The organism is Alteromonas sp. (genome assembly GCF_984505615.1).
The window spans coordinates 1-54,530 of record NZ_CFHOXV010000020.1; the positions used below are offsets into that span (position 1 = coordinate 1).

Annotated in this window: 42 protein-coding genes; 24 read left to right on the forward strand and 18 right to left on the reverse strand. The window is 49.5% G+C overall.

Going from position 1 to position 54,530, the window contains the following annotated elements:
• Positions 1-142: 142 nt before the first annotated feature.
• Together infC and thrS are read right to left on the reverse strand one after the other, a co-directional pair.
• Positions 143-682: a translation initiation factor IF-3 gene (infC, locus tag AC4PME_RS12050; protein ID WP_119501596.1), complete on the reverse strand. Its 540-nt coding sequence runs from the start codon at positions 680-682 to the stop codon at positions 143-145.
• 77 nt (positions 683-759) lie between these two features.
• Positions 760-2,676: a threonine--tRNA ligase gene (gene thrS / locus AC4PME_RS12055; RefSeq protein ID WP_474851294.1), complete on the reverse strand. Its 1,917-nt coding sequence runs from the start codon at positions 2,674-2,676 to the stop codon at positions 760-762.
• Between the two features lie 206 nt (positions 2,677-2,882).
• On the opposite strand from thrS, the gene AC4PME_RS12060 reads away from it, so the two are divergent.
• Both AC4PME_RS12060 and AC4PME_RS12065 read left to right on the forward strand, forming a co-directional pair.
• The gene (locus AC4PME_RS12060) at positions 2,883-3,818 is read left to right on the forward strand and encodes a fructosamine kinase family protein (protein ID WP_491045532.1); all 936 of its coding nucleotides are present in this window, start codon (positions 2,883-2,885) and stop codon (positions 3,816-3,818) included.
• A complete protein-coding gene (locus tag AC4PME_RS12065; protein ID WP_119501598.1) occupies positions 3,818-4,852 on the forward strand; it encodes a DUF3080 family protein in 1,035 nt (344 codons plus the stop codon). Before AC4PME_RS12060 ends, AC4PME_RS12065 begins: the two co-directional genes overlap by 1 nt.
• A 26-nt stretch (positions 4,853-4,878) precedes the next feature.
• Here AC4PME_RS12065 and AC4PME_RS12070 read toward each other — a convergent pair whose 3' ends face one another.
• The 3 genes from AC4PME_RS12070 to AC4PME_RS12080 all read right to left on the reverse strand — a co-directional run bounded on the left by AC4PME_RS12070 (position 4,879) and on the right by AC4PME_RS12080 (position 6,909).
• Entirely contained in the window at positions 4,879-5,499 is a 621-nt protein-coding gene (locus AC4PME_RS12070; RefSeq protein WP_232373355.1) for a CAP domain-containing protein, read from the reverse strand.
• Between the two features lie 120 nt (positions 5,500-5,619).
• Positions 5,620-6,168, reverse strand: a complete 549-nt coding sequence (locus tag AC4PME_RS12075; RefSeq protein ID WP_119501599.1) for a YaeQ family protein — start codon at positions 6,166-6,168, stop codon at positions 5,620-5,622.
• A 114-nt stretch (positions 6,169-6,282) separates the two neighbouring features.
• Complete coding sequence (locus tag AC4PME_RS12080; protein ID WP_119501600.1) at positions 6,283-6,909, reverse strand: CPBP family intramembrane glutamic endopeptidase; 627 nt, start codon at positions 6,907-6,909, stop codon at positions 6,283-6,285.
• A gap of 260 nt (positions 6,910-7,169) precedes the next feature.
• Between AC4PME_RS12080 and AC4PME_RS12085 the strand changes: the two genes are divergently transcribed.
• Both AC4PME_RS12085 and AC4PME_RS12090 read left to right on the forward strand, forming a co-directional pair.
• On the forward strand, positions 7,170-7,988 hold the full coding sequence (locus AC4PME_RS12085; RefSeq protein WP_119501601.1) for a MurR/RpiR family transcriptional regulator: 819 nt from the start codon (positions 7,170-7,172) through the stop codon (positions 7,986-7,988).
• Between the two features lie 190 nt (positions 7,989-8,178).
• Positions 8,179-8,742, forward strand: coding sequence for a DUF924 family protein (locus AC4PME_RS12090; RefSeq protein ID WP_119501602.1), 564 nt, complete (start codon positions 8,179-8,181; stop codon positions 8,740-8,742).
• A 52-nt stretch (positions 8,743-8,794) separates the two neighbouring features.
• Here the strand turns inward: AC4PME_RS12090 and AC4PME_RS12095 are convergent, their stop codons facing one another.
• Positions 8,795-9,190 carry a rhodanese-like domain-containing protein gene (locus AC4PME_RS12095; protein WP_491045533.1) on the reverse strand — a complete coding sequence of 132 codons (396 nt, stop codon included), beginning with the start codon at positions 9,188-9,190 and terminating at the stop codon, positions 8,795-8,797.
• A gap of 230 nt (positions 9,191-9,420) precedes the next feature.
• On the opposite strand from AC4PME_RS12095, the gene AC4PME_RS12100 reads away from it, so the two are divergent.
• The 10 genes from AC4PME_RS12100 to AC4PME_RS12145 all read left to right on the forward strand — a co-directional run bounded on the left by AC4PME_RS12100 (position 9,421) and on the right by AC4PME_RS12145 (position 22,892).
• Positions 9,421-10,608 carry an amidase gene (locus tag AC4PME_RS12100; RefSeq protein ID WP_491045534.1) on the forward strand — a complete coding sequence of 396 codons (1,188 nt, stop codon included), beginning with the start codon at positions 9,421-9,423 and terminating at the stop codon, positions 10,606-10,608.
• Positions 10,608-12,221, forward strand: a complete 1,614-nt coding sequence (locus AC4PME_RS12105) for a gamma-glutamyltransferase family protein (RefSeq protein WP_491045535.1) — start codon at positions 10,608-10,610, stop codon at positions 12,219-12,221. The genes AC4PME_RS12100 and AC4PME_RS12105 overlap by 1 nt, the downstream gene beginning before the upstream one ends.
• 2 nt (positions 12,222-12,223) lie before the next feature.
• A complete protein-coding gene (locus AC4PME_RS12110) occupies positions 12,224-13,054 on the forward strand; it encodes a sulfite exporter TauE/SafE family protein (RefSeq protein WP_490709385.1) in 831 nt (276 codons plus the stop codon).
• Positions 13,051-14,277, forward strand: coding sequence for a pyridoxal-phosphate-dependent aminotransferase family protein (locus tag AC4PME_RS12115; RefSeq protein ID WP_491045536.1), 1,227 nt, complete (start codon positions 13,051-13,053; stop codon positions 14,275-14,277). The genes AC4PME_RS12110 and AC4PME_RS12115 overlap by 4 nt, the downstream gene beginning before the upstream one ends.
• A complete protein-coding gene (locus tag AC4PME_RS12120) occupies positions 14,270-15,499 on the forward strand; it encodes an allantoate amidohydrolase (protein WP_491045537.1) in 1,230 nt (409 codons plus the stop codon). The genes AC4PME_RS12115 and AC4PME_RS12120 overlap by 8 nt, the downstream gene beginning before the upstream one ends.
• 33 nt (positions 15,500-15,532) lie before the next feature.
• Positions 15,533-15,898 (forward strand): AraC family ligand binding domain-containing protein, encoded by a 366-nt coding sequence (locus AC4PME_RS12125; RefSeq protein ID WP_491045538.1) that lies wholly within the window; start codon positions 15,533-15,535, stop codon positions 15,896-15,898.
• Positions 15,899-16,290: 392 nt separating this feature from the next.
• Positions 16,291-17,676 (forward strand): adenosine deaminase family protein, encoded by a 1,386-nt coding sequence (locus AC4PME_RS12130; protein ID WP_491045539.1) that lies wholly within the window; start codon positions 16,291-16,293, stop codon positions 17,674-17,676.
• On the forward strand, positions 17,660-19,096 hold the full coding sequence (locus tag AC4PME_RS12135; RefSeq protein ID WP_491045540.1) for a uracil-xanthine permease family protein: 1,437 nt from the start codon (positions 17,660-17,662) through the stop codon (positions 19,094-19,096). The genes AC4PME_RS12130 and AC4PME_RS12135 overlap by 17 nt, the downstream gene beginning before the upstream one ends.
• A gap of 195 nt (positions 19,097-19,291) precedes the next feature.
• A complete protein-coding gene (locus tag AC4PME_RS12140) occupies positions 19,292-21,727 on the forward strand; it encodes a TonB-dependent siderophore receptor (RefSeq protein ID WP_491045541.1) in 2,436 nt (811 codons plus the stop codon).
• Between the two features lie 106 nt (positions 21,728-21,833).
• Entirely contained in the window at positions 21,834-22,892 is a 1,059-nt protein-coding gene (locus AC4PME_RS12145; RefSeq protein WP_491045542.1) for a purine nucleoside permease, read from the forward strand.
• Between the two features lie 86 nt (positions 22,893-22,978).
• On the opposite strand, the gene AC4PME_RS12150 is transcribed toward AC4PME_RS12145, so the two are convergent.
• Positions 22,979-23,980 (reverse strand): adenosine deaminase, encoded by a 1,002-nt coding sequence (locus AC4PME_RS12150; protein WP_491045543.1) that lies wholly within the window; start codon positions 23,978-23,980, stop codon positions 22,979-22,981.
• A gap of 357 nt (positions 23,981-24,337) precedes the next feature.
• Between AC4PME_RS12150 and AC4PME_RS12155 the strand changes: the two genes are divergently transcribed.
• Complete coding sequence (locus tag AC4PME_RS12155; RefSeq protein WP_491045544.1) at positions 24,338-25,669, forward strand: NCS2 family permease; 1,332 nt, start codon at positions 24,338-24,340, stop codon at positions 25,667-25,669.
• Positions 25,670-25,733: 64 nt separating this feature from the next.
• Here the strand turns inward: AC4PME_RS12155 and AC4PME_RS12160 are convergent, their stop codons facing one another.
• Positions 25,734-26,177: a RidA family protein gene (locus AC4PME_RS12160; RefSeq protein ID WP_232373357.1), complete on the reverse strand. Its 444-nt coding sequence runs from the start codon at positions 26,175-26,177 to the stop codon at positions 25,734-25,736.
• Between the two features lie 135 nt (positions 26,178-26,312).
• Here AC4PME_RS12160 and AC4PME_RS12165 point away from each other — a divergent pair, with 135 nt between their 5' ends.
• Positions 26,313-29,894 (forward strand): transporter substrate-binding domain-containing protein, encoded by a 3,582-nt coding sequence (locus AC4PME_RS12165; protein WP_491045545.1) that lies wholly within the window; start codon positions 26,313-26,315, stop codon positions 29,892-29,894.
• 33 nt (positions 29,895-29,927) lie between these two features.
• Here the strand turns inward: AC4PME_RS12165 and puuE are convergent, their stop codons facing one another.
• Positions 29,928-30,848, reverse strand: coding sequence for an allantoinase PuuE (puuE, locus tag AC4PME_RS12170; RefSeq protein ID WP_491045546.1), 921 nt, complete (start codon positions 30,846-30,848; stop codon positions 29,928-29,930).
• Positions 30,845-31,498, reverse strand: coding sequence for a TetR family transcriptional regulator C-terminal domain-containing protein (locus AC4PME_RS12175; protein ID WP_491045547.1), 654 nt, complete (start codon positions 31,496-31,498; stop codon positions 30,845-30,847). The genes puuE and AC4PME_RS12175 overlap by 4 nt, the downstream gene beginning before the upstream one ends.
• 456 nt (positions 31,499-31,954) lie before the next feature.
• Between AC4PME_RS12175 and xdhA the strand changes: the two genes are divergently transcribed.
• Genes xdhA through AC4PME_RS12210 form a run of 7 tightly spaced genes read left to right on the forward strand, consistent with a single transcriptional unit; the run spans position 31,955 to position 39,943 of the window.
• The gene (gene xdhA / locus AC4PME_RS12180) at positions 31,955-33,394 is read left to right on the forward strand and encodes a xanthine dehydrogenase small subunit (protein WP_491045548.1); all 1,440 of its coding nucleotides are present in this window, start codon (positions 31,955-31,957) and stop codon (positions 33,392-33,394) included.
• Positions 33,387-35,744 (forward strand): xanthine dehydrogenase molybdopterin binding subunit, encoded by a 2,358-nt coding sequence (gene xdhB / locus AC4PME_RS12185; protein WP_491045549.1) that lies wholly within the window; start codon positions 33,387-33,389, stop codon positions 35,742-35,744. The genes xdhA and xdhB overlap by 8 nt, the downstream gene beginning before the upstream one ends.
• On the forward strand, positions 35,741-36,592 hold the full coding sequence (gene xdhC, locus AC4PME_RS12190) for a xanthine dehydrogenase accessory protein XdhC (protein ID WP_491045550.1): 852 nt from the start codon (positions 35,741-35,743) through the stop codon (positions 36,590-36,592). Before xdhB ends, xdhC begins: the two co-directional genes overlap by 4 nt.
• Positions 36,589-37,095 (forward strand): 2-oxo-4-hydroxy-4-carboxy-5-ureidoimidazoline decarboxylase, encoded by a 507-nt coding sequence (gene uraD / locus AC4PME_RS12195; RefSeq protein ID WP_491045551.1) that lies wholly within the window; start codon positions 36,589-36,591, stop codon positions 37,093-37,095. The genes xdhC and uraD overlap by 4 nt, the downstream gene beginning before the upstream one ends.
• Before the next feature lie 9 nt (positions 37,096-37,104).
• Positions 37,105-37,428 (forward strand): hydroxyisourate hydrolase, encoded by a 324-nt coding sequence (uraH, locus tag AC4PME_RS12200; RefSeq protein WP_491045552.1) that lies wholly within the window; start codon positions 37,105-37,107, stop codon positions 37,426-37,428.
• An 11-nt stretch (positions 37,429-37,439) separates the two neighbouring features.
• Entirely contained in the window at positions 37,440-38,732 is a 1,293-nt protein-coding gene (guaD, locus tag AC4PME_RS12205; protein ID WP_491224044.1) for a guanine deaminase, read from the forward strand.
• Positions 38,733-38,734: 2 nt separating this feature from the next.
• Positions 38,735-39,943, forward strand: coding sequence for a urate hydroxylase PuuD (locus AC4PME_RS12210; RefSeq protein ID WP_491045553.1), 1,209 nt, complete (start codon positions 38,735-38,737; stop codon positions 39,941-39,943).
• Positions 39,944-39,978: 35 nt separating this feature from the next.
• On the opposite strand, the gene AC4PME_RS12215 is transcribed toward AC4PME_RS12210, so the two are convergent.
• Positions 39,979-42,246, reverse strand: a complete 2,268-nt coding sequence (locus tag AC4PME_RS12215; protein ID WP_491045554.1) for a xanthine dehydrogenase family protein molybdopterin-binding subunit — start codon at positions 42,244-42,246, stop codon at positions 39,979-39,981.
• A 10-nt stretch (positions 42,247-42,256) separates the two neighbouring features.
• Positions 42,257-42,712, reverse strand: coding sequence for a (2Fe-2S)-binding protein (locus AC4PME_RS12220; RefSeq protein ID WP_491045555.1), 456 nt, complete (start codon positions 42,710-42,712; stop codon positions 42,257-42,259).
• A 255-nt stretch (positions 42,713-42,967) separates the two neighbouring features.
• Here AC4PME_RS12220 and AC4PME_RS12225 point away from each other — a divergent pair, with 255 nt between their 5' ends.
• On the forward strand, positions 42,968-44,113 hold the full coding sequence (locus AC4PME_RS12225; RefSeq protein WP_491226077.1) for an aldo/keto reductase: 1,146 nt from the start codon (positions 42,968-42,970) through the stop codon (positions 44,111-44,113).
• A gap of 6 nt (positions 44,114-44,119) precedes the next feature.
• Here AC4PME_RS12225 and AC4PME_RS12230 read toward each other — a convergent pair whose 3' ends face one another.
• The 6 genes from AC4PME_RS12230 to AC4PME_RS12255 form a co-directional block, all read right to left on the reverse strand.
• On the reverse strand, positions 44,120-45,013 hold the full coding sequence (locus AC4PME_RS12230; protein WP_491045557.1) for a LysR family transcriptional regulator: 894 nt from the start codon (positions 45,011-45,013) through the stop codon (positions 44,120-44,122).
• Positions 45,014-45,090: 77 nt separating this feature from the next.
• Complete coding sequence (locus tag AC4PME_RS12235) at positions 45,091-46,371, reverse strand: GDSL-type esterase/lipase family protein (RefSeq protein WP_491045558.1); 1,281 nt, start codon at positions 46,369-46,371, stop codon at positions 45,091-45,093.
• Positions 46,372-46,373: 2 nt separating this feature from the next.
• The gene (locus AC4PME_RS12240) at positions 46,374-49,298 is read right to left on the reverse strand and encodes a glycoside hydrolase family 31 protein (protein ID WP_119501628.1); all 2,925 of its coding nucleotides are present in this window, start codon (positions 49,296-49,298) and stop codon (positions 46,374-46,376) included.
• 40 nt (positions 49,299-49,338) lie between these two features.
• Positions 49,339-50,994: a DUF5597 domain-containing protein gene (locus tag AC4PME_RS12245; protein WP_119501629.1), complete on the reverse strand. Its 1,656-nt coding sequence runs from the start codon at positions 50,992-50,994 to the stop codon at positions 49,339-49,341.
• A gap of 134 nt (positions 50,995-51,128) precedes the next feature.
• The gene (locus AC4PME_RS12250; protein ID WP_119501630.1) at positions 51,129-53,987 is read right to left on the reverse strand and encodes a TonB-dependent receptor; all 2,859 of its coding nucleotides are present in this window, start codon (positions 53,985-53,987) and stop codon (positions 51,129-51,131) included.
• Positions 53,988-54,048: 61 nt separating this feature from the next.
• On the reverse strand, positions 54,049-54,530 hold a 482-nt coding region (locus tag AC4PME_RS12255), incomplete at its 5' end, for a glycoside hydrolase family 95-like protein (RefSeq protein WP_491529618.1).

Sequence of the window (54,530 nt, forward strand, 5' to 3'; positions counted from 1 at the left end):
CCGCTTACAGTTTTCATTTTAGGCATTGCTAAAACTCCGCATTGTTTAATATCGGCCTTCAGTGTGCAGTCACTTATTGCCGGCTAATGTTTGCAGCAGGGTGTTTCAAAGGTGCAGATTCTCTGAAAACTTTAGACCACTACTACCTCTTAATTGGGGCAAGCACCATGATCATCTGGCGGCCTTCCACGCGACGTGGAAAAGACTCGCAAGTGGCAATGTCTTCTAAATCCGTTTTAACACGGTTCAGTTGCTCAATGCCGATCTCCTGGTGGGCCATTTCACGTCCGCGGAAGCGAATCGTGACTTTAGCCTTATCCCCACTTTCCAGAAAGCGACGCAGGTTGCGCAGTTTTACCTGGTAATCGCCTTCATCAGTGCCAGGGCGAAATTTAATCTCCTTGACCTGAATTTGCTTCTGTTTTTTCTTTTGCTCTTTCTGAGCTTTACTTTTCTCGAAGAGGAATTTGCCATAGTCCATAACTTTACAGACTGGCGGCTCAGCATTTGGACTGATTTCCACAAGATCAAGAGTTGCTTCTTCAGCTGTCTGCATCGCTTCTGCGAGAGACACTACTCCAATCTGTTCGCCATCTTTACCGATTAATCGTACCTCGCGAGCACGGATCTCGTCATTAATGCGGGCTTTATCGCCCTGAGCCTTATTATTAGCGCCTTTAATGTGCTAATCCTCCAAAAATTAAAAACTGATGCCCGCCAGTTTCTCATGCCAGCGGGCTGAATCTTATACACTCACCATTACTTAATGGTTTTCTCCGCAACTTCCTTTTGTGCCAGTTCAATGAAGGCATCAACAGACATTGAGCCTAAATCATCACCTTTACGGGAACGAACGGCGATGTGCCCTGCTTCGACTTCTTTGTCACCACAGACCAACATATAAGGAACGCGCTTTAAAGTGTGCTCGCGGATTTTAAAGCCTATCTTCTCATTTCTCAAGTCAGACTTTACTCTAAATCCTGCATTCTGCAGTTTTTGTACAGTTTTTTGCACATATTCAGCCTGATTGTCGGTAATATTCATCACCACCATCTGCTGAGGTGCTAACCAGAGCGGGAAGAATCCGGCAAATTCTTCAGTAAGAATACCGATGAAACGTTCAAGAGAACCTAACACCGCACGGTGAATCATCACCGGAACCCGACGCTCGCCATCTTCAGCAACGTAAGTTGAACCTAAGCGGCCAGGCATAGAGAAGTCGAGTTGCACAGTACCGCACTGCCATGCACGGTCCAGACAATCATACAGGGTAAATTCAATTTTAGGGCCGTAGAAGGCACCTTCTCCCGGTAACCAGCTGAATTCGATACCCTTGCTGTCCAGCGCTTCTGCCAGTGCTTTTTCTGCTTTATCCCAGATTTCATCACTGCCTACGCGCTTTTCAGGGCGGGTAGACAGCTTAACTTCAATTTTTTCGAAGCCGAACGCCTTGTAGGCATCGTAAATCATGTCGATACACAGCCCCACTTCACTGAGGATTTGTTCTTCAGTACAGAAGATGTGGGCATCGTCCTGGGTAAATCCACGAACACGCATCAGACCATGCAAGGCACCGGAAGGTTCATTACGGTGACAGCAACCGAACTCAGCCATACGCAAAGGCAGGTCGCGATATGATTTCAGCCCCTGGTTAAATATTTGTACGTGACCCGGACAGTTCATCGGCTTAATGGCATATTCACGCTTTTCCGATTCTGTAGTGAACATGTTTTCAGCGTATTTATCCCAGTGACCGGATTTTTCCCACAATACGCGGTCCATCATCAACGGACCTTTTACTTCGTCGTAGGAATAGCTCCGCAGCATTTTACGCACGAACTGCTCAAGCTCGGTGTAAATAGACCAGCCGTCGTTATGCCAGAACACCATGCCCGGCGCTTCTTCCTGCCAGTGGAACAGATCCAGGGTTTTACCTATTTTACGGTGATCACGCTTTTCAGCTTCTTCCAGGCGTTGCAGGTAAGCTTTCAACTGTTTCTTGTCTGCCCAGGCTGTACCATAAATACGCTGCAGCATTTTGTTGTCGCTGTTACCACGCCAGTAGGCACCCGCCACTTTCATCAGTTTGAAATGTTGACAGAACTTCATGTTCGGCACATGAGGACCACGACACATATCGATGTATTCTTCGTGGTGATACAGGCCAGGGAAAGAGTCTTTAGGAATGTTCTCGTCGAGAATTTCCATTTTATAGGTTTCGCCGCGGGCTTCAAAAGTATCCCGCGCTTCCTGCCAGCTAACGTTTTTCTTCACTACGTCGTAGTTAGTTTTGGCCAGCTCCAGCATCCGCTTTTCAAGCTTCTGCAAATCTTCCTGCGTCAGGCTGTGTTCCATATCCACATCGTAATAAAAGCCGTTGTCGATAGTCGGACCGATTGCCATCTTTGCATCAGGCCATAACTGTTTAATAGCGTGGCCGATTAAGTGCGCGCAGCTGTGACGGATGATTTCAAGACCATCTTCGTCTTTAGCGGTAATGATTTGCAACGCTGCGTCAGACTCAATCAGGTCGCAGGCGTCTACACGGTCACCGTTAACACGGCCGGCAATGGTCGCCTTGGCGAGACCGGGGCCGATGTCAGCAGCAACATCCATTACCGAAACAGCAGAATCGAAAGCGCGCTGGCTTCCGTCAGGAAGTGTAATTACAGGCATGTTATATCCTTTACAGTGGTGACGCCTACTCTGCGCCACTTGCATTAATTTGTGGTGTACAGCGTTAAAATAACGCAATGAAAAGTATTCAGATGCCTACCTGCATCTGACAAAAGAGACCGAATTATAACGGCTTAAATGCTGTGCGCAATGACACATTACTTTAATTGTGAATACAGCTGTTTTCGTTGCTGGCATTCACAGTAATGTTTGCCATAATTTCTCCATGGTTCACCTGGCGGTCAATGACGTTTATTCCTATGTGGCATTTCATCTGCGAACATATAAGCGATGCAACACAGACATTTTTTAGTTACACAAAACGTGCAACGATCAGCGGCGGTGATACCCACTCTGCCTTTGTTATCAATGATGAAACCCACCGGTACTTTGTAAAAATCAACCCGCTGTTGAATGGCCATAAGCTGCGTTACGAAATGGACGGACTGAAGGCATTATCCCGGTCCGGCGCGCTGTATGTACCCGCCGCAGTGTGTCACGGACAAATCGACGAAGATGACCAGCATTTTGAATATCTGGTGCTGCAACATCTCAAGTTGCGCCAGCCCGGCAAAGGCGAATGGTCTGTGTTCGGCGAGCGGCTGGCAACGCTCCACCGTACAGCCCTCGCCCAACAGTTTGGCTGGCACGAAGACAATTACATTGGTCAGACCCGGCAACACAATACGCTTAACAAAAACTGGTCTCGCTTTTTTGCCGAAACCCGGATTGGCCTGATGATGGAAGATTGTGCCCGTCACGGGATTCGCCTCACCAATATTGATGTACTGGTGACACAAATCCATACGCTGTTAAAAGAGCATCAGCCACGTGCGTCATTACTGCACGGTGATTTATGGAGTGGCAATGCCGGTTTTTGTAAGTTCGGCCCGGTCATTTACGATCCGGCGGTTTACTATGGTGACCGTGAAGCAGACATTGCCATGACAGAGCTTTTCGGCGCGTTTCCACAGGAATTTTACGCCGGATATAACCAGACATGGCCACTGGATAAAGGTTACCGGAACAGAAAGCACATCTATAATCTCTATCATTTGCTCAATCATGCATTACTTTTTGGCGGACACTATATACAATCGTGCAAAGAACAAATTTCCGCTATCCGGCAACCTGTTGAGTAATGCCAAAGACACTCCTGACATTCCTGAAAATACTGCTGTCTGTTATCGCCGCCCTGATTTTGAATGGCTGCGGGCTGGCGCCCCCGCTGACGACGGACCTTGAAGAATACGCCTCCCGCCTGGCACGGGTGCTGGATAGCAGCTTCCCTGATGTGGGATCTGACACAACGCTACCCTATCCTTCCCGGCAAACGTTGTTTAATCCCCTTGAAGAGGCTGAAATAACCTTACCCGATTTTTATTCTATTCAGTCCTGTGAATTAGGTACGCTGGTAGCAGAACGGAACACCACGCTTGGAAAACAACAGGATGCCGCTGCGAGCTGGGTATATGAATCCGCGCTGGTAACGGCGCTGGAAAATTGTGTCAGAAAACTAAAACAAACGGATGAAAACCCGTCACTTGCCAACCGGCTGGATGAACTTCGGGCAATGAAAGCAACACAACTGCAGAAAGTGTGGGCGAACCTGATCCAAACCAGTACCGAAACCCGCCAGGCGCTCTCTCAGAGCAAGGAATTGATAACCGCCGGTAATAACCGCGATGCCGAAAGCGGTATTAATGCTCTGGCCTGGTTAACAACCCTGCCTGATGCAGGAAATGTCACATCAGAACAAATTAACGGGCAACTTAAAATTCTGGAATCATCCCGCATTCCGGCCAAAGTCTGGAAATCTCAAAAAGTCTTCTCGGCACATTTATCTGCCCTGAACCGCTTACTCCCCGCTCCTCTGGCAGACATTAACTGTGATAACGGTAAAGCCTCTGAACAGGCAGAAATACTCAGAAATGTTTTTTATCTGTTCTTCATTGAACGCATACAACCTGCCGGCAGTCAGTTAAATCAGTACATGTATAAACTGCAGCCAACCCTGAACACGCTTCAGGCATCCCCTTATTTGTCTGAGGCATTCAAAGACTATTTAACTGAGCGTGAACTGGAGTTCCGGCAATACCGTGAGGTGATGGCAGAACATATCGGATTGTGGCAGCACTTCCTTGGACGGTGCAATTTATCGCCACAGGCGGGGTAATGTTACAGGGAATAAGTGTTCATCAGTCACTGTGGCGAAGACAGGTTAATTTCAGGCTTAACTTGCTGTACAACAAAAATGCCTTTGTCGGGTATAAACTCAAAGTCCGGCACCGGCAGATTGTCCGCCGCCTTTGTGACATAAACAACCCAGTATTCCACGTGAGGCGCATGACGGTCGGAATAAAATCCTACGCCGATAAACTGCTGTTCCCGATAAAAATCAAGCTCACCGAGCAGATGTTGCCGGTGAGACTTTGAGCCTTTAAAAGCACGCCAAACAGAATCCGGTGTCGTGTAGCCGCCGGCAATAGCTTCCACCTGATTACCCATAACACCGCTGTAATAGCGTGGCAGCGGAAAACCGATTTCCCGCAAACGGCTGTTAGGACTGCCTCCCACATTGTGCATGACCATACCAACCTCAGCCATGACCCGGGCTTTATCATCTGCGGCCTGAGCAAGCAGCGGATGACATTGAATGGAAGCGCGCTGCTGTAACGGATCCTGCTGTATGAGTTTTGCCAGAGCAATGGCCTGCGGGCTGAAGCCACAAGCCGTTACATCGTTTTCTGCAGTTTCCTCTGCCGGCATAACAGCAAAGGGCATGAGTAACATGGTAAGGAAAATTGACCTGAATATTTGCAATGCACTTCCTTATGAAAAGCCCATAAAACGGCGAAGCGTATCGTCTAACATATCGGGTCAGCCAAATCAGTCAAGCCTGAACGTCGAAAAACTAATGGCAGAGACGGGGCTGCCCTGGCTTTACATCCGCTGTTCTGTTGATACTTCAACACTTTCTGTTACACCACCACCTTCAATATTAAGCCACATCTGGCCATCCTGAACGGTAACCTGAATTTGCATTGAACGCTGAACTGCGTTTGCAAGCCTGGTCACCACAGATTCAGGCAAGGTGAAAACAGATAAATTTTTCCGGCTCTGAAGTTTGTTTTGCTCTTTTTTCCACCACACTTCGAAACTGTTATCGGCGCAGGCGTAAATAAGCATTTGCCGGCTCTGATTACAGCCTTTTTTAATCCGTTGTTCTGAGGGCTGGCCCAGTTCAATCCACAGTTCAATTTCATCACTCAGGCTTTTTTGCCACAAATCAGGTTCATCATCATCAGATAAGCCTTTGGTAAATTGCAGCCGCTCATGGGCATTGGCGATAAATGCAATGATACGCAACATCATACGTTCATCGTTTTCAGAGGGATGACGGGCAATGGTCAGGTTGTGGTCGTTATAATAGTTGCGGTCCATATCCGTTATGGATAGTTCTGCTTTGAAGATAGTCGCTTTCAGTGCCATGGGTTTTCCGGATAATCTGACGATGCCGGCAGCAAAATCACAGACTGCCAGACAATAATTTCCAGCTATCTTAACAGCTTATCCCGTTGACAGTGTGACTTCTTTAACACGTCCTCAGGGAGGAGAAATCACCAGATAAGATCCAAGACCAATGGTGAAAATAAAGCTGCCCCAAATCGCATGCTCAACAACGACAACCGGTGTAGAACGCGTCTGCATATACCGGTAACCAAACAGCGCACCACCGAACCACGAAAGTATCATGGCAATCCAGTTACCATAAACCAGATGCACCAGTCCGAAAACGAAGGTGCTGATCCCCCAACGCATCATCTTTGACGGCAAAATGGTCTTATAACGATGAAAAAAATACGTGCGGAAAATTATTTCCTGAGGGATCACCGAAACGATGGGATAGATCAGTAATGTCAGCATCCATAATTCAGGTTCGTTCAGGGGCCATTGCAGAAACAGTTCCGGCTTTATCAGATAAACCAGTGCGCCCAGCAGGCAGGCCCAGGGAATGAACAATTTTAATGTAGTACGAAGGTGGGTGAAAAAATCCTGCCAGTGCCACAATCTGAAACGCTTGAACTGTTTATCTGCGAGCAGTACCGCAAGGCAGGCAACACCGGTGAGTCCCAACAAAGGCATAAGGTATCCGGCGACCTGATTAACCCAGTAGGCAATTGCCAGCGGTAACATAAAGAACAGCGCAATCATTTCCGCCCACAAACGCATCTGAAAAGCCCTTAACAAATTAATATGACAGTACCGTGACATTATAATGCTATTCGTCCCGTTATGGTGAAAAAATCAGCGTTTATTTATCAATAATTGGTATGAAAAAAAGACAGCAGAAACGAAAGAGGCCTGGCGGCATTCACACTATCATTGCCGGCAGCTCCCTCTGGGGAAAAGGATTGAATTGCTAAAAGGTTGGCTCTGAAGCAATTTTGCATTACCTTTGTCCCGGTAATGATTAGAAATGAGCGGGTTAAATGGCATCGCCAAAAGATTTATTAGGCCTGATTGAGCAGCAATACCCTTCTCTGTCGCCTTCAGCCAGGCAGATTGCTGCCTACGTTCAGCAGCATCCCATCGCACTGGTGAGCAAAAGTACTGCTGAAATCGCCAGACTGAGCGGCACATCCAAAGCTACCGTCAGCCGTTTTTTCCGTCAGTTAGGGTTTGAGTCTCACCAGGACGTGAAAGACGCCATGCTGTCGATGCGTGAAAAAGGCCTGCCATTACCGCTGGATGAAAATCAACCGGATCATTATCAACAGGAAATCCGCAATTTAGCCATGACCTTCGACGGACTGAAACCGGACACGGTGGACCAGGTAGTGTCGTTGCTGGCAGATTCTGAACGAATTACGCTGATAGGTTACAGGAACGCCTACCCGCTGGCGCTGCATTTCAGACAGCAACTGAAACAGGTACGCAGCACAGTAAGGCTTTTGCCTCAACCCGGCCAGTCGCTGGGTGAAGATCTTATTGATATTCCGGAAAATGAAGTGGTGGTTTTGTTGGGCTTTCGCAGACGCACCCGTATATTCTCCCGGATTGTAGACGCGCTGAATGCCCACACCACCGTTTTGATCACCGACCCCACGGGCCAGGTGTATAACCAGAAAGTGTCTCATCTGCTGGTTTGCCATCCCGGCCAGCAACATGCCTTCGACAGCTATGCAGCACCTATGAGCCTGATCTCTTTTCTCGCGAACAGAGTATTTGAAAGGCTGGGAGATAAAGCTGTAAAACGCGCCGCCCGCATTGCCAGTATGTATGATGAGCTCGACGAGCTTGAACCTTAATGCGTTTTCAGTAGTCGAACTAAAATGCGACTAAATGCGTAAAAAAATCGTCATTTTAAATTGATTATTTTTTAACCTTTGTGACAGTATACAAATTACTGGTCTGATAAGGCGGTGCCGGCCGCATTTGAACAGTGTAAGGACAACTGGCAATTACCTGCGCACAACGGACGTGATAAACAGGAGTAACATGCAAACATCAATTATCCCTTTGGAAGAAGCTTCCAGTGTTCTCGCTTTCTGGTTCAACGAGCTGGAATCAGAACAGTGGTTCCGTGCAGATGAGGGGTTAGATAATTTAATCCGGTCCCGGTTCGGGAAAGTTCACAACGCAGCCGCAAACAGTGAATTATGGCCCTGGCGTGCAACACCGTCAGGCAGACTGGCCGAAATTATTGTACTGGATCAGTTCTCACGTAATATCTACCGTAACGATGCCCGCGCTTTCGCTTGCGACAGTATGGCGCTGGCCCTGTCCCAGGAAGCGTTGAGAGTAGAAGCTGATAAAGCACTTACCGTGGCTCAGAAGACCTTTTTATTCATGCCCTTTATGCATTCCGAATCACTGGCTATTCATGACATGGCCATGGAACTGTTTAATATAGACGGTCTGGAGCTGGAATTTGAATACGAGCAGGAACACCGGGATTTATTGCTAAAATTTGGCCGCTATCCGCAACGCAATAAAGCGCTGAAGCGCAAATCGACCAAAGAAGAAAAAGCATTTCTTAGCCAGCACTTCATCGAAGCCTGACGTAACGCAATCCGGATACAACAGACTTCATTCTGCTGTATCCGGCTTCCCTTTAACGGGTATAAGGTTCCACCGGTAAACCGGCCACTTTCCATGCATCGAAGCCGCCTTCAATGTGGACGACATCTTCAAACCCCATATCCATCAAAGTTGCTGTTGCCAGCGTGGAACGCCATCCCGACTGACAATACAAAACAAAGCGCTTACCACCACCGAATACCGGTTTGTAATATGGACTGTCCGGGTCGACCCAAAACTCCAGCATACCGCGGGGAGCGTGGATTGCTCCCGGGATCTGCCCTTCCCGCTCAAGTTCTCTGACATAACGAATATCCACCAGTACAACGTCCGCTTTGTACACTGTTTCATTTGCCTGCTCAGGGCTTATGGTTCCGATGCGCGCTGATGCGTCTTCCAGTAACGACTTAAAGCCTTTTTTTAATGCCATGTGCTTCACTCCTGAATGAAACCGTATAAACGGACGGATCATTTGTAATTCCTATGCCACACCAGTGTGAACATAAGTGTCAAACATACTGCAGCGCAGCATAATTTTACAAATTCATAACATAAATAGTCGCCATCAATATGAAAACATGTGGAAAAAAGCATTTGTTTCTATTGACAGAATGGTGAAACGATTGTTTCATAGAACAACGCAATCCGACCGTTCCAGTCATGCATACCACAACAAACCCGTTTATGACTTTACCGCAAAAGTCAGGTGCACCACTGTGCATACAAAATAATACCGCTGTGCCTCTTGCCAGCTATCGCCTTGCCGTTAAGGATCTTTTCCATATGGCAGGGCTTCCTACATCTGCAGGCAATCCGGACTGGCTGAGCAGCCACCCTCTTCCTTTAGCAACGTCGCCGGTGGTAACTAACTTAATTCAGCATGGTGCCAGGTTTGTGGGCAAAACGCTTACAGACGAGCTGGCTTACAGTCTGAACGGACAAAATAAGCATTATGGTACACCGGAGAACCCGGCGGCGCCGGACCGGCTGCCCGGCGGCTCCAGTTCCGGTTCAGCCACAGCGGTCAGCCTGAATCTTGCTGATATCGGGCTCGGTACTGACACCGGCGGATCCATTCGCGTTCCGGCCAGCTATCAGGGTTTATTTGGATTACGTCCTACACACGGTGAAATCAGCACTGACCACATGGTGGCGCTGGCGCCATCCTTTGACACCGTAGGTGTGATGACCAGAGATCTGACAACCCTTGAGAATACCGTTGCGGTGTTGCTTCCCCACCTTCATGACACCGAGACACTGCCACTAAGTCTGGTAACCAACCTGACAGACGGTTGCGGACATAGAGAAGCCATTCTGCAGTGGCATGAAACACAAGCTTCACTGCATCCTGAACTGTTTATGCCGCCCTGCGAACTGACCACAGAAGCCTGGCAGACCGGTGAAACATTCAGAGTCATTCAGGGTTATGAAATCTGGCAACAACACGGACACTGGCTGAGTAATAACCGGCCGGACATTGCATCGGATATTCAATTGCGTCTGAATAGTTGTGCTGCGTTAACCAGCCATGAAGTTAATGAAGCAAAACAGCGCAGAGACGCTTTCAATGCCTGGTTTTCAGAGGTGGTGTCAAACCGCATTCTGGTGATGCCGACAACCCCCGGCATCAGTCCGCTATTATCTACACCGGCTGAATCATTAGCCGGATACAGAAACCAGCTACTCTCACTGACATCCCTGGCAGGTTTAAGCGGATGTCCCCAGTTACACCTGCCTCTGTTCAGTTTAAACAATGCTCCCTGTGGCCTTTCTCTTCTGGGCCCGCGGGGAAGTGACAGGCAACTGCTGAAGATTGCCCGTACCCTATTATCAGGAAAACCACAATAATGACTAAAAACACAATGAGCGGATTCACTGCCCCTCACTATGCTGCGGCGCAGGTGGGAAATGCCATCCTTGAAAAAGGAGGCACAGCGATTGAAGCCATGGTAGCGGCTGCCGCCTCTGTTGCCGTTGAATACCCCCATATGAACGGCTTAGGCGGCGATGGTTTCTGGTTGATCAGCGAACCCGGCAAAGCGCCGGTAGGCATTGATGCAGCAGGCATTGCGGCAAAGCATGCAACGCCGGCGTTTTATAAAGGCCTGAACGCCATCCCTGAACGGGGAGGTAAAGCGGCACTGACTATGGCAGGCGCAGTATCAGGCTGGCAGAAAGCGCTTGAAATCAGCGCACAATGGCAAGCACCTTTACCACTGGGCACCCTGTTAGACACAGCTGTCAATCAGGCAAGCTGGGGCATTGAAGTCACTCAAAGTCTGAGTGATGCCAGCTTTAAAACCTTTGACACACTCGCCGGCGATCCGGCTTTCGACCAGTTTCTGATTAAGGGGAAGGCCCTTAAGAAAGGCAAGATAGTTAAATTGCCGAAACTGGCTGAAACCTTAAAGCATCTGGCTGAGGCCGGACTCGACGATTTCTACCGGGGTGAAACCGCAGAAAAACTGGCTGCCGATTTGCAGGCTGCAGGTTCTCCGGTCACCCTTGAAGACTTTCACAGCTATGAAGCGAAACTGGTCGAGCCCCTGAGTGTCACCACCTCGAAAGGGACTTTATACAACCTGCCTGCGCCTACACAGGGTATTGCTTCGTTACTCATTCTGGCGTTGTACGACAGGGTTTGGCAGCAAGGTTCTGATGATGCCGACATGGTGCATTTACTGATTGAATGTACCAAACAAGCTTTCATCAAACGAAACCGCTATGTTACAGATCCAAGCCGCCTCAGCGTTGATTTGCAGAGTTTGCTCTCGCCGGAATCACTGCAAGATATGCAACAGCATATTCAACTGGAAAGTGCACAAGCCTGGCCACATCCGGCCATTCCCGGCGACACCATCTGGATGGGCGCATGTGACAGCGAAGGCCGGATGGTAAGTTACATTCAGTCCCTTTACTGGGAATTCGGCAGCGGTGTAGTCAGTCCGTCTACAGGCATAGTGTGGAATAACCGCGGGACGTCATTTTCTCTGGATGCCTCCAGTCACCAGTATCTGCAACCGGGACTGACCCCTTTCCATACGCTGAACCCTGCCTATGCAGAGCTCAACGATGGCCGGCGCATCAGTTACGGCACCATGGGCGGCGAAGGGCAACCGCAAACCCAGGCAGCGCTGTTTGCCCGTCACGTTTATCACAATCAGCCGCTGGATAAATCCATTGCACTGGGTCGCTGGCTACTGGGCCGGACCTGGGGTGATGTGAGCCATAATCTGAAAGTTGAACGTGACGTTAACGACTATGTGGGCGAAGCCTTACGGTCCAGGGGACATGACATGGTTGTTGTTGAAGCCTGTAACGAACTGATGGGCCATGCCGGCGCAGTAGTCAGACACCCTGACGGCAGTACACAAGCAGCCACCGATCCCCGCAGTGACGGTAAAGCCTTTGCTACGGCGTCATCTGTTTCAACAGCATCAGCTGGTCAGGGAGAAATATAAAAATGGAATTTATCAGTGAAAATTTAACCATTATTTTGGCCATGATGGGCACCGGTGTTTTCGCCGGACTACTGGCCGGGTTACTGGGTGTCGGAGGCGGCATTGTCATCGTACCGGTGTTGTTTTTCCTGTATCAGGCGCTGGGAATAAGCGCTGATACTGCCATGATTGTGGCAACGGCCACATCACTGGCCACCATTGTTCCTACATCGGTCAGTTCAATTATGGCCCATAACAGGAAAGGCAATGTCGACTTTGAGTTACTTAAACACTGGGCAATTTTCATATTGCTTGGTGTGCTGGCCGGCAGCTATCTGGTGACAAAAACCGACGGAAAATGGCTTGCCATGATGTTCGGTATCATCGCTACCCTGTCGGCACTGAACATGCTGATTGGTAAGAAAAATGCCATCGCACAATCGCTGCCTGGCAAGGGCGGTCAAAGTATTATGGCTACCTGTATCGGCTTTTTCAGCAGCATGGTTGGCATCGGGGGCGGCACATTAACCGTTCCCACTCTGACATTTTGTAACTATCCCGCCCACCGTGCGGTAGGAACAGCCGCAGCAGTGGGTCTGATCATTTCTCTCCCCGCAGCGTTAACTATGTTGATTGTGGGTGAACGCCCTGCTGACGCACCGTTTGCCACTTTCGGGCTGGTTAACCTTCTTGGCTTCGCCTGTATTGTTCCCCTTACTGTGCTGTTTGCACCTGTAGGCGCAAGCATCGCGAACAAACTCAATCCTGCAATGCTTAAAAAAGTCTTTGCCCTTGTTCTTATCATAACCGGCGTGCGCATGCTCGCGCAGACGATTATCCAGGAATTCCTATGAAACCTTTATCTCTCCCTCCCCGCTTACTCATGGGCCCGGGCCCGATAAACTGCTATCCGCGTGTATTACAGGCCATGACTACCCAACTGGTGGGTCAGTATGACCCTGTGATGACAGGCTACATGAACGAAGTGATGGCCTTGTACCGGCAGGTGTTTAATACCCGAAATAAACAAACGCTGTTAGTTGACGGTACGTCACGGGCCGGTATTGAGGCTGTGCTGGTCTCCTGTATCGAACCCGGCGATAAGGTGCTGGTGCCGGTATTTGGCCGCTTTGGCCACTTACTGGCTGAAATTGCAGAGCGGGCCGGCGCGGAAGTTCATACTATCGAAACGCCCTGGGGCACGGTGTTTGAACCTGAACAAATTGAAGCAGCTATTCGTGAAGTCCGCCCGAAAGTACTGGCAATTGTGCAGGGCGATACATCCACAACGATGTTGCAGCCACTGGAGCATTTAGGCGAAATTTGCCGGAAATACGATGTACTGTTTTACAGTGACGCCACCGCCTCGATTGGCGGCAACCCTTTCGAGACTGACGCCTGGGGCTTGGATGCGGTATCGGTGGGATTGCAAAAATGTTTAGGCGGCCCGAGTGGCAGTGCACCTGTGACTCTGAGTGAAAAATACGTAGCCTGCGTGCGCAAGCGTCACCACGTTGAAGCCGGAATACGGGACAGTCATCACCAGGCGGCCAGCGGCTCCAGGATCCGTTCAAACTATTTCGACCTGCCTATGATCATGGATTATTGGGGGGAAGAACGCCTGAATCACCATACTGAAGCAGCATCAATGCTCTTCTGTGCCCGCGAATGTGCCGTGAATTTGCTGGAAGAAGGACAGGATCAGGTGCTTAAACGCCATCAACTGGCGGGTAACGCCATGCTGGCCGGCGTACAGGCAATGTCTCTGAAACCTTTTGGTGATTTGAAAAACAAAATGACCAATGTCGTCGGCGTGACCATTCCTGACAACGTGGATGGCGAAGGGATAAGACATACTTTGCTTAACACCTTTAACATCGAGATTGGCACCAGTTTCGGCCCTCTGAAAGGTAAAATATGGCGTATCGGAACAATGGGCTATAACGCCCGTGAAGATGCGGTCTATCACACACTTCAGTCTTTAGAAACCGTACTTCGCCGTGCCGGATTCGCCCTGCGACCGGGCGCCGCGGTAGACGCAGCCATGGACGTTTATGCAGGTCAGCAACATGTCTGAATATCAGAGTCTTGCACAACTTGTGATGGCCAGACTGGACGAACTCGGGCAAATCAGCCAGTCACCTGACTACCTGGACAGACGCTATCTGACAGCCGAACACCAGCAGGCAAACCGGCTTGTTGCCACCTGGATGAGTGAAGCCGGCATGATTACCTGGCAGGATGCTGCCGGCAATTTGTGGGGACGACTTGAAAGTTCAGTCCCCGATGCGCCACGGTTTATTATCGGCAGTCATCTGGATACGGTTCCTAATGGCGGCAAATACGATGGCATGCTGGGTGTCATTGCGCCTGTTGCCATTGTGCAAATGCTTCAGGGCACACAATTCCCGCTGCCGTTTCACCTCGACATAGTCGGTTTCGGCGATGAGGAAGGCACCCGTTTCGGTTCTACGTTACTGGGTAGCCGGGCACTCACAGGACAATGGCCGGACGCCTGGTCGAAGCTTAAAGACGAAAATGGCCTGAGCCTGCCGGATGCACTCCGGTCTTTCGGACTGGATTTCGACAATGTGAAGCAGGCAGATATTACCGCCAGCCGTCCGCTGGGTTATCTGGAGCTGCACATTGAACAGGGGCCGGTGCTGGAAAATGCCAATCTGCCGGTAGGTGTAGTAACCGCTATATCCGGTGCCCGCAGATTCAATATTGATGTTACCGGTATGGCGGGTCATGCCGGTACCGTGCCTATGAACATGCGACTGGACGCGCTGGCAGCTACCAGTGAAATGATTCTGGCCGTTGAAAGTCAGGCCAGGACTCACGGCGTCGTCGCGACGGTAGGAAAAATTGAAAACCGCCCGAATGGCGTAAACGTGATATCAGGGAGTACCCGTTTTTCACTGGATATCCGCAGTGAAGACGACAACCACCGTGATGCAGTGCTGGAACAAATCATGCAGCAATTTAATCAGATTGCTGCCCGCAGGAAACTGACTCTGCATGTCGAGCAAACCCATAGTGCCGGCGCCGTGCAGTGCGACCACCGGCTGCAGTCCATCTTAAAAACGGCCATCGGTGAATGCGGGGTCCCCCCCTTTTCTCTGCCATCCGGAGCCGGACACGATGCCATGGCAATGGCCCTCATGTGTCCTGTTGCCATGATGTTTTTACGCTGCGACAAAGGGATAAGCCATCATCCCGCGGAGTCCATTTTAACAGAGGATGTGGCAGTGGCGCTTGCAGCGTTACATGCAACCATTAAGCATTTAGCAAATTAAGATCTTTTGACCGTAAACCACGTTGGAGTGACGATGATTATTAAACGTATCTATAATGATGAAGAAGGGAAAAGTCACTTTGGAGAAGTGGAAATACCATTGTCAGACGGTGGCCCCATCGGCCTTTTATCTGACCGTTTTGACGCCGGTACTGTGATATTCAGGGAAACCCCCGCCGATTACGATTTTAAATGGCACCCAGCCCCTGCGCGGCAACTGCTGTTTATCATTAAAGGTCGCGCAGAATTTAAAGTCTCCAACGGTGAGCGTCATGTTTTCGGTGCAGGCGATGTACTGCTGCTGGAAGATACAGAAGGTGAAGGCCATTGCAGCCGCGCTATGTACAACGAAGTGCGCCATTCTATTTTTGTCACCCTGCCGGATCATGTGACATTCTGATCGATGGATTATTAGTCGCAGGGCCCCGTGCAAAGATGAGAAATCGTGCCGGGGCTTTTTTATACCCGCCCCGCTGCACCCGTACATGTCTTGAGCAGAGCAAACTCCCCAAAGAAGAGCAAATTCACCAAACAAGTGCACCCGTTTTCCGTGCTTTTCCCCCTTTACCTGAATTGACTTATTAAATAAAAAATTTACCTATATTTTTCAATAAGATAAAAACTTACACCATAACATGACCACTTGGTCAGTTTATTGCAATCCTGTCATGCAAATTAACGCTCAATTACCGAGAATTTGCTACTGTGTTTCGTTGTTCATATCACATTGTTTTTTGTCTGATTATTCTTCTGCAGGCAAACCTGTCTTTTGCGCAATCGTCCCCTGCGGACATGAACAACTGGTTTCGAAATTTTAAACAAACCGCTACGCCCGCAGAACTTTACCGCTTTCTTCATGCCATGCCCAAGGGCGGCGATTTACATCATCATCTTACCGGCGCTGCTTTTAGTGAGTGGTGGTGGGAACTGGCGACTGATACTAAGCGTAACGGTGGTTATGAGTACTTCACCCGAACCCGTCTGACATTATGTGACGGCTTCGACGCCAATGCCTTTTCACCGGCATCCCCTTACCTGCTGTTTAAAACCATACAGGCATCAACTTTTGCATCCCTCAGTGAATGCGAAAAGAAAGGTTATACGCCCCTTGCTGCATTAACCGCCAGTCAGAAAGAAGCTTTCCTCGACAGCCTGCGACTGGATAAAGAGGGTGAAGGCCGTGATGAGTTCTTTCAGACCCACTGGCAACGGTTAAATGATCTGACCCGCAATCCTGTTCTGATCAGTGAATTATTGCTGCTGAACATGGAAGCCTATGCCAGAGAAAATGTGCAGTATCTGGAAACGCAGGCTGGCGTGCACGGCATGCTCAAACCCGACGGGACCGGATACTCTGCCGAAGAGGCTTTAGCCATTATGCAGGCAGCCCTTAGCAGTGAACGGGCTGTCAAAACCGGCGTGACAGTGAAATTCCAGTATGCGCTGCTGCGCTTTCTGCCCGACGCTGAAGACACCCTGAAGTCGCTTTACGCATTTGTCGACGCTCACCGGGATATCTACAGAGGCATTAACCTTGTCGGCCGTGAAGACAACGACAAAGGCTACCCTTTACGTTTCCTGTCTACCTTTCGCTCCCTGCGTCAACAATATCCTGCTATCCCGCTCTCAATTCATGCCGGTGAAGTAGATGAACCTAACCGCCATGTCCGCGATACGCTCTTACTGGGCGCTGACAGAATTGGCCACGGTTTAAATACCATTACCGATCCGGACACCCTGCTATTGATGCGTCACGGTCCTTACCTGATTGAAATTAATCTGATTTCGAATTTGTTACTTGAATATGTAAGCCAGTACAGCGAGCACCCCTTCGCCGAATATCTCCGCACCGGTATTCCGGTTGCCTTATCAACGGATGACCGTGGTATGTGGGATTCTACGCTCACCGATGAATTCTATGTCGCCGTGTCTCAGTTTAACCTTTCATGGCAGGAACTGCGTGTTCTGGTAAATAACTCTGTTCAGTTCAGTTTCCTGACAGATGAAGAAAAGACACCTCTGCTTAGCCGTCTAAACCAGCATCTGGATGCATTTGAGAAGAAAGTCATCAGTCAGCAAGCACTGCCCGGCTATGCCGCACCCCGCCAGTTCATTTGCAAATTTGAACCACAAATATGCACGTCACCTCAAGGAGAGGACAGTGTCAGCAAACCCTGAATTGTTATATGGTCTTGAAGACCGCCCTAACCTGCTGAAAACCTCCACGGCAGCATTTCAGCATGTCCTGGCGAGTTTTGTAGGGGTAATTACGCCCACACTGATTATCGCCGCTGCACTGGGTTTGGAATCACACATCCCGTTTCTGGTCAGTATGGCATTGTTTGTCTCTGGCATGGGAACGGTGATTCAGACCAAACGAATTGGCCGTATAGGCAGCGGACTGGTTGCCGTTCAGGGTACCAGTTTTGCTTTTGTCAGTGCGCTTATACTGGCCGGCACGACAGTGCGCAGCCGCGGGGGCAGCGACGATGAAGTAATGGCTATGCTGATGGGCATTTCTATGGCCGGCGCCCTGGTAGAGGTGGGCTTAAGCTTTTTTATTCACCGTCTTAAACGTCTGCTGAGCCCCGTCATCACCGGCATTGTGATTACATCTATCGGCTTGTCGCTGATTAAAGTAGGCATGACAGACCTCGCCGGCGGTTTCGGTGCCACTGATTTCGGTCAGATCAACCATGTTGGTTTGGGTTTATCCGTGCTGTTCATCATCATTTTCCTTAATGCATCATCGAACTTATGGCTTCGGCTAAGTGCCATTTTTATCGGCATGGCGCTGGGCACTTTGTGTGCGTGGAGCTTCGGCAATGTGTCATTTTCTCATTTGTCAGACCTGCCCGTTCTGGCGTTTCCGGCTCCTTTTCAATACGGTATTGCTTTCGACTTCAGCCTCTTCCTGCCCGTCGCGTTAATATACCTGTTCAGTGCCCTGGAAACCGCCGGCGATCTGACGGCTAACAGCGTATTTTGTAATCAGCCTATTAAAGGCCCGGTCTATATCAAACGTATTCAGGGCGGCATATTGGGTGATGGCATAAACTCAGTGCTGGCAGCCTGCTTCAACACATTTCCCAATACCACTTTCGGTCAAAATAATGGTGTGATTCAGTTAACCGGTATTGCCAGTCGACGCGTCGGCATTGCTATCGGCATTTTCTATCTGCTGTCAGGCATCTTTCCCGTTATCGGCGGAATTCTTCAGGCGATTCCCAAAGCCGTGCTTGGCGGCGCCACACTGGTCATGTTCGCTATGGTGGCAGTGGGCGGTCTGAAAATTCTGATGCAGCAAACTCTGGACAGACGAACCAGTTTGATAACAGCGTCGGCGCTGGGAATGGGTATGGGTGTAATGATGGTACCGGCGATGACGAATGGTTTTCCGGACTGGCTGGCAAACATCGTTGCCTCACCGGTCACCATGGCGGGGATCACTGCGGTATTTCTGGATGTGATTTTGCCGGAAACTGGCAAACCATTACCAAAAAAACACGTTTTTGACAATTCACCAAAAGAACAAAAGAAATTAGATCCCGATCTGGTGCAGAATACGCGCCTTTCGCACCATGAGGGTGCAAATTAACGCATCTGAAATCAATTTGCACGATAAATTTTCTGCCAAAATAATAATAACTAAAAAATAATTATAAAAATCATTAAGTTAAACCAAATAACTTTCTTGACCAATCGGACAACTTATTGGCACCTAATGTGCTTCTGCTGGTCTGGCTACGTTTAAGCCGCCCGTAGAGGCTGATTACTAAAACAGAGGAAAAACATGAAACACACTCTTTTTGCGGTATCTCCGCTTGCTAAAGCCATTGCATTTGGCCTGGTTTTAGCCCCGGCGTCGGTATTTGCTCAGGAAGCAAATACTCCTTCTGATGAAGAAGTTGAAAAAATTGAAGTGACCGGTTCACTGGGCAGCTTACCTGGCCAGGACGTTGAAGCCGTATTCGGTTTCGGTAAATCAATTTTAGAGACACCGCGTTCGGCTTCAACCATCAGCTCTGAGCAAATGGAGCGTTTCAATGTGTCAGACATTGATGAACTTGTGGCCTTCGCACCGGGTACATTTACCCAGTCATTCTTCGGTGTTGCAGGTTCACTGGATGTGCGTGGTAACCCGGGTGAAGCTTATTTCCGTGGCATGAAGCGTCTTGATAACCCTGGTAACTATCCTACCCCTATCGGTGCATCAAGCCGTATAGACATCGTTCGTGGTCCTGCTTCTCCTATCTACGGCCCGTCTAAAATTGGTGGTTACCTGAACTTTAACCCTAAATCAGCCCGTGCATCATCCGGTCAGTATCTGGATGCACCTACCGGCGCTATGTCATATACCCACGGAACATGGGATAAAAGCATTGTAACTGCTGAAGTTGGCGGTCCGGCTTCTATCGCAGGCAAAGAAATGGGTTATTACGTATACGGTGAAGTTGAGAATTCAGGAAGTTATTATGAAAACTCAGCCACAGATCAGTCTATCCTGCAGGCTTCATTCAACATTGATTTAACCGATAATCTGCGTGTTGAATTCGGTGGCATGTACCATAAGTACGATGGTAACCAGGTAGCAGGCTGGAACCGCCTGACTCAGGAGCTGGTAGACAACGGTACTTATATTACCGGTACTGCTCAACCTCTGGATACAGACGGTGACGGTTCTATCTCCCATGAAGAATACGGCGCAGTGAATCTGGCGGGTAACAGCTTCTTCTATGTACCGGCAGCTTCTTTCACTGATTCAGAAGCCACAGAGTTGATGGCGCTGGAAAACGTGGGTACTACCACACTAAGTGGTTCACAAACGCTGGTAGCGCCTGACGACCAGCTGGTCAATGAAGCCAACACCTTCTATTTCGATGTTATCTATTACGCTGACAGCTGGGAAATTAAGAACCAGTTTTTCTACGACGGCTATGACAACATCAACGAAAATGCCTACGGTTTCTCTCAATTCCACGACAGTTGGGTAATTGAAGACAAAGTAGTATTCTCTACGGAATATGAAACCAACTCACTGCTTGCACAGTTCCAGGTATCGCCTTCAATCCGCTATACCGACTTCCTGCACGGTGATGATTTCACTTATGAATACTTTAACCGTCGCGACCTGACCATGCCGTCTTCTGCACTGGACCGCCGTTTACTGGCAACCCGCAGTGGCATGAACTACGACAACTATGACGAAGGTAATTACCTGGATTTAGGTTTTGCAGCAATGACAGACCTGACCTGGGACTTCGGTCTGAACATCGTATTGGGTCTGCGTTACGACACGATTGATATCGAAAGTACGTCCCGCGAAGATCTGAAACTGCCTGCAGAACAGATTGTAGAAGGTAGTACTACACCAATCACTGAAAAAGAAACTGTTGATGGCGTGTCCTGGAACACCAGTATCTCTTACACTACACCATGGGGCCTGATCCCATACATTACAGTAGCTGAACAGGCGACACTGGTTGCCGGTCAGGGTGCTGAAATTACCGTGGGTCAGCTTAACAATGCTGATGGCAGTGGTGCATTTGATACATCAGACCTGTTCGAATACGGTATTAAAGGTTCATTCCTTGACGACAGCCTGTACTTTGCATTGTCTGTTTATGAGCAGGAACGTACTGACTACAACAGCCAGGCCATCGTAACAAATGCGACAACTCACAACGAAGGTGTCGAGTTAGAACTGCGCTGGGTAGTAAATGAAAACCTGGTTGTTTCTGCCGGTTACACCAATGTTGAAGTTATCAACCTGACAGCCCGTGAAAATGGCAGCCAGTTTGGCTTCCTGGGCTTGGAAGACCTCACTGGTCTGGAAGATCCTTCACTGGTACTGGGCGGTAATGTTATCGGTCTGAACCTGGTTGGTGAAGGTACAAGCAACCCGAAAGCCAAGAAAGCTGGTATTCCGGATAACATCTACACACTGACAGCCACTTATGACTTCCAGAATGGTTTTGCCAGCAGTGTCAGCATCATTGATGCAGATGAAGCACCTTCAGGTTTCTCCGGTTCAGTGATGTTGCCGGCCTATACGCTGGTGAACGCAGGTCTGTCTTACCAGACAGAGCAATGGGATATCAACTTCACTGTTAAAAACTTAACGGATGAGCGCTACTTCCGCGCGAACTTCCCTGACCTGTTCGGTAGCCAAATCGTGTTACCTGAACTGCCCCGTCACTTCAACGTGAAGTTTGGTTATAAGTTCTGATCAAACTGATACGTACCGTAACGGCATGCATTCGCATGCCGTTTTAATATGTGCAGTACCTTCTGTTTTCTTCTGAGACGATTGCTGCATCAACAAGGAGTTATTTGTGAAAAATACTGTGTCAGCTATTCTTGGTTTCTGCCTTCTCAGTCTTACCACCCTCAGCCACGCTGCTGCACCGTTAAAAGTGAAAGCCGTGGTCGTTACGATGTTTGAAATCGGTGAAGACGAAGGTGACAAAGCCGGCGAATTTCAAATGTGGAAAGAACGTTATGGCCTGGATACCCGTTTTCCTTTTCCCCAGTCTTTCCACGACATCTACGCCAATAAAGACAAAGGTGTGCTTGCCATCGTAACAGGCATGGGCACTGCACGTGCATCTGCAGCCATTATGGCACTGGGGCTGGACCCCCGTTTTGACTTAACCGAAGCCTACTGGCTGGTTGCCGGTATTGCCGGCATGGATCCAGAGGACGGTACAATCGGTTCCGCAGTCTGGACACGCCATCTGGTGGATGGTGATCTTGCCCATGAAATCGATGCCAGAGAAATACCTGCTGACTGGCCTTCAGGCTATTTCCCTTTATTCGCAAACGGTCCGCAAACCGATGCCGGCCGCCCGGCTGTTAACGGCGAAATGTACAAGCTGAATACCGGTTTAAGTGAATGGGCATTCAATATGACGAAATCGCTGAAACTTATGGACACTGAAGCCATGGCTGAATTGCGTGCACGTTATAAAAACTATCCCAACGCGCGGACCACGCCAAAAGTCATGATCGGTGATCATCTGGCGGCTTCCACTTTCTGGCATGGTAAACTGCTGAATGACTGGGCTAACGACTGGGTATCATTATGGACCCGTGGTGAAGGCAACTTCATGACTTCCGGTATGGAAGATACCGGCAGTTACCAGTCGATGATTTATCTGGACCGTGCGGGTAAAGCCGACAAGAACCGTTTTATGGTGCTGCGCACAGCAAGTAACTTCACTATGCAGCCGGAAGGACTGACTGCCGCAGAGAATTTGGCGATGGAACGTGAAAACGGTGGCTATGCGGCGATGGTACCGTCACTGGAAGCGGCCTATCTTGCTGGCAGTACGGTGATAAATGAACTGGTTGAAAACTGGGATAAATATCAGAAACACATCCCGGGAGAATAAACGGCCCGCTAAACCCGGACGTCAGGCATTAAAAAAATGGCGCAGTCATGACTGCGCCATTTTTAATTGTTGATTCCGTTGACGTGCTACTGCACTGCTTCCACAGCATTATGCCAGTGAAGCTTTTCTTCCTCAGACAGGAAACTGGCTGTAAAACTGTTTTTCACCAGCTTACGTAACTGCTCTTCATTCATCCCCAGTGCAGATTCCAGGGCGTAAAAGTTCTCATTCATGAAACCACCGAAATACGTGGGGTCGTCAGAATTTACTGTTACCAGCAGTCCTTCTTCCAGTAACGACAGAATATTGTGCTTCGCCATATCATCTATGACACACAGTTTCAGGTTACTCAGCGGACAAACTGTTAGGGGGATTTGCCTGTGTTTGATGAGCGCCAGCAGCTCGTCATCTTCGCTGCACCGTACACCGTGATCAATCCTGTCGATATTGAGCAGATTTATAGCTTGCCAGATATACTCAGGCGGCCCTTCTTCGCCGGCATGAGCGACGACTTTAAAACCAAGGGATCGGGCCTGACTGAAGACACGTTCAAACTTTTCAGGAGGATGTCCCAGTTCTGAACTGTCCAGACCCACTGCATCAATATTGTCGTACCAGGGCTCTGCATCCTGCAATGTCTGAATGGCTGACTCTTCACTCAGATGGCGTAAAAATGAGAGGATAAGTTTCACACTCATTCCCCAGCCTTCCTGCGCCTCTCTGATGGCTTTCAGGAAACCCGTCATAAATGTCCGGTAAGATACATGACGTTCCGTGTGCGTTTGCGGATCAAACATGATCTCAGCATGAACAATGTTTTCTTCCTTACATTTCAGCAGATACGCCATCATCAGTTGATAGAAATCGTCCTCAGTACGCAGCACATCCGCACCGGCGTAATACAAATCAAGAAAGCTCTGCAAGTCTGAAAACTGATAAGCAGCTTCGATATCCGCAACAGACTGATACGGCAATTCTACGCCATGGCGTTGTGCCAGCTCCCACATCAGAGACGGTGACAATGTACCTTCGATATGTAAATGCAGTTCTGCTTTAGGCAGAGCACGGATTAACGTTTTTAGCGACATAATGGATTTTCCTCTCCGTTGACACAACGGCAATGCACGGAGTATTTTTTCTTAGTGGTCTGCACCAAAATAACACACTATTGCACTCGTGGTGCAACTTCACCTGTTATCGTGACAGTATTGTATCTGTAACAACTGAAAATTTGCTACAATCCCGCCCCTTAAGTTTATGAAAAGCCTGCTCCTTTCCGGCACCGCCTTCCATAAACTTCCGGCAAATCAATCACTGGCCGGACTGCACTACTGTATCAAGCTGAAAAGCAAGCACAAAACGAACCATTTCTGACTAAGTGGTCAGGATTTTGCTTTATCCGGCTTCAGATAATACGCATAAATAGAATAATCCGGGGAGACCCCATGTCACACGCTTTATTGGAACGCCTGTTTAAGCTGCAGGCACATGGTACAAATGTTAAAACTGAAGTCATCGCCGGTTTAACAACCTTTGCTGCGATGTCTTATATTCTGGTCGTAAACCCGGGCATTCTGGGGCTTAGCGGTATGCCCGTAGAAGGCCTTATTACTGTTACGGCCCTCGCCGCGTGTGTGGGTAGTTTGCTGATGGCTGCCATGACAAATTACCCGGTGGCACTGGCTCCCGGCATGGGCCTGAATGCGTTTTTTACTTTTACCATTTGTATGGGTCGTGACATTCCCTGGGAAGCGGCGTTGGGTATCGTATTCTGGAACGGCATTTTGTTTCTTTTGCTCACCTTAACCGGCGTACGCACAAAAGTTGCAGAGGCTGTACCGCCCTCACTGAAAGTCGGCGTGCAGTGCGGTATCGGTCTGTTTATCGCTTTTATCGGATTAAAAAATGCCGGTCTGGTGGTGGATAATCCGGCGACGTTCGTCAGCTTAGGAGATTTATCCGACCCTGCTGTACTGCTTGCTTTTGCCGGTATTCTTCTGACCATCGTGGTAGTAATGCGCAACGTTACAGGGGGCATTCTGCTCTCTATCATTATTCTTTCCGTTGCCGGTACATTCATCCCCTCCGGTGACGGTTATCTCACCAACCATCCCGATGCTTTCTTCGGCATGCCGGATCCCATTGACGATACTTTCTTTGCTATGGATATCTGGTATCCCATCGAACATTTTGGTGAAACCTGGGACCTGATTTTTGCATTAATGTTTGTGAATATGTTCGACACCATCGGCACCCTCATCGGCGTGTCGCGACGTGCTAATCTGCTGGATGAAAAGGGCAAATTGCCTAAAATTGGCAGTGCGATGACCGCTGATGCGACCGCCAGTGTAGCCGGTGCAGCACTGGGTACATCACCGGTCACCAGTTATGTGGAGTCGGCTGCGGGTGTTTCCGCAGGAGGCCGTACAGGATTAACTGCCATCGTTACTGCACTGTGTTTTCTGTTTGCGTTATTCCTGACTCCGCTGATGAAAGTCATTCCTCTGATGGCAACGACACCGGCACTCATCATGGTGGGGATCCTGATGATGGATTCCATCCGCCAGCTTGATTTCGATGATCTCGGCGCTTTGGCAACCGCTTCCGTGGCCCTGCTGGCAATGCCGCTAACATTTAGTATTTCAGAAGGTATTGCATTGGGATTCATTACCTATGTGGTCACCATGGCCGGCAGTGGCAGATACAAAGAAGTGAGTAAAATAACCTATATTCTCGCGCTGGTTTTCCTGCTCAGATACATCTTTGATTTGAAATAAAAGAAATAAGGAGTCCCTCAGCGGACTCCTTTGTTTTTTCACCCCACCGTCGCGGGCAACGCGTTTATTCCATGTGCTTGTAGCCCATGCATTCCACTTCCAGCATAGCTCCCATCGCCAGACCGTCAGCGCCGAAAGCGCTGCGCGCAGGTAACTTGCCTTTTTCAAAGTAGGTAACGTATACCTTGTTAAAGTCTCCCCATTGACTGATATCGTCAATCATTACCGTGCATTTAAAAATATCATTCATTGTCAGGCCGGCAACCGCTGCTGCCGACTTAACATTATCCATGACCTGGCGGGCCTGAGCCGTCATGTTATCTGCCATCTTGCCTTGCTTATCCAGAGGTAGCTGACCGGACAGATACACGGTATTGCCCACCTGAGTGGCAACAGAAAAAGGCGCATCCGGCGATGATGAGGCAAAACGGGTGATACCGGCTGCCATGGAACTGGTTACCAGAGGAAGAGTGAGGAGTAAGGTGACCATACTGCGGGTTTTAAACATACATTTTCCTTGATGAGATAAAAGTGCTGCCAGCTTTTTATTAAACCTTACCTAAAAAAACTTTTAATTTTTGATAAGCCAAACTATGTTTAAAAGTTAACAACAGGGATACAAGTCAAACAGACAGGATTAATTGTGCAGTGCAAAAATCCGGGAGCCGGTCCACTCATCAAACGTGAACACTTTCCGTTTTTTATTCCGGCATTTTTATTGTTTCTTATCTGTTTACCATTCTTTGCACCGGCACAGGATGCAAAGATTGCGCCTGACTCCCATAGTCAGGATAAGCTGAAAATCGCCATCCTTCTTCCCAACGACACGCCATTCTGGATGCGCGTTCTCAGCATGACTGAGCAAGCTGCAGAAGATCTTGACGTCGAACTCATCGTTTTTTCTTTCAATCTATCGCCGGAAAAAATGCGGCAAATGACCAGAGAAGCCCTGGACAGTGATATTGACGGTTTGATTTTTCAGGCCTGGGGTGATGCAGAAAAAGAGGTTCTGGCGCTGGCAGAAGAGCGTAAAGTTCCGTCTATATTGATAAATAACCGGATGCCGGACTCAACCCTTAAGCCACGAAAACAATTCAAATACTGGCTGGGCAGCATTACTGCGGATGACTATTCCATCGGAGAGCGATTGATCAGTGGTCTAAGCCGCTTTACACATATTCACCGCACCGTAGACAGCCATAATGTACTCGCCATAGCCGGAGAGCCCGGCGATCCTTCCTCAACACGCCGCCTTGCAGGTTTACAGGCCTATGCAGACAGGCACCCTGAGATACAGCAGATTCGGGTTGAGTACGCTTACTGGAGTGAAGCCGAAGCCGGTGAAATTTTTGAGAAAGCCTGGATGGATAACCCGGATATCACAGAAGTGTGGTGTGTGAGCGATCTTATAGCAAAAGGCGTGGCGGATAAAATAGCTGAAATGGGGATCGCTGACCCGCCGGCAGTCGGCGGTGTCGACTGGGATACACCGACGGCTGACTATCTTGAATCGGGCCAGATCGTGGTCAGTATAGGTGGTCACTTTATGGATGGCGCCTGGGCAGTCGTGATGCTGCATGATTATCTTAACGGAGTGGATTTTGACAGCCAGAGAATTGAATTTGATTCTTTAATGATTACAGCGACACCGGATGATCTCACCCGTTACCTGCCCTTTTTTCAACTGCAACCGGACGGTATTCATTTTGACGGTCGCTCACTGATCAGAAACCCGCGCCTGATTAGCCACGATTTTACCCTCAGCGAGATCCTGAACACAGATGCCGTTTCAGAACCACTCCGGCTGACTGAACAGGAAAAAGCCTGGTTAGCGGCATATCCGGTGATAAACGTTGCCGGTGAAACCAACAATGTGCCATTCAATTACACAGATGAAAGCAACAACAGCACAGGTTTTGCCATTGAGTTGCTGCGCTATGTGGCAAGCCAGACGGGTTCGCAAATGAATATAATCCGCAGTGACAGCGCCGAATACCTCAAAGAGGCTACCGCTAAGGGGCAAATCCATGTGATGCCGGTAATAAATCCGAAAGACACCCGACCTGATAGTCTTCTTCTTTCCGACAGCTATTTGTCTTTATCGCAGTATTTTTTTTCAAGACCCAATACAGCGCAAATAAGTCGTCTGCAGGATACCGGAAACCGCACACTGGCAGTACCTGAAGACGATGAGATCCTTGCGGCCCGCGTAGCCCTGCTCCCTGACCTTCGCATTATCGAAGTGCCGGATTTAGAAGCAGCCATTATGGCTGTTTCCTCAGGGCAAGCGGATCTGCTTGTCAGCAATTATGCATCTGTAGCCTGGTATCTGGATAAACATTTTATTTCCAATATTAAAGTGAATGGTCTTCTGACTGAATATGGCAATGCAGAACTTCATATGGCTGCCGGTCCTGAGGCCGCACCGTTTATGCAGGTTGTGAATAAAGCCCTTGCCACTATGCCAGCCAGTACGCGCAGTGCGCTGATTTATAAATGGCTGAGAGAAAACTCCAACGATTCATTTTATGCCGCAGAGCAAATCAGCCTGACAAGAGAAGAGCGTGACTGGTTAAAAACCAAAGAAACTATAAGACTAGGCGATGATTTTAAGGCGCGGCCGTTAAGCTTCCTCAACAAAAACGGAGACTTCAGTGGTTTAAGTGCAGATTTCATCCGTCATTTTACCCGCCAGTTAGGAATACCGGCAGAGCTGACAATAACGAAAACCGGTGTCCCTGCAGAACAGCGTCTGAAAGAAAAGTCTCTGGACATCATGCCGGCTCTGATTAAACCTCTGCAGCCTGCCACAGATATCCTTTATACCGATCCGTACTTGCTTTTTCCTGTGGTCATAGCCACCAGCACCAGTCAACCGCCGGTAAACAACCTGTGGCAACTTGCCGGAAAAGAAGTAGGCATTATGAATAACCATCTTGCAGAGAAGCTGGAGAAAGAGCACGCAGACCTCACATTCAGGCGCTTTAAAACAACCGGTCAGGCGTTCTCTGCGCTCTCAGCCGGTAAGATTGATGCTGTACTGGGCAATCTTGCGGTGATCAGTGCAGCAGCGGCTGACAGCGAAAATCAAAGCTTTGCAATAACCGGAGCTACAGGTTATGCCGATGAAATAGTCATAGGCGTCAGAAGTGACTGGTCTGAATTTGTCAGCATGCTGAATAAAGCCATTGCCGCCATGGATATGCAGGAACGGGAAGCATTAAAAAATAAATGGCTGCGTGTGAACGTAGAGATCGGCACCGATACCCTGACCATTGTTATGTGGGCGCTGCCTGCCACTATACTGGCCTGCTCTGTCATCTTTTATATCTATTTGTCGAACCGCAGGCTGAGCCAGGCTAAAGCCCAGATATCTGCCAGAACAAAAGAGCTGGAGAATACGAATCAGTCCCTTGAAGACACACTGTCAGAACTGAAATTTTCACAAAAACAGATGCTTGAACAGGAGAAAATGGCATCGTTAGGCAGCCTGGTCGCCGGCGTATCTCATGAAATTAATACGCCCCTTGGCATATCGGTAACGGCAATCAGTCATGTTGAACACCTCCTCGCAGAACTTGAACAGCGTTTTGACAGCAACAAGGTGACCAAAACCTTCATGCAACGGTTTATCAAAGAAGCGCAGGAAGGCAGCCTTGCCACGTCACTGAATTTATCCCGTGCCGCAAACCTGGTAAAAAGCTTTAAAAACATCTCCATGGACCACAATCAGGATTCGGTAAGAACCATTGACCTTGACCAGTATCTCAATGAAGTTCTCACCTCGTTACAGCCGCAGATCAAAAAGTCCGGTCATGAAATCGTGTCCGGTTGCGCTGAAAATATTGTCAGTGAAACCAGACCCGGTGCCATCGCACAAATTCTGACAAATCTCATTATGAACTCCCTCACCCACGCCTTTTCATCCAATGAAAAGGGCATGATTACACTGCATGCCAGACAAATTGGAAGCACCATTGAGCTGATTTACAGTGATAACGGCTGTGGCATGAATGAAGAGCAGTTAAAGCGCATCTTTGAGCCTTTCTTCACCACCAAACTGGGTGCTGGCGGCAGCGGGCTTGGCGCCCATATTATTTATAATCTTGTCACCAATGCACTTCAGGGGACAATAAAAGTGGAAAGCTCTCTGGGTATGGGAGCCAAATTTGTGATTTGTTTTCCGGTCAGACTGAATCAAACAGATAACGGCGTCACAGACTGAAGCAGTAAGACGCCGTTATGCAGTCACAACACGTTAATCTCCGCTATACGGGAAGTGTGTTTGCCAGTGTTTTGCAATCTCTTCCCGCGTTGCCAGCCATACCTTGTCATGACTTTGCACGTATTCAATAAACCGCTTCAAAGCTGCCATACGGGCCGGACGACCCACGATACGGCAATGCAAGCCGATTGACAGCATTTTAGGCTGGCTGGCGCCTTCTTCGTAGAGAACATCGAAAGCATCTTTCAAATATTCAAAGAACTGCTGACCACTGTTAAATCCCTGCGGCGTGGCAAACCGCATATCGTTGGTATCCAGCGTGTAAGGCACCATCAGCAGCGGCGCACCGTTTTGGGTATCGTAATAAGGCAAATCATCCGCATAAGAATCTGCGCAGTAGAGAATATCGTCCCGCTCTGCAATCAGCTTTAACGTGTTGGGGCTGGTGCGGCCTGTATACCAGCCTGCAGGCTTTTTGCCGGTGAGTTTTTCATGCAGATTGACCGCATCTTCAATTTGCGCCCGCTCGGTTTCGATATCCATATCCTGAAAATGAATCCAGCGCATGGCATGACTGGCGATTTCCCAGCCGGCATTCAGCATTGCCTCAACCGCTTCCGGATGACGCTCCATGGCCATAGTGACACCAAATACGGTAACCGGTACCGCTTTTTCTGTCAGCAACCGGTGCAGACGCCAGAAACCCGCACGGCTGCCGTATTCATAAAGCGATTCCATGCTCATGTGGCGGTCAGGATACGGCTGCGCACCGACAATTTCTGACAGAAAAATTTCTGAATGGGCATCACCGTGAAGCACGCAGTTTTCACCACCTTCTTCGTAATTCAGGACAAACTGTACTGCAATTCTGGCTTTACCCGGCCACTGTGGATCAGGAGGATTAGCACCATAGCCTTTCAGATCACGGGGATAACTGTTGCTAACATCACTCATGCTGTCACAATCCTGTATTTTTCCGGTACCGTTAAACCGCAACCGGTCAACGTAACGGTTACCAGATGCCTGGTGGCTTCTTCAAAATCCGCTTTTTTCATTTTCGCGCCGCGAAGACGGGTAATTTGCGTTGAAAAGTCCGCGTAGTGCTGGGTGCTCGCCCAGATATTGAAAAGCAGATAATGGGGATCGATGGTCTGCATTTTCCCCTGCTCTGTCCAGGCTTTTAAAATAGCCACACGACCGGCCATCCAGTCGCTGTGTTCATCATCAAAATAATGATTCAGGTTTGGCGCACCATTGATAATTTCCATGGCAAAAATCTTCGAAGCCAGCGGGTGTGTTCTCGATAACTCCATTTTTTCGGCAATGTAATCTGCCAGCATTTGCGCAGGATCATCATCTGCAGTGGCTTTATCGAAACTGGAATTCCATAACGACATGGTTTCCTTAAGGACTGCCAGATAAAGTTCCTGCTTGGACTTGAAGTAATACAAAACATTGGTTTTAGGGAGTCCTGCTTTATCTGCTACCTGCTGAACAGATGTCCCTCTGAATCCCTGAGCAGCAAATGCTTTCTCTGCTGCTGCCAGAATGATCGCCCTGTTACGGGCTCCCACACTGGCATCCACTTTTGATGCTTGAGTCATGACGCCTTTTTGTTCCTTTTGAAATGGTCAAACCTGACTATTCAGTCATAGTGCCACAGTTGCTTAAATCAGTGATAAATTTTTCATTTATAGAATATTCTTGCGCGTATAAAACATTGCGCATACATCTTGCAGCGATTTTTAAAACAAAGGTCAGACGGGCTTTGTAAGGGTGAGTGAAATGCTGCGCACTCATCTTTTAAACAGCTACTGAAGTGCAGTTGGTTAACAGAATCTGATTTTTAGCCGCTGACGATACGCTGATTAAAGAACAACCAATTTTGTAAGCACGCACTATAAATGTGCACAAAATCGTGCAAATTGCACCGTAAAGATACACGCCACTCGTAATGGCCTTTTTTTAACATAAAAATCTGACCATATGGTCTACTTTTTAATTTAGAATACAGATATAGTAATGCATTCAAGCATTTTGAAATCTACATGGAGTTCGGTATGGTCCGTTTTCTGTTGAACAATGAACCTGTCGAATTGCAGGTGAGCAACCCGAATATGACGGTGCTGAATTTCCTTAGGGAACAGCAACGAAAAACGGGGACAAAAGAAGGTTGTGCAGCCGGCGACTGCGGCGCCTGTACGGTAGTGGTTGCCAGTCCTTCCGACGATGGCAACAGCCTTAACTACACCACCATCAACAGCTGTATTGCGCTGATGTCTTCGCTGCACGGAAAACAGCTCATCACGGTAGAAGATTTAGCCTCTTTGCAAGCACAGCATCCTGTTCAAACTGCGATGGTGAAACATAATGGCTCCCAGTGCGGCTTCTGCACGCCGGGTTTTGTGATGTCGGCCTTTGCTTTTTACCATTCTGATAATGCTCCCGAACGGGAAAATGTGATAGATGCGTTATCAGGTAATCTTTGCCGGTGTACAGGTTACCGTCCCATTATTGATGCCACCATTGATGCCTGTTCAAATAAAACCGCAGACAAGTTCGATGAACAACAGGCAACAACCCTTGCCAGATTACAAGCGCTTAGCCGTGAAGACGTCACAGAGGACAGTCAGTTACTCATGCCTGAAACCCGCGAAGCATTGCAAAAAGCCATTGCAGACAACCCGGATGCAACGCTGGTTGCCGGCAGTACCGACCTGGCCCTTGAGATCACGCAAAAACATCAGTCTTTTAAAACACTCATCAGTTTAAGTCAGATGCGTTGCCTGCAGGAGGTGGACGTTACTGAATCGCATATCATCATCGGCGCGGCTGTGCCTTTGTCCCGGGCAATGAAAACGCTGGTGAGCCACTATCCGGCATTAAAAGAATTATTCACCCGCTTTGCTTCTCTGCCTGTGCGTAATCAGGCAACCATGGGCGGAAACGTTGCTAACGCTTCCCCCATCGGCGATACACCGCCACTGCTGCTGGCGCTGAACGCTGATATTGTGGCGGATAATGGCAGCGACACCCGCAGCATTCCGGCAAACGCCTTTTTTACCGGTTATCGCCAAACTGCGCTGCAGAGCAATGAATGGATCAGCGCCATTCATATCCCCTTACCTCAGCCGGACCAGCATCTGGCAGCGTATAAAATATCGAAGCGGATGGAAGATGATATTTCCGCCGTGCTTGCCGTATTTAACGTGGGGATCAGCGATGGTGTGATCACCTCTGTTGCCAGCGGATTCGGTGGTGTTGCTGCCACACCTGTGGAGTGTACCGCTTTAGCGGCGTCTCTGGTGGGGAAGCCCTGGCGCGACGCACAAACACTGTCAGATGGGAAAAATCTTCTGACGCACGCTTTTAATCCTATTGATGATGTACGCGCTACGGCAGCATACAGAAAACAGGTATTAGGCAATTTATGGCACCGGTTCTGGCTGGAGAATCAGCAGGACAACCTTATTCCGACGCGGGTGGTACATCATGCGTAAACTCATTCAAACCCCGGCGGTTGCAGACGCCCGTCAGGCACCGGCATCCAGTCCGTTAGGTAAAAACAAGGCGCACGAAAGTGCAGAACGTCAGGTAAGCGGTCAGGCAAGATATGTTGACGATATGCCCGAACCGGCCAACACCGCGTACGCAGCCATCGGCGTAAGCAACTGCGCTGCCGGTGAAATTGAACATATTGATTTACAGGCCGTCCGTGACAGCGAAGGTGTTATCGATGTTATTACCGTCAGCGATGTACCCGGACATACCGATATCGCGCCGGTATTTGACGGCGATCCTGTGCTTGCTGACAAGCAAATCCTGTTTCACGACCAGCCTGTTTTTGCGGTATTAGCCACAACTACGGAGCTTGCCCGGCGTGCAGCACTTAGGGGCACCATTACTGTGAAGCCGGGATCTGCTGTGCTGTCAGTAGACGAAGCCCTCGGGAAACAATCCTTTGTGCGCCCTACCCATGCTTTCGGTAACCCGGACGCCATTAATACGGTTAACGCTTCACCTTACAAAGTGTCCGGCAGCCTGAACATTGGTGGTCAGGAGCATATGTATCTGGAAGGTCAGGTCTCACTGGCCGTGCCGGAAGAAGAAGATCGCATGATGATCTACACCTCCAGCCAGCATCCCAGCGAAGTGCAAAAACTGGTGGCTGAAGTGCTGGGCGTAAAGCTGCACCGGGTCACGGTTGATATGCGCAGAATGGGCGGCGGTTTTGGTGGTAAAGAAAGCCAGGCCGCACAGTGGGCGTGCATCGCCGCTATTCTTGCGCAGCGCAATCAGCGCGCAGTGAAATGCCGCCTGGCCCGCTCTCAGGACATGTGTGTCACCGGCAAACGCCACCCCTTTGAAAACCACTGGCAAACCGGTTTTGATGAAGCCGGCATTATTCAGGGCGCGGACATCACTGTAAACGGCAATTGTGGCTACAGTGCTGATTTGTCTGATGCCATTGTCGACCGCGCCATGTTTCACGTAGATAACGGCTATTTTTTAGGTGACAGTCATGTTGTTGGTCACCGCCTGAAAACCTCTTATGTATCCCATACGGCTTACCGCGGATTTGGCGGTCCTCAGGGCATGATTGTGGCCGAAGCCATGATAGATGGCATCGCAAGAACCTTAAAAGAAGACCCGCTCACTATCCGCAAGCGTAACCTTTATGCCAAAGCGACGGGGAATATCACCCCCTACGGCATGGATATTGGCGATAATCTGCTACCGGAAATGATTGGGCAACTGGAAACATCCTGCGAATACTGGCAGCGCAGAGAAGCGATCACCGGTTTTAATCAGTCCAGTCCGGTAATTAAAAAAGGGCTGGCTCTGACGCCGGTGAAATTTGGTATTTCATTTACTGCCAAACACCTCAATCAGGCCGGTGCGCTGGTGCATATTTATACCGATGGCAGCGTACAGGTTAATCATGGCGGTACGGAAATGGGTCAGGGACTTCACACCAAAATTGCCCAGATTGCAGCCCATGAATTTGGTATCGATCTCGCAGATATAGAAGTTACCGCTACACGCACTGATAAGGTGCCGAATACCTCACCTACTGCCGCATCATCGGGCACCGATTTGAACGGTAAAGCCGTCCAAAACGCCTGTCTTGAGTTGAAAGCCAGACTGGTTGCCTTTTGGGCGAAACAAAAGGGTCTGCCTGCAGAAGAGGCGGTGTTCGCCGACGGGCACCTGATACTGGGTGATGAGCGTATTGCGTTTTCAGAGCTCATTCAGGCGGCTTACATTGGCCGGGTTTCGTTGTCTTCAACGGGCTATTACAAAACCCCTAAAATTTTTTACGACCGCACCACAGGTTCCGGTCGTCCCTTCTTTTACTTTGCTTATGGTGTCGCCGCATCAGAAGTCTCCGTTGATACCCTCACCGGTGAATATAAAGTTGACCGCGTAGATATTCTTCATGATGTGGGCGCCAGTCTGAATCCGGCTATCGACAAAGGCCAGATCGAAGGCGGCTTTATTCAGGGCATGGGCTGGCTGACATCGGAAGACCTGAAATGGGATAAAGAAGGTAAATTGCTGTCGAATAACATGGCAACCTACAAAATCCCTGCCATTGGTGATACACCGCCGGTGATGAACGTGGATTTATTCGACCGTCCTAACGACGAAGACAGTATTTACCATTCAAAAGCGGTGGGCGAGCCTCCATTTATGCTGGCGATATCGGTGTGGTGTGCGTTAAAAGATGCCATTTCATCACTCAGTGATTACACCGTTGACCCTGTTCTGCCGGTGCCTGCTACCCCGGAAAATGTACTCAATGCCATCACTGCTTTGCAGCAGGCTGAAGCGGAGACATTATCATGAGACATCCCCGTAACTGGTTTGATGCCGTAAGCTGGTGCCACCGGCATGCACAGGGTTACGTGCTGATCACCGTACTCACGGTGGCGGGTTCAGTACCAAGAGAACAAGGCGCGAAAATGGTGGTTACCGGCGACCGTCAGTTCGATACCATTGGCGGTGGTCATCTGGAGTTCGATGCGGTAAAAAAAGCCCGTGCTTTTTTAGCCACCGGCCAGTCACAACAGCATATCGAATCCTACCCGCTTTCAAGTAAATTAGGGCAATGCTGTGGCGGAGCCGTGAAGGTGCTGTTCGAAATCAACGTCAGCCACTGTCAGACACTGGCCATTTTCGGTGCCGGACATGTCGCTCAGGCGCTGATCCCTGTTCTGGCACAACTGCCTCTGAATATTAAGTGGATAGACAGCCGCCCGGATGCCTTTGCAGAACTGGATGTGCCGCCAAATGTGACAACAGTCTGCGACCCCCAGCCCGAAGGTGAAATCCCTCTTCTTCCGGTGGACAGCTGGCTGCTTATTCTTACTCACGATCATCAGTTGGATTATTTACTGGCAGAAACAGCGCTGAAGATAAATCAATTTCCTTATGTGGGCATGATTGGCTCTGACACAAAAGCCAGACGCTTTCGTACCAAACTCGCCCATCGCGGACTTGGCGATGCCGCGGATAACCACTTTGTTTCACCGGTAGGTAACCTGGCTATTCCGGGCAAAACGCCCATAGAAGTTGCTGTGTCAGTCAGCGCTCAGATTATTGAACGCCTGCACAGCCGGCCGGCGCCCGTTGCACCTGCCGTCACACAAAGCCGGACTCAGGAAAACGATAACAAGGATAACGTATCAGCATGAACGTAAACACGCTAAACGCCCTGCCCTGGCAGGACGCCATGCGCTGGTTTTCACAAACCTGTGCAGCAGAAAAATGGGCATCTATGATGACGGACAAACGCCCTTATTGTGATGTGGCCGATATACAAAATCACGGGAAGGCAGTCTGGGAGACCATGGAAAAGGACGATTTGTTGCAGGCATTTGCCGCCCACCCCATGATTGGTGACATTAATTCATTGCGCAGCAAATATGCCAGCACCCGCGCTTTAGCTGCCGGAGAACAAAGCGGCACGGCTGACGCTGACGATGCCACCCTTTATGCGCTGAAAGAAAAAAACGAAGCGTATCTGGCCAGGCACGGCTTTATTTTTATTATTTGTGCCTCAGGCCTGCCGGCAACAACCATGCTGAAAGCGCTGGAAAACAGGCTGAACAACAGCACGGAAGCAGAGCTGAAAAATGCCGCAGCAGAGCAGATTAAAATTACCTGCCTGCGTATCAGCAAAGCGATTAACAGTTAAGGAGCGGTTATGATTTCTTTATCCAGTCATGTTCTGGACACCACATCAGGCAAGCCCGTAAGTCAGTTACCACTGACACTGACTTTTCCCGACGGAAAACAGGTTAATGGCATGACTGACAGCGACGGTCGCTGTAAAAGCTGGGGTGACGCAGATTTCCCTCAGGGGACTTACTCATTACGGTTTCACTGCCAGGATTACCTGACAGAAAAACACGGCGAAAGCTTTTACCCGTTTGTCGATATTGCTTTTACCATGCAGGAAAGTGGCGGTCATTATCATGTACCTCTGCTCATTTCACCCTTCGGCTTCAGCAGTTACCGGGGTAGTTAGTGAGTAATACGATTCAACTATTCCGTGCGAAGATACTGCATTTCCCGCAGCAAACAGATTCACCGCAACAGGATGCGGTGTGCTACCCCGACGGCGCTCTGGCGGTTCGCGGCGAGCGTATCCTGGCCATTGGTAACTTTGCCGATGTAGTATCCGACTATCCTGACAGCATGTTGCACGACCACAGAAATCACTGGATCATGCCGGGCCTTATCGACAGCCATCTGCACTTTCCGCAAACAGAAATGCTGGCCTGTTATGGCGAACAGTTGCTCAGCTGGCTGGAAAATTACACCTTTCCCACCGAAAAGAAGTTCGCCGACACGGACTATGCATCCGCGATGGCGGACGTATTTTTGCGTCAGCTTTTAAAAAACGGGACAACAACCGGCTTAGTTTACCCCACCGTGCACGCCGGTTCCGTTGATGCGCTTTTTGCTGCAGCATCAGCAAAAAATATGGCGATGGTAACCGGTAAGGTGTGTATGGATCAGAATAGTCCTGCCGGCCTCGCCGATTCGCCTCAGCTAGCGTATGAAGCATCACAGCAACTGATTTCATCCTGGCACAACAAGGGGCGTAATCTGTACGCGATCACCCCCAGATTTGCGCCCACCAGCAGCCGTGAGCAATTGTCTTTACTCGGATCACTGGCCGCTGAACACAGCGACGTCTTTATTCAGACCCATTTGTCTGAAAATCAGAAAGAAATTCAGTTGGTACAACAACTGTTTCCCGAACGTAACGGCTATCTGGACGTGTATGACCATTATGGTCTGGTGCGGGAGCGCAGCGTGTTCGGGCATTGTCTTCACCTGACAGAACAGGAGTGGCAGCGCATGGCAGACGCGCGGGCGACTATCGCCTTCTGCCCAACGTCAAACCTGTTCTTGGGCAGTGGCTTGTTTGATTATCAAAAAGCGAAGAGCTTGAAAGTCCCCGTTACTCTGGCCACTGATGTAGGCGCAGGTACAACCTTTAACCTGTTCAGAACCTACGGTGAAGCCTACAAAGTGTGTCAGATGCAGCAACAAGCATTGTGTCCCTTAACCGGTTTATACCTGATGACGCAAGGTGCTGCCGTGGCACATAAACTTCAGCACGAAATTGGCAATTTAAACCCCGGCACTTTCGCCGATTTTATTATTGTCGACCCCGCCTTTGATGAATTAACGTCCCACCGGTTACATGACCGTGATACCGCAGAAGAGGTGCTGTTTGCACTGTCCATGCTCGGTGATGACCGGATGATAATAGAAACCCGGGTTGCCGGCACTGCGCAATACCGCAAAGAGGAGAGATAAGTATGGAAGGACTCGACTGGTTATCCCTTTTTGTCCGCTGGTTTCACGTGATTGCAGGTGTTGCCTGGATTGGCGCATCGTTTTATTTTATCTGGTTAGATAACAGCTTACGCACACCGCCTGAATGGAAGCAGGAAAAAGGTATTAAGGGCGATCTCTGGGCGATACATGGCGGCGGCTTTTATGAAGTCGCTAAATATGCCTATGGCCCGGAAAGCATGCCTGCGACATTACACTGGTTTAAATGGGAAGCCTATACTACCTGGTTAAGTGGCTTTGCCCTGCTCATCATCGTTTATTACTTCGGCGCGTCTGCCTATCTTATCGATCCGTCCGTAAATGCCCTGAGTCCGCAAACGGCCATTTTGTCGGGCCTCGGGATCATTTTTGGCGGGCTGGCCTTGTATGAACTGGCATGCCGCAGTCCGCTGGCTAAATCGCCCAAACTGTTTGCATTGTTTTTAATCATGATGATTTGCATTGCCAGCTGGCTGACCACCCAGCTGTTCAGTGGCCGTGGCGCTTATATTCATGTAGGCGCACTGGTGGGCACCATCATGGTGGCAAATGTATTTTTAAACATCATGCCTAATCAGCGAAAAATGGTGGCAGCGGTGGCAGCAAAAGGTGAAATCGACCCGGCCTGGGGCGCCAGCGCAAAATTACGCTCTGTGCACAACAACTACCTGACGTTGCCGTTACTGTTCATTATGATCAGCAACCACTATCCGATGACATATCAGCATCCGCAAAACTGGCTGGTACTCATTGCTATCATGGCCCTGTCTGCCTGGATAAGACACTTTTTTAATTTGAAACATCAGGACATTAAAAAGCCGTCTATTCTGGTATCCGGTGCGGCGGGCATGTTGTTACTGGCAATTTGGGTATCTATGCCCGTCACCCAGCAGGAAAGCACGGCAGCGGCTTCAGCGCCACAGAATGACCAGACGGCATTGTCTGCTGATGACAAAGCCGTTCAGACGCTTATCACCACGCATTGCACAAGTTGCCATGCTGCGAGCCCGACAGATGATATTTTCAAGGTTGCGCCACTGGGAGTGAAATTTGACAGCTGGCAGGATATTAAGCGTTATGCGCCGCAAATTTATCAGCGCTCAGCCGTTAGTAAAGACATGCCCTTTATGAATAAAACCGGCATGACAGACGAAGAACGTCAGGTCATTGCTAAATGGTTCAAAGCGCAATAAAGCAAAACGCCCGCATTTCAGCGGGCGTTTACTTATCAGGCTTTCAGTAATTCAAGCTTATGCACAAAAGGCTGCTCATAGAACCGTTCGCCGGTGTGCTGATACAAGGCGTTAGCCAGTGCAGCAAAAATTGGCGGGAACGGCGGTTCACCTAAACCGGTTGGATCGGTATGACTTTTCACAAAGCTGACATCAACGGATGAAGGAGTTTCGTTCATTCTGATCATGCGGTAGCGGTTAAAATTGTCCTTATCCGCCTGACCGTCTGTAAACGTCATTTCCCCAAACATCGCATTACCGATACCGTCGATAACCGCGCCCTGCACCATGTTAGATGCCGCTATGGGATTCACCACAATGCCGCAATCCACACAACTGAACACTTTATCAGCCCGTGGCGAGCCGTTCTTCTCAGTCACAGTAACAACGTGTGCAGCATAGGAGTTGTGGCAATAATAAGCGCCGACCCCTTTTTTCACCGATGCCGGTAACGTATCCCAGCCGGATTGCTCCCGCACCTGCTTTAACACGCCGGCATAACGGGCTGCATCGTAATCATTGTGCTCGCCCACCGGTGACGATATGGCTTTCTCAAACAGTGCCAGCCTGAAATCAATGGGATCTGCGCCGGCAAGTTCTGCCACTTCGTCAAGAAACGCCTGCTCAGATGCCCCCATGAAATTAGAACGCGGTGCCCGGAATGCACCGGTAGTAATATTCGACTGTACCGCATCACCACGGGCCAGATAATTGGGTACCGCGCCTGCCGGGAACCGGTCTGCGTGAACAGAATGCTCAGGCACGCCCACCCCGTCGACCTGATAAGCAATTAACTGATTATTTTCATCCAGCGCCGCTTTGAAACGTGCCATGTAGGTTGGCCGGTAAATGCCCATGGTCATGTCATCTTCCCGGGTATACATCAGCTTCACCGGCTTTTTCATTCTGGCTGAAATAGCCGCCGCTTCTACCAGATAATGTGAATAGGCACGACGCCCGAATCCACCGCCCATCCGGGTCATTTCGATACGCACTTTGCCCGGCGGCACATTTAACCGGCTGGCCACGGAGTTGACGATAAAGCCGGGGGCTTGCAGCGGGCCCGCTACGTGGACACCGTCATCAGTCACATTGGCATAGAAATTCATTGGCTCCATAGTATTGTGAGCCAGATAAGGCGCATAGTAAGTACGCTCTATGACTTTTTCATTGTTTGCAAGTGCAGCTGCCGTATCGCCATCCTGCCGTAATACCGGCAAATCAGACGCTAACAGGGCTTCCATTTTTTCACGATGGGACGCCGTGCTTTCCAGTCCGCCTGGAATAGCCATATCTACGAGTGTACCGAAACGATCCATTTTCTCTGAATAGCTGTCGAAGGTTTTCCACTTAACCTGCAAGGCTTTTTTCGCTTTTAATACCTGCCATGTTTTCTCACCCATAATAGCAATGAGTTTGGTAAACGCCGTGGTATCAAAATAATTGCGGGTGTAATCCGGCTCCATGGCATCAAACACAAACGCATCCATAATGCCGGGCATGGTCTTAATGGTTTCCAGATCCGCGCTGTCCAGGGTTTTACCAAACGCAGGCGGGTGGACTAAACCGGCAATTAACGTCCCTTCTGTTTTATAGTCAATACCAAACAATGGCTGGCCGGTGACCACTTTATGCCCTTCCAGATTGGTTTTCGACTGACCGACAATGGAAAAATCTTCAGGTGCTTTCAGGGCAATTTCTTCTGGTAAAGTCAGTAATGCGGCGTCCTGCGCCAGTTCTGCAAAGGTTGCTGACTTTCCGCCGGGACCGGATACCACGCTATTTTTGGCTGTCAGTGAGGCAACAGGCACTTGCCACTTCGCGGCGGCCGCCATCAACAGGAGTGTCTTTGCACCCGCGCCGGCCATACGCAAGCTTTGCCATCCCTGCCGGATGGACTGGCTGCCACCGGTAAACTGGCGCTGATAATCATCAGGGCTGTAATCCGCTGTTTTCGCAGTAATATCTTCCCAGTTTGCGTCCATTTCCTCAGCCAGGATCATGGGCATTGATGTCATCACGTTCTGGCCAAACTCCGGATTCGGGACCATAGCGGTAATACCGCCGTCCAGTGAGACAAGAATATAGGCATTTAAACGCACAGGTTGAGCATCTGTGGCTGTTTGCGCCTGTGCAGTGCCCAGCCAGCTGAAATTAATCATCAGGCCGCCTGAGGCTGCCACAGAGGCTTTAAGAAATTGACGGCGCCCCATTGAGGTACGGAATAACCGCCGGCCCGTTTTAGACATAATGTTTTCTGACATAACAGGCTCCTTACGCTTTTGCGGCGGTTTTAATGGCTTCTTTAATCCGCAGATAAGTACCGCAACGGCAAATGTTCCCCGACATAGCACTGTCTATTTCTTCATCGGAAGGATTCGGGTTACGTTTTAACAGTGCGGCTGCATTCATGATCTGTCCGGTCTGACAATACCCGCACTGGGCAACATCCTGCTCTACCCAGGCAATTTGCAACGGGTGATCGCCTTTCTCTGACAACCCTTCAATGGTGGTGACAGCATTACTGCCTACGGCAGAAACCGGCACAGAGCATGAGCGGACAGCATTCCCCCCCACATGAACAGTGCAGGCACCACACATCGCCATACCGCAACCGAACTTGGTGCCGTGCAAGTCCAGGTCGTCTCTCAAAACCCAGAGTAAAGGGGTGTCTGCGTCAGCATCCACTTCTCTGGACGCACCATTTACGTTGATTTGATAGGTAGGCATAAAAACCTCATTTTTGTGGTGGTAACCTGTTGTTAACAATTTACTGCTTTGTGTCACGGTCTCAATTGATATTAATGGCATGAGTTAATGAATAAAGCTCATGAATAAAATACGCTCCTGTCACGTTACTCTTCTGAGGGTTCAGACGGATTAATCTGAAAAATTCATTACTGCTTTCACAATTCATCACTAATACTTCAAACCGGTACACGCTAGTGTAGTTAACAATTTGTGAAACGTCTTAATACAGGAGTCATGATGTCAGATAACGCGGTTAAACCAGAGAACACAGGTCGTCGCCAATTTATGAGAACCGCGTCGATGGCCACAGCGGGCATTGCGGCATCTCTTACCTCTGGCATTCAGCCTTCTCAGGCGTCGCCGGTAAACGCGCCTGCATCATGTAATACCACTGTTGGTGAAAATCACCGCATGTTGGGTAAATTAAAGGTATCGCCAATCGGATTAGGCTGCATGAGCATGTCCAGTGGCAGTTACAACCCTCCCCGCACGGCAAAAGAAATGGTTCCTGTTATCAGAGGCGCTTTTGAGCGGGGCGTGACATTTTTTGATACTGCTGAGGTGTACGGTCCTTTTACCAACGAAACCATTGTCGGTGAAGCTCTGCAACCCATCCGCGATAAAGTGGTGCTGGCCAGCAAGATGGGCTTTAAATTTGATGAGAACGGACAGCGTGCCGGACGTGACGCCAGACCGGAATCAATCCGTAAGACCGTAGACGGCATGTTAAAACGCCTCAGAACAGACTACATTGATTTACTGTACCTGCACCGTGTCGACCCCAACGTCCCCGTGGAAGAGGTGGCTGGCACAGTGGCTGAACTGGTGAAGGAAGGTAAAGCCCGTCACTTTGGTTTATCAGAGGTCTCTCCTGCTACATTAAGAAAAGCGCATAAGGAATTCACGGTTACTGCGGTACAAAGTGAGTATTCCATTATGGAGCGTTCTGTAGAAAATCAGGTGCTGACTACCTGCGAAGAGTTAGGTGTGGGTTTTGTTCCCTGGGGCTCAGTCACCCGCGGCTTCCTCGCAGATAAGTTTAATGAATACAGCCGTTTTTCTGACGATTCCCGCTTTGCTTCTGTCCCTTACTTTACCCCGGAAGCAATGGTCAAAAACCGGGAATTACTCGATATGATCAGGCAACGGGCAGTTGAGCGCAACATGTCCCCTGCGCAGTTTGCCATTGCCTGGTTATTATCAGTAAAACCCTTTATTGTGCCTATTCCCGGCACCACAAAATTGCATCACCTGGAAGAAGACATTGGTGCAATACACACCCGGTTTTCCGACGCAGAAATGGCAGATTTCAGACGGCAATTTGCAGGTATCGAACTGGTGGGTATGCGCCCTGATGACGCTGCCTTAACTGATAAGTAAGCCGGTTTACTCCGGCTTTTCTCTCATCGCTTCGACAAACAGAGAAAATGCCGGAGAATACTGACTCCGGTTGGGGAAATAGAGATAGTAGCCCGGGAATTCATCACACCATTCATCTAAAATACGTTCCAGCCGGCCAGCTTTGATATCTTCCAGCACCATGCCTTCCGGCAAATAGGCAATACCCACTCCCGCTAACACAGCATCATGAATGAAGGTGGTTTTGTTTGAGGTAAATTGCCCCTCAACCCGCACGTTTACGTCGTGGCCATCTTTTTCAAAGTCCCACACCAGCAGCCGTCCGTAGGTTGGCAAACGTAAATTAATACAGTTGTGTTCTGACAGGTGGCGGGGTTCAGCAGGTTTTCCCGCTTTTTCGAAGTATTCCGGTGTGGCCACCACCGCCATGCGAAGCGGCGGCGAGATGCTCACCGCAATCATGTCTTTTTCAACACTTTCTCCCAGGCGGACACCCGCATCATATTTTTCCGCCACAATGTCAGTCAGAGAATAATCAATGGAAAGTTCGATATTGATATCCGGATACTTCACCATAAAACTGCGGACTTTGGGCCAGATGACGGTGCGGGCCGCATGTTCTGCGGCTGAAATTCTGATGGTACCGGCCGGCTTATCTTTCAGGGCATTCAGTGAATCCAGTTCGTTCTCAATTTCGAGTAACCTGGGCGCCACGGAATCGTACAATTTTTTGCCGATTTCAGTGAGGGACACACTGCGGGTTGTGCGGGTAAGCAGACGTAAACCCAGCCTTTCTTCAAGCCCCTTAATGGTATGACTTAACGCAGATTGAGAGACTGATAAACGCGCCGCTGCACGGGTAAAACTTTCTTCCTCGGCAACGGCGGTAAAAGCAATAAGATCGTTCAGTTTTGTTTTCATAATTCAGATAGTTATCCGGAATTAGCTGGAAACCTGCAAAACCCGAATTTTAGCACAAAACCGTGTTTCTCTTATCGTTATTTGTCCAAATTTTCCTTTTTCAGCGCAGAAAACCAGGGAACAAGCGCCTGTGCCCAAAGCCGGTATCCGGCTTCATTCGGGTGGAGTAAATCGGGCATAATATCTTTGCTTAATATTTCGTCTCCGCTCAAAAAAACATCGTTGATATTGGTGTAGAAAACGCCTTTTTCTTTTGCAATATGTGCCAGAAGACGGTTTGTTTTCTGATTATTAATCCGTTCGGGAGACATGGCATTTTCTCCCCTGGGAAATATGCCGGTAAGCAAGACAGCACTGTCCGGCATTTTCTGTTTTATCCGGTCAATAATGTTACTTACACCACGGGCAATATGTTCCGGCGGATCCATCCGGTGCCCCGTATTGTTGGTGCCGATCATCACAACCGTGATGGCCGGCGACAGGCCGTCTAATTCACCCTGTTCAATGCGCCAGAGCACATTTTCGGTTCTGTCGCCGCCGAAGCCCAGATTTAACGTGGGAACATCCGGAAAATACGCTTTCCAAACCGTTGCGCCCTTGTCTTCCCAGCCATGGGTAATTGAGTCGCCAATGAGCACAACCTCTGGCCGGATCATCTGCTTTTCTGCCAGTTTCTGGTGATGGCGCTTCATCCACCAGTCATCAGCCCAGAATGCCCGCAGCGGGGCCGGCGTAATACTTTGGGTATCCTGATCCGGACACAGGATATTTCCCGGCTCATTCGTGGTAATTTTCACCCCTGATACGGCAATATCACCGGAACCGTAAAAGAATAGTTTGAAAGGCTCGCTCACATTAGAAAAGTCGGCAAATTTGCCGGAAAAACACTTAACCGGGATGCTAACGTGCTGCCATCCTGCACCTTGCCATTTTACTGCATCAGGCCATAAATCGACGACATAGTGGCAGTTCTCACCACAATCTATGCCCGCCTGCAACCCGGCCTTGTTGACATCGTCTACCCTTAAGTCAAACGTCAATGCTGCCGCTTCCGGTTGATGTATCAGATTCAGGTTAACAGGGCTATTCACTTTAAGATAAGCCCGTCCCTCCCAGGCTTCAGTAAACACGATCCTGCTCACCGGCTGTCCGGCCGGATGGCTACTTTCCTGTGTAACGGTCACTCCGGGGATCTCAGTGGTGAGGCCGGACACCGCCACGCTCTCACCGCCGTTTTTTATTTGCAAATCGGATAACGAAAAAGTGACTTCTTCCGGTACTTCATGGGTGTCGGCACTCCTTTGCGCCGCACAGGCACAAAGGAGCAGTACCCCGCTAAGACAAATTAACGTCCGCATGGTTACTTCGTCCGTTCCACAGTAAGGGCATCACCGGAATAAGTGACAGTGACGTCCGGCTTCGCTTCGTAATTTAATAGGGTTTCACCTTCGGAAATAAACCTGACATGCCAGGTACGGGAAGTGACCATATTATCAAACTGCCCTTCACGTTTGCCGATGGTGAGCTTACCTTCACTGTCATCATACTCAATGCGGGTGTACGAATACGCCCCGTTCTCGTAGTCGTATGACTTGCCGTCGTCGTGATAGAGTTCAAATTCGCCGTCAGCACCGGTAAATACGTTTATGGTATAGTCGCCATCCGGCTTATCGTAAACATATTGAATGGCTTCACCCGCCGGAATAATTGATCCGGCTTTTACGTATAGCGGCATTTGCGTTAACGGCGCACTGGCATTAATCGTTTGCCCTCCCTGATACGTTTCACCGGAGTAAAAGTCGTACCAGCTTACGCCTGCGGGCAGATAAACATCCCGTTCCCGCGCCTTGTACTCATACACAGGGTTAACCAGAATGGCCGGCCCGAACATGTAGGCATCATCGATATCCTGCGCTTTTTCATCTTCAGGGAAGTCCATCACCAGACCGCGCATTAAGGTACCGTCTTTATGGAACATGTCCCCTGCCTGCGAATAAATATAAGGCATCAGACGGTAGCGTAATTCGATGGTGGATATCAGTGCGTTATACACTTCCGATCCTTCATCGGCCAGATTAAACACTTCCCTGAAAGGGTTTTGACCATGGGAGCGGAACAGCGGCACAAATGCGCCGAACTGGAACCAGCGCATATTCAGCTCCTGCCATTCCTGCTGATATTGTTCAGCCATTTCACTGTAGTGACCCACAACCACATCGCCGTTGTAACGATAGTGATCTTCCGGTGTGAAGCCACCGATATCCATGGTCCAGTTCGGCATACCGGACAATCCTGTACCTACACCAGCAGCAATCTGCTCTTTAAGATTTGACCACCGCGGCACGGTGTCTCCGCTCCAGATTGCACTGCCCGTACGCTGAATGCCGCCGAACCCGCTGCGGGTAAGAATAAAACTACGCTTGTCAGGGTCTGACTGCCGCTCACCTTCATACACGCCTTCTGCGTTTGCCAGCGCATAGGAGTTAAAATACTCAGCACCTGAACCTATCGGTAACGGCGTCATGATTTCTTTTCGTTTGGTATACGACAGGTTCGAATGGATGTCCGGCTCGGATGCGTCCAGCCACCAGGCATCAATACCGAGCACATTCAAATTTTCGTCTAATTGCCGCCAGAAAATTGCCTGTGATTCTTCAGGGTAAGGGTCGTAAAACCCGTTCAGATAACCCTCCCCAATCCAGTCCAGATTGCCCTCCTGATCCACGTTCTTATTCAGCATGTAGCCTTTGGCATTCAGCTCTTTGTAATTGTCAGTTGTGCTGTAGAATTTCGGCCAGACGGAAATCATAATATTGGCATTTAGTGCATGAACTTCGTCTATCATGCCTTTAGGATCGGGGAAACGGGCCAAATCGAACTTATGGCTTCCCCATGCATCTTCCGGCCAGTAAGACCAGTCGAGCACAATATTATCAATGGGGATCTGCTTTTCACGGTAGGTTTTCAGCGCCCCTAACAGTTCATCCTGCGTTTTGTAACGTTCACGACTTTGCCAGAATCCATAGGCCCATTTGGGCAGCATCACGGCTTTGCCGGTAAGTTTGCGGTAACCGCTTATTACCTCGTCGGTGTCGTCACCGGCTACAATGTAATAGTCCAGCGACTTTCCGGTTTCTGATGCCAGCGACAAGCTGTTCTCGTCGGCCTTCGACTGAGGATTATTGTGTAACAGACGGAAGTATCCACCCTGCGAATCCCAGTCGACTTCAATGTCCACCTTTTCACCGGCGGTGAGCATCATTTCAGTATTGTGAAACCAGGGATTCCAGTTCATTCGCCACCGGTCCAGCAGCTTTTCACCGTTTATGGTCAGTTTGGCATAGCCACTGGAGTACATACGGAACTTGTGAAGTCCGCTTTGCTTCGCGCTTATCTGCCCTTTCCATACGACCCGGGGCTGGCTGACATCACCAAGCTCTGCAGGAAATGGTATTTCCCGGGTGGTATTGTGAGCAAGAAACTGATAATCAAGATCGGCTTCTGTGCGTTTAAGCAGCAATTTATCTCTATCGTAGTAATACGCGGTTAATCCCCCGGCGTTGCCGTCTTCATCATAAAGCGTAAAGCCTGCGTTCAGCGGCGCTGACTCCACCGGATTTCCGAACCGTGTAATGGCGGCGTTGTCCCATAAAATCCCGTAATGTTTGGTAGAGACAACAAAGGGAATCGAGATTTGCAGGTTATGGGTGCTCAGCTCAACATTATCTCCGGCATGATTAATACGGCCATCCTGATGCTGCCCTAACCCGTAAAAACCCTCATCTGAACCAGTATTCCACTGCTGGTGAATAGCGAAATTGTACTTATCGGCACCGGCAGGATCGGCGGTCACCGGCGCAAATTCGCCGCTGTTCACACTCTCAAGCAATACCTCTCCGGCACGGTTTTTTACCACCAGATTACCGTCAGTCAGCGATACTGAGGCTGTCATAGCGGGTGTAGACAATATCACCGCACCGGCGGATTCTTTGATATCGTAAGGGGTATTCCCCGCAGAGGCAGTCACCATCAGGCTCTCTGCAACCCGACTGAAATCGTCATGTGGCAGCGCCGTGACGCGAATGATTCCTTCATCAAATACTTGTAGGCGCACGGCTTTAGCCTGCCCCTGAGCAGGCAAAACAAGCAGGCCGTGTTCTGTCGCCTGATAGCTTCCCGCTTGAATAACTTCAGCACTGCCGGTGCTGTTTTCGCAGCCACTGAGTACGGTTGCTGACATTAACGCAACGGCCACACTGGCTGCAATTCGATGGATTTTTTTCATGGTGTTATTCCTTTTACCTTTGTTCATAGTTGCAAGGTATTCATTCTTGCCAGGTGGTCATTTTTACTTTGAGAATATGCGGCTCATCGTTGAAGTTAAGTCCCCAGTCAGTTTGATCGCCATTCCAGACGCGTTCAAATATCCAGTTACCTTGATCATCAAAATGGCCTTCTTCCACCCTTTCAATCATTACAGGGAGTGATGCGATTTCTTTTGACGGTGTAAAGGTGACCCGTGCACGCAGCGCAGTCACTAAAAACTCATCGTCGGATAATTTAGCGATAAGTGCGCCGCCGGAAGCCGGATGATTTCCTGCAGGCGGGTCAATCCAGAACATAGGTCGTCCGTAGGAAACTTCTGCATCCCAGTTTCCGAGATCCAACAGTTGACTGTAAGCGGGAGACTCCCCTTTTGCTTGCGACACATTGGCATTCCACACTTTTTCATCTTTTGACGAGTCGTGAGGCTCTGCGACTCCCCAAACCTGATGCTCGAGGCTGAGCGTTGCCCATACGCCGGACCATGACTGCATCAGCCCGTATATTTCAGCAAAAGGAGCGATGGTGTCGTCGTTAACCGTTTTCGCGCCGAGGGGATAATTGGCATAACCGGTGTAGTCCATGCCGAATGGCGCAAACCCGAACCCCTGATGCCCCAGGGTACTGAAAAAGTAGCGGGCATAGGGCTGGTCGTTGCCAATCTCCGCTACAAACAAGGGGTTATCTTCACGGCTGTACAATTCCAGCACCCGTTTTACCGTTTTATGGTCACGAAAATAAATATCTGGCGAAATCATATCGATGTGCGGGGCGCCGGCTTTCCAGACGTCGATAACATTGTCTGTAGGACCGCCCATGGAATAGCCCGAGCCGGGATTGAAAGGATTTCTCAGCGCCACATTAACGTTCATCGGCAAAGGTTTAATTGCTTTACCGGCCTGTGCAATCTCATCGACATAACGGGCAATAGACCAGGCATGAAAGATTTCATCAGCGTCATCACCGAATACCTCAGCCCATGTACCCGGCTGTTTGTTCATCCGGGCCAGTAAAGTGTCAGGGACAGGCTGTTTAAAAAGAGAATTTGCCAACGGGGAGTAATCACGTTTTGAGCCGTAGGTGCCGGTTTCATTTTGCACCTGTACCATGATGACCTGATGAGCCGGATCATTATCACGCAAATATGTCATCAAGGCTTCAAAGGCGCGCTTGTCAGCGGCCAGCGTCTGTTCGCCGTGAGGCGACAGAGAGTTCAGGGTTCGCCCGTCGCGTGTGATCACTCTGGGGAAACGCTGATTATTCAGTTTGATCCAGGCCGGCGCGTAATGAGGCGCGTTGTTTTTCCAGGTGGCAAACCACAGCAATACCACTTTCACTTCCCGTTCTGCGGCCTGGCGGATCAGGACATCAAGGTAGCTGAAGTCGAAATGTCCTTCTTCCGGTTCGATTTGCTCCCACGCCACCGGAATACCCAGGGTGTTAGCATGCATGGCATCAACAACCGGCCACACTTTATCCAGCGCTGCAGGATAGTTAGCGGAATTATTCGTTTGCGCACCCAGCATCAGAAAAGGCTTACCATCGACGAGAAAGGCATGGCGGCCGTTTTGAGTGACCACTTGAGGTAAGTCGTGCCGGGATTGAGAAGCTGCGGCGGGCTTTACCCCCGCATTCTGGCAGGCACTTAGCGTACACATTGCACAAAGAAGAAGACCTGCAAAATAATAGATTTTCATAGTGTCCAAATATCAATTCAGGGTTGGGAAAAGCGTTGCACTGCACCGGCAGGTAATACCAATATAAAGCCGGTGCAGTGCGATACGCGCGGGTACTAGAAATTGCCCCGCAGAGACAGCGCATAACGGATATCGTTGACGTGATAAGCACTGTAGTGATTACCCGGGCCGTTCTGACGCATCTCATTTTTGGTCACCGCATCATTGAGATTGTTCGCTTCCAGAACCACCGCGTAATTGTCGTTGATACGATATGTCACAGAGCCGTCCAGGTAAGCAGTCGCCGCATTGAACAGCGGCAAGCCATAAGTGATGCCATTTTCCGTGCCGGTGAAACCATTTGCATTAGTTGCAATCAGGAATTCATCCCGCCAGTTGTAGGCCAGGCGCGCGGAAAACGGACCTTTCTCGTACATTAATACCAGGTTTACCGCATTTTCTGACAAGCCTCTGAATGGCATATCCTCGTAGCCTGAACCGTCTGTATCCACCGGCTGAGAGCTTGAATCAGCATCAATTTCACTGTCTATCCAGGTGTAGTTCATTTGCACGCCGAAACCGTCAAAAGGTGCAGGAAGTGAAGAGAAAAAGTGGTTCAGAGAAAGCTCGACACCCGTGATTTCAGCATCAGCACTGCTAACTGGCCACCTGGCATTATAGGTATAACCACCAAATTCAACCTGAGACAATTGGGGCACCTGATAGCCGGAAATATCCTTAGTAAACAATGCCACATAAGCAGAACTGTCTTCGGCGTAATACCATTCCAGAGACACATCAAACTGGTTGGACTCCATAGGGTCGAGATACGGATTTTGTGTGGAGTCCAGTGTCAGCACGTAATCTTCCACTTTAGGCGGATTGCCGGCATTCTGGCTGGCCTCTCCTGCACTGGATAAATTCGCGTTCAGTACAATATTGGCACCTAAATCTGCAAAATTTGGCCGCGCCATCGCTTTGGCGGCAGCAAAACGCAGCAGCAAATCATCGGTCAGTTCTACTTTTACGTTTAAGCTGGGAAGCCAGTTACTGTAATCATGCTCCGCATCCAAGGCGGTGAAAGCACCGTTGCCAAACAGCGCATTGTTCGGATATTGCAGATAACCATGAGCGGTATTTTCGGTTTTAACGTAACGCACACCCACATTGCCCGACACGGGTTTGCCCAGTGCGTCAGTAAAGAAGTCGAGCATCACATAGGCGGCGGCCGTTTCCTCTGTCTGATCATTGGTATACTGATCATCATTTAAATCACGGCGGTTCCAGTACGCCCAGGCAGACCAGTCTGCATACACGAACCGGTCCTGTAACGCCTGAAAACTCTGCGGATAACCAAACGCAAAACTGGCATCAGGTGCATACACGTTTGCCGGCGCCGGCACATCACCACCAAAGAAGTTATCAAAGGAATTCAGGTTCAGCTCACTGACATCAGGGACAATATTCTCCTGCCCTTCCACAATGGCAGCTTGTAACCAGCTTGGTGCTAACGGACTCCAGTTATAACCGGTATCGGCGTTATCAGATGATGTTTTGCTATAGCGGGCGCCAAACTTCACGGCTTCGAAGAAACCGTCAGATAAAAAGTACTGAACATCAATATCTGCCGCAGTCATATCCGCCTGACGGTCGTACTGATTATCCATGATGAAATTCCAGACATAGTTGTCCGGGTTTCCCAGATAAGAAGCATCTGATGTCACAGTGGGCAAGCTGCCGGTTAAATCGACATCTATGTAAGGTACGCTAATCTGTGTGGCCACCGTGTTATCAAGCCCTGCAGAATCAGAACTTACCCGCTGCAGCGACGTTTCCACCAGAAATTGCTCACCGGCGTACCGGTAACGCAGCGCGATATCTTCCGTTTTCGCCTGCTGGGAAGAGGCCCTGACATCGGCCCCCATGGGAATACCGCCATCCTGTACCAGCCGTCCTTTTTCCAGTACACCGCTGTCACTGAACTGTGCACCGCTTTCCACCTGCACACCATAGGGCCAGTTATCTACGAATATGGCATCCTCATTCCACTGCATATCGTAGTCGCTGGAAAAGTATGTCAGGGTAAATTCGTGGTTTTCAGACGGAGCATATTGCAGGGCCGCATAAGCGCCGTTACGTTCGCGGTTAAAATACATGGTACGCCAGTCTGCACCTCTGGGCACATAGACCGTTGACCCTTCGTATCCGGCAATGTCATCACGGTAGAAAAAAGGTCTTACGTACATGGAATCGTTACGGGTAGACAATTCAGAGACGGCAATATCAAACAAAAAGCCGACTTTACCGGCAGAGGTATCCCAGTTATTGGAATATAAAAAAGAATAGCCCGGCTTGGTTTCTTTTATCACATCACCATAGTTGGCACTGATATCAAACGCGATTTGCTGACCGTCGCGGTGAAAAGGCAGACGGGTTTCCAGATCGATGGTACCGGCAAGGCCGCCTTCAATCTGATCCGCCGACGGACTTTTATACACATTCACAGCATTTAACAGTTCAGGCGGCACATCACCAAAGCTCAGCGTCCGGCCCCCGTCAGCACTGAACGTTCCCCGTCCGTTCAGTTCCGACCGGACCTGGGTAAGCCCGCGCACAATCACACCATTACCTTCCACCGAGAAATGTTCAGGATCACCTAACGACATGTACCGGTCGATAGCAACACCCGCCACCCTTTGCAAAGTTTCAGTGATACTGCGGTCAGGCAGTGCGCCGATGTCATCGGCACTGATCCCGTCCATGATTTTATTGGAGTTCATTTTTGTTGCCTGAGCAGAAATGACGCTGGCCCGCATGCCTTTTACTTCTATAACTTCAAGTGCCTCACTGTCTTCTTCCTCAGAGTCAGTCTGTGCCAGACCCGTGGCGGGACAGGCCAAACCTAAGGATGCCAGTAGAAAAGCGGTAAGTTTTGCGTGCTTAAACTGTTCAAGTCCTGAATGTGTAGTTTTCATATTTTAAAAGTCCATGTTGCGTTGAACCATGCCACTATGCACCTCTTCGTGGCTATTGTTGTTACTCAGCAGCAGAAACGGCATACTCCTGCTGCGCTGAGGTGGTGAAACTAATGACGCCCTGCTCAGGCGAAGTAAAAGCAACGTGTTTTCCGTTAGCTGTTACTATAATCTTGTCGTCAAAACTGTCACAACGAATGCGGATTTCGCCGTCTGTGAAGGTTTTAATAATCGCTTTATTAAGGCGCCCGTCAGACCATCCCATACTGACTTCACGATTCCCCCGCGCCTTGAGGCCGGTTACCCTGCCGTGCTCCCACGCATCGGGCAGCGCTGGCAACAAATGCAGTTCACCTCTGTGACTTTGCAGCAGCATTTCCGCAATACCAGCCGTTGCACCAAAATTACCGTCGATCTGAAAAGGCGGATGAGAACTCCAGAGATTACTTAACGTGCTGTCCCGCAATTGTGCCCGGAGCAATTTATGGGCACGGTTTCCGTCTGCCAGGCGGGCCCAAAAGTTGATTTTCCAGGCACGGCTCC

Bases quoted from the DNA above. Each gene is read 5' to 3' on its own strand.
- AC4PME_RS12210 (WP_491045553.1), top strand. From the start codon at position 38,735: ATGGAAGGACTCGACTGGTTATCCCTTTTTGTCCGCTGGTTTCACGTG.
- AC4PME_RS12225 (WP_491226077.1), top strand. From the start codon at position 42,968: ATGATGTCAGATAACGCGGTTAAACCAGAGAACACAGGTCGTCGCCAA.
- xdhA (WP_491045548.1), top strand. From the start codon at position 31,955: ATGGTCCGTTTTCTGTTGAACAATGAACCTGTCGAATTGCAGGTGAGC.
- AC4PME_RS12215 (WP_491045554.1), bottom strand. From the start codon at position 42,246: ATGTCAGAAAACATTATGTCTAAAACGGGCCGGCGGTTATTCCGTACC.
- AC4PME_RS12235 (WP_491045558.1), bottom strand. From the start codon at position 46,371: ATGCGGACGTTAATTTGTCTTAGCGGGGTACTGCTCCTTTGTGCCTGT.
- AC4PME_RS12250 (WP_119501630.1), bottom strand. From the start codon at position 53,987: ATGAAAACTACACATTCAGGACTTGAACAGTTTAAGCACGCAAAACTT.
- AC4PME_RS12060 (WP_491045532.1), top strand. From the start codon at position 2,883: ATGTTTGCCATAATTTCTCCATGGTTCACCTGGCGGTCAATGACGTTT.
- AC4PME_RS12150 (WP_491045543.1), bottom strand. From the start codon at position 23,980: ATGTCGCTAAAAACGTTAATCCGTGCTCTGCCTAAAGCAGAACTGCAT.
- AC4PME_RS12125 (WP_491045538.1), top strand. From the start codon at position 15,533: ATGATTATTAAACGTATCTATAATGATGAAGAAGGGAAAAGTCACTTT.
- thrS (WP_474851294.1), bottom strand. From the start codon at position 2,676: ATGCCTGTAATTACACTTCCTGACGGAAGCCAGCGCGCTTTCGATTCT.
- xdhB (WP_491045549.1), top strand. From the start codon at position 33,387: ATGCGTAAACTCATTCAAACCCCGGCGGTTGCAGACGCCCGTCAGGCA.
- AC4PME_RS12075 (WP_119501599.1), bottom strand. From the start codon at position 6,168: ATGGCACTGAAAGCGACTATCTTCAAAGCAGAACTATCCATAACGGAT.
- AC4PME_RS12110 (WP_490709385.1), top strand. From the start codon at position 12,224: ATGGAATTTATCAGTGAAAATTTAACCATTATTTTGGCCATGATGGGC.
- AC4PME_RS12245 (WP_119501629.1), bottom strand. From the start codon at position 50,994: ATGTGTACGCTAAGTGCCTGCCAGAATGCGGGGGTAAAGCCCGCCGCA.
- AC4PME_RS12160 (WP_232373357.1), bottom strand. From the start codon at position 26,177: ATGTTTAAAACCCGCAGTATGGTCACCTTACTCCTCACTCTTCCTCTG.
- AC4PME_RS12095 (WP_491045533.1), bottom strand. From the start codon at position 9,190: ATGGCATTAAAAAAAGGCTTTAAGTCGTTACTGGAAGACGCATCAGCG.
- uraH (WP_491045552.1), top strand. From the start codon at position 37,105: ATGATTTCTTTATCCAGTCATGTTCTGGACACCACATCAGGCAAGCCC.
- AC4PME_RS12220 (WP_491045555.1), bottom strand. From the start codon at position 42,712: ATGCCTACCTATCAAATCAACGTAAATGGTGCGTCCAGAGAAGTGGAT.
- AC4PME_RS12140 (WP_491045541.1), top strand. From the start codon at position 19,292: ATGAAACACACTCTTTTTGCGGTATCTCCGCTTGCTAAAGCCATTGCA.
- AC4PME_RS12155 (WP_491045544.1), top strand. From the start codon at position 24,338: ATGTCACACGCTTTATTGGAACGCCTGTTTAAGCTGCAGGCACATGGT.
- AC4PME_RS12115 (WP_491045536.1), top strand. From the start codon at position 13,051: ATGAAACCTTTATCTCTCCCTCCCCGCTTACTCATGGGCCCGGGCCCG.
- xdhC (WP_491045550.1), top strand. From the start codon at position 35,741: ATGAGACATCCCCGTAACTGGTTTGATGCCGTAAGCTGGTGCCACCGG.
- AC4PME_RS12240 (WP_119501628.1), bottom strand. From the start codon at position 49,298: ATGAAAAAAATCCATCGAATTGCAGCCAGTGTGGCCGTTGCGTTAATG.
- AC4PME_RS12130 (WP_491045539.1), top strand. From the start codon at position 16,291: ATGAACAACTGGTTTCGAAATTTTAAACAAACCGCTACGCCCGCAGAA.
- AC4PME_RS12175 (WP_491045547.1), bottom strand. From the start codon at position 31,498: ATGACTCAAGCATCAAAAGTGGATGCCAGTGTGGGAGCCCGTAACAGG.
- AC4PME_RS12065 (WP_119501598.1), top strand. From the start codon at position 3,818: ATGCCAAAGACACTCCTGACATTCCTGAAAATACTGCTGTCTGTTATC.
- puuE (WP_491045546.1), bottom strand. From the start codon at position 30,848: ATGAGTGATGTTAGCAACAGTTATCCCCGTGATCTGAAAGGCTATGGT.
- AC4PME_RS12080 (WP_119501600.1), bottom strand. From the start codon at position 6,909: ATGCGTTTGTGGGCGGAAATGATTGCGCTGTTCTTTATGTTACCGCTG.
- uraD (WP_491045551.1), top strand. From the start codon at position 36,589: ATGAACGTAAACACGCTAAACGCCCTGCCCTGGCAGGACGCCATGCGC.
- AC4PME_RS12105 (WP_491045535.1), top strand. From the start codon at position 10,608: ATGACTAAAAACACAATGAGCGGATTCACTGCCCCTCACTATGCTGCG.
- AC4PME_RS12230 (WP_491045557.1), bottom strand. From the start codon at position 45,013: ATGAAAACAAAACTGAACGATCTTATTGCTTTTACCGCCGTTGCCGAG.
- AC4PME_RS12100 (WP_491045534.1), top strand. From the start codon at position 9,421: ATGCATACCACAACAAACCCGTTTATGACTTTACCGCAAAAGTCAGGT.
- AC4PME_RS12120 (WP_491045537.1), top strand. From the start codon at position 14,270: ATGTCTGAATATCAGAGTCTTGCACAACTTGTGATGGCCAGACTGGAC.
- AC4PME_RS12090 (WP_119501602.1), top strand. From the start codon at position 8,179: ATGCAAACATCAATTATCCCTTTGGAAGAAGCTTCCAGTGTTCTCGCT.
- AC4PME_RS12085 (WP_119501601.1), top strand. From the start codon at position 7,170: ATGGCATCGCCAAAAGATTTATTAGGCCTGATTGAGCAGCAATACCCT.